The 57671-nt window shown below is 42.4% G+C and carries 48 protein-coding genes, 1 tRNA gene and 1 pseudogene (2 of these 50 running past the window's edge); 28 read left to right on the top strand and 22 right to left on the bottom strand.

The annotated features are described in order from the left end of the window. The 8 genes from FDK13_RS18900 to FDK13_RS36145 all read right to left on the bottom strand — a co-directional run. Positions 1 to 533: the 5' end (the start) of a hypothetical protein gene (locus tag FDK13_RS18900; protein ID WP_137341566.1), read on the bottom strand. 730 nt of this gene lie to the left of the window's left edge; 533 of the gene's 1263 nt are visible here — the first part of the coding sequence; its start codon is at positions 531 to 533; its stop codon lies beyond the left edge, outside the window. A 213-nt stretch (positions 534 to 746) separates the two neighbouring features. Then, positions 747 to 1475: a hypothetical protein gene (locus FDK13_RS18895; RefSeq protein WP_137341565.1), complete on the bottom strand. Its 729-nt coding sequence runs from the start codon at positions 1473 to 1475 to the stop codon at positions 747 to 749. A gap of 159 nt (positions 1476 to 1634) precedes the next feature. Beyond that, on the bottom strand, positions 1635 to 2450 hold the full coding sequence (locus tag FDK13_RS18890) for a hypothetical protein (RefSeq protein WP_137341564.1): 816 nt from the start codon (positions 2448 to 2450) through the stop codon (positions 1635 to 1637). A gap of 168 nt (positions 2451 to 2618) precedes the next feature. Next, a complete protein-coding gene (locus FDK13_RS18885) occupies positions 2619 to 3317 on the bottom strand; it encodes a hypothetical protein (RefSeq protein WP_137341563.1) in 699 nt (232 codons plus the stop codon). Positions 3318 to 3380: 63 nt separating this feature from the next. Further along, on the bottom strand, positions 3381 to 4109 hold the full coding sequence (locus FDK13_RS35480; protein WP_170982842.1) for a C1q-like domain-containing protein: 729 nt from the start codon (positions 4107 to 4109) through the stop codon (positions 3381 to 3383). 39 nt (positions 4110 to 4148) lie between these two features. Beyond that, positions 4149 to 4898 (bottom strand): hypothetical protein, encoded by a 750-nt coding sequence (locus FDK13_RS18875; RefSeq protein ID WP_137341562.1) that lies wholly within the window; start codon positions 4896 to 4898, stop codon positions 4149 to 4151. Between the two features lie 156 nt (positions 4899 to 5054). After that, positions 5055 to 5918 carry a phage tail-like protein gene (locus FDK13_RS18870; protein ID WP_137341561.1) on the bottom strand — a complete coding sequence of 288 codons (864 nt, stop codon included), beginning with the start codon at positions 5916 to 5918 and terminating at the stop codon, positions 5055 to 5057. Between the two features lie 138 nt (positions 5919 to 6056). Beyond that, the gene (locus tag FDK13_RS36145; protein WP_229216101.1) at positions 6057 to 6809 is read right to left on the bottom strand and encodes a hypothetical protein; all 753 of its coding nucleotides are present in this window, start codon (positions 6807 to 6809) and stop codon (positions 6057 to 6059) included. 1092 nt (positions 6810 to 7901) lie between these two features. Between FDK13_RS36145 and FDK13_RS18860 the strand changes: the two genes are divergently transcribed. The 3 genes from FDK13_RS18860 to FDK13_RS35475 all read left to right on the top strand — a co-directional run bounded on the left by FDK13_RS18860 (position 7902) and on the right by FDK13_RS35475 (position 12644). Further along, entirely contained in the window at positions 7902 to 8570 is a 669-nt protein-coding gene (locus tag FDK13_RS18860) for a response regulator (protein ID WP_137341560.1), read from the top strand. Between the two features lie 308 nt (positions 8571 to 8878). Then, entirely contained in the window at positions 8879 to 12094 is a 3216-nt protein-coding gene (locus tag FDK13_RS18855; RefSeq protein ID WP_170982841.1) for a sensor histidine kinase, read from the top strand. Positions 12095 to 12494: 400 nt separating this feature from the next. After that, on the top strand, positions 12495 to 12644 hold the full coding sequence (locus FDK13_RS35475; protein ID WP_170982823.1) for a DUF6855 family protein: 150 nt from the start codon (positions 12495 to 12497) through the stop codon (positions 12642 to 12644). 447 nt (positions 12645 to 13091) lie between these two features. Here FDK13_RS35475 and FDK13_RS18850 read toward each other — a convergent pair whose 3' ends face one another. The 6 genes from FDK13_RS18850 to FDK13_RS35470 form a co-directional block, all read right to left on the bottom strand. Next, positions 13092 to 13367: a hypothetical protein gene (locus FDK13_RS18850; RefSeq protein WP_137341558.1), complete on the bottom strand. Its 276-nt coding sequence runs from the start codon at positions 13365 to 13367 to the stop codon at positions 13092 to 13094. A 418-nt stretch (positions 13368 to 13785) separates the two neighbouring features. Beyond that, positions 13786 to 14532: a phosphate ABC transporter ATP-binding protein PstB gene (gene pstB, locus FDK13_RS18845; protein ID WP_220417385.1), complete on the bottom strand. Its 747-nt coding sequence runs from the start codon at positions 14530 to 14532 to the stop codon at positions 13786 to 13788. A 10-nt stretch (positions 14533 to 14542) separates the two neighbouring features. After that, positions 14543 to 15388, bottom strand: a complete 846-nt coding sequence (gene pstA, locus FDK13_RS18840) for a phosphate ABC transporter permease PstA (protein WP_137341556.1) — start codon at positions 15386 to 15388, stop codon at positions 14543 to 14545. Continuing rightward, a complete protein-coding gene (pstC, locus tag FDK13_RS18835; protein WP_137341555.1) occupies positions 15385 to 16272 on the bottom strand; it encodes a phosphate ABC transporter permease subunit PstC in 888 nt (295 codons plus the stop codon). The genes pstA and pstC overlap by 4 nt, the downstream gene beginning before the upstream one ends. Beyond that, on the bottom strand, positions 16269 to 17102 hold the full coding sequence (locus tag FDK13_RS18830; protein ID WP_137341554.1) for a PstS family phosphate ABC transporter substrate-binding protein: 834 nt from the start codon (positions 17100 to 17102) through the stop codon (positions 16269 to 16271). Before FDK13_RS18830 ends, pstC begins: the two co-directional genes overlap by 4 nt. 761 nt (positions 17103 to 17863) lie before the next feature. Next, a complete protein-coding gene (locus tag FDK13_RS35470; RefSeq protein ID WP_170982840.1) occupies positions 17864 to 18166 on the bottom strand; it encodes a hypothetical protein in 303 nt (100 codons plus the stop codon). 772 nt (positions 18167 to 18938) lie between these two features. Here FDK13_RS35470 and FDK13_RS18820 point away from each other — a divergent pair. The 20 genes and pseudogenes from FDK13_RS18820 to FDK13_RS36655 all read left to right on the top strand — a co-directional run. Next, complete coding sequence (locus tag FDK13_RS18820; RefSeq protein ID WP_137341553.1) at positions 18939 to 19487, top strand: hypothetical protein; 549 nt, start codon at positions 18939 to 18941, stop codon at positions 19485 to 19487. Positions 19488 to 19586: 99 nt separating this feature from the next. Continuing rightward, the gene (locus FDK13_RS18815) at positions 19587 to 19910 is read left to right on the top strand and encodes a DUF4134 domain-containing protein (protein WP_137341552.1); all 324 of its coding nucleotides are present in this window, start codon (positions 19587 to 19589) and stop codon (positions 19908 to 19910) included. A 275-nt stretch (positions 19911 to 20185) separates the two neighbouring features. After that, a complete protein-coding gene (locus tag FDK13_RS18810; protein WP_137341551.1) occupies positions 20186 to 20764 on the top strand; it encodes a hypothetical protein in 579 nt (192 codons plus the stop codon). A gap of 39 nt (positions 20765 to 20803) precedes the next feature. Beyond that, positions 20804 to 26335 (top strand): helicase-like domain-containing protein, encoded by a 5532-nt coding sequence (locus tag FDK13_RS18805; protein ID WP_137341550.1) that lies wholly within the window; start codon positions 20804 to 20806, stop codon positions 26333 to 26335. A gap of 5 nt (positions 26336 to 26340) precedes the next feature. Continuing rightward, positions 26341 to 26673: a DUF4133 domain-containing protein gene (locus FDK13_RS18800; protein ID WP_137341549.1), complete on the top strand. Its 333-nt coding sequence runs from the start codon at positions 26341 to 26343 to the stop codon at positions 26671 to 26673. Between the two features lie 59 nt (positions 26674 to 26732). After that, the gene (locus FDK13_RS18795) at positions 26733 to 29216 is read left to right on the top strand and encodes a TraG family conjugative transposon ATPase (RefSeq protein ID WP_137341548.1); all 2484 of its coding nucleotides are present in this window, start codon (positions 26733 to 26735) and stop codon (positions 29214 to 29216) included. Between the two features lie 24 nt (positions 29217 to 29240). Next, positions 29241 to 29915 carry a conjugal transfer protein TraI gene (locus FDK13_RS18790; RefSeq protein ID WP_137341547.1) on the top strand — a complete coding sequence of 225 codons (675 nt, stop codon included), beginning with the start codon at positions 29241 to 29243 and terminating at the stop codon, positions 29913 to 29915. Positions 29916 to 29931: 16 nt separating this feature from the next. Further along, positions 29932 to 30573 carry a hypothetical protein gene (locus FDK13_RS18785; protein WP_137341546.1) on the top strand — a complete coding sequence of 214 codons (642 nt, stop codon included), beginning with the start codon at positions 29932 to 29934 and terminating at the stop codon, positions 30571 to 30573. A 6-nt stretch (positions 30574 to 30579) separates the two neighbouring features. Beyond that, positions 30580 to 31218: a TerB family tellurite resistance protein gene (locus tag FDK13_RS18780; protein WP_137341545.1), complete on the top strand. Its 639-nt coding sequence runs from the start codon at positions 30580 to 30582 to the stop codon at positions 31216 to 31218. A 12-nt stretch (positions 31219 to 31230) separates the two neighbouring features. Next, positions 31231 to 32328, top strand: a complete 1098-nt coding sequence (gene traJ, locus FDK13_RS18775; RefSeq protein WP_137341544.1) for a conjugative transposon protein TraJ — start codon at positions 31231 to 31233, stop codon at positions 32326 to 32328. A gap of 27 nt (positions 32329 to 32355) precedes the next feature. Beyond that, a complete protein-coding gene (traK, locus tag FDK13_RS18770) occupies positions 32356 to 32973 on the top strand; it encodes a conjugative transposon protein TraK (protein ID WP_137341543.1) in 618 nt (205 codons plus the stop codon). Positions 32974 to 33026: 53 nt separating this feature from the next. Further along, on the top strand, positions 33027 to 33434 hold the full coding sequence (locus FDK13_RS18765; protein WP_137341542.1) for a hypothetical protein: 408 nt from the start codon (positions 33027 to 33029) through the stop codon (positions 33432 to 33434). Between the two features lie 40 nt (positions 33435 to 33474). Continuing rightward, positions 33475 to 34842, top strand: a complete 1368-nt coding sequence (traM, locus tag FDK13_RS18760; RefSeq protein ID WP_137341541.1) for a conjugative transposon protein TraM — start codon at positions 33475 to 33477, stop codon at positions 34840 to 34842. Positions 34843 to 34893: 51 nt separating this feature from the next. Then, entirely contained in the window at positions 34894 to 35727 is an 834-nt protein-coding gene (gene traN / locus FDK13_RS18755; protein ID WP_137341540.1) for a conjugative transposon protein TraN, read from the top strand. Between the two features lie 40 nt (positions 35728 to 35767). Continuing rightward, positions 35768 to 36565 carry a hypothetical protein gene (locus tag FDK13_RS18750; protein ID WP_137341539.1) on the top strand — a complete coding sequence of 266 codons (798 nt, stop codon included), beginning with the start codon at positions 35768 to 35770 and terminating at the stop codon, positions 36563 to 36565. 34 nt (positions 36566 to 36599) lie between these two features. Further along, on the top strand, positions 36600 to 37685 hold the full coding sequence (locus FDK13_RS18745) for a hypothetical protein (RefSeq protein ID WP_137341538.1): 1086 nt from the start codon (positions 36600 to 36602) through the stop codon (positions 37683 to 37685). Beyond that, a complete protein-coding gene (locus tag FDK13_RS18740) occupies positions 37685 to 37978 on the top strand; it encodes a hypothetical protein (RefSeq protein ID WP_137341537.1) in 294 nt (97 codons plus the stop codon). Before FDK13_RS18745 ends, FDK13_RS18740 begins: the two co-directional genes overlap by 1 nt. A gap of 28 nt (positions 37979 to 38006) precedes the next feature. Then, complete coding sequence (locus FDK13_RS18735) at positions 38007 to 38366, top strand: DNA-directed RNA polymerase subunit alpha C-terminal domain-containing protein (protein WP_137341536.1); 360 nt, start codon at positions 38007 to 38009, stop codon at positions 38364 to 38366. Between the two features lie 402 nt (positions 38367 to 38768). After that, positions 38769 to 38915, top strand: a complete 147-nt coding sequence (locus FDK13_RS35465; protein ID WP_170982839.1) for a hypothetical protein — start codon at positions 38769 to 38771, stop codon at positions 38913 to 38915. After that, positions 38878 to 39663 (top strand): annotated as a pseudogene (locus tag FDK13_RS36655) (recombinase family protein); the annotation flags it as partial. The gene FDK13_RS35465 and the pseudogene FDK13_RS36655, both read left to right, overlap by 38 nt. Before the next feature lie 725 nt (positions 39664 to 40388). On the opposite strand, the gene FDK13_RS18725 reads toward FDK13_RS36655, so the two are convergent. The 7 genes from FDK13_RS18725 to FDK13_RS18695 all read right to left on the bottom strand — a co-directional run bounded on the left by FDK13_RS18725 (position 40389) and on the right by FDK13_RS18695 (position 47960). Further along, a tRNA-Arg gene (locus FDK13_RS18725) sits at positions 40389 to 40460 on the bottom strand. A gap of 107 nt (positions 40461 to 40567) precedes the next feature. After that, entirely contained in the window at positions 40568 to 41239 is a 672-nt protein-coding gene (locus FDK13_RS18720; RefSeq protein ID WP_137341535.1) for an NUDIX domain-containing protein, read from the bottom strand. Positions 41240 to 41268: 29 nt separating this feature from the next. After that, the gene (locus FDK13_RS18715; protein ID WP_170982838.1) at positions 41269 to 41952 is read right to left on the bottom strand and encodes a hypothetical protein; all 684 of its coding nucleotides are present in this window, start codon (positions 41950 to 41952) and stop codon (positions 41269 to 41271) included. Positions 41953 to 42037: 85 nt separating this feature from the next. Beyond that, the gene (locus FDK13_RS18710; protein WP_137341534.1) at positions 42038 to 42271 is read right to left on the bottom strand and encodes a hypothetical protein; all 234 of its coding nucleotides are present in this window, start codon (positions 42269 to 42271) and stop codon (positions 42038 to 42040) included. Positions 42272 to 42483: 212 nt separating this feature from the next. Beyond that, positions 42484 to 44490 (bottom strand): 1,4-alpha-glucan branching protein GlgB, encoded by a 2007-nt coding sequence (glgB, locus tag FDK13_RS18705; RefSeq protein ID WP_137341533.1) that lies wholly within the window; start codon positions 44488 to 44490, stop codon positions 42484 to 42486. Between the two features lie 162 nt (positions 44491 to 44652). Then, positions 44653 to 45858: a dipeptidase gene (locus FDK13_RS18700; protein WP_137341532.1), complete on the bottom strand. Its 1206-nt coding sequence runs from the start codon at positions 45856 to 45858 to the stop codon at positions 44653 to 44655. A 119-nt stretch (positions 45859 to 45977) separates the two neighbouring features. After that, positions 45978 to 47960, bottom strand: a complete 1983-nt coding sequence (locus FDK13_RS18695) for a maltotransferase domain-containing protein (RefSeq protein ID WP_137341531.1) — start codon at positions 47958 to 47960, stop codon at positions 45978 to 45980. Between the two features lie 253 nt (positions 47961 to 48213). Between FDK13_RS18695 and FDK13_RS18690 the strand changes: the two genes are divergently transcribed. The 5 genes from FDK13_RS18690 to FDK13_RS18670 all read left to right on the top strand — a co-directional run bounded on the left by FDK13_RS18690 (position 48214) and on the right by FDK13_RS18670 (position 56508). Continuing rightward, positions 48214 to 48795 (top strand): RNA polymerase sigma factor, encoded by a 582-nt coding sequence (locus FDK13_RS18690; RefSeq protein WP_170982837.1) that lies wholly within the window; start codon positions 48214 to 48216, stop codon positions 48793 to 48795. 108 nt (positions 48796 to 48903) lie between these two features. After that, positions 48904 to 49914: a FecR family protein gene (locus FDK13_RS18685; RefSeq protein WP_137341529.1), complete on the top strand. Its 1011-nt coding sequence runs from the start codon at positions 48904 to 48906 to the stop codon at positions 49912 to 49914. Between the two features lie 208 nt (positions 49915 to 50122). Next, positions 50123 to 53602: a TonB-dependent receptor gene (locus tag FDK13_RS18680; protein ID WP_229216100.1), complete on the top strand. Its 3480-nt coding sequence runs from the start codon at positions 50123 to 50125 to the stop codon at positions 53600 to 53602. Positions 53603 to 53629: 27 nt separating this feature from the next. Continuing rightward, entirely contained in the window at positions 53630 to 55444 is a 1815-nt protein-coding gene (locus tag FDK13_RS18675) for a RagB/SusD family nutrient uptake outer membrane protein (RefSeq protein WP_137341528.1), read from the top strand. Between the two features lie 503 nt (positions 55445 to 55947). After that, positions 55948 to 56508 carry an outer membrane beta-barrel protein gene (locus tag FDK13_RS18670; RefSeq protein WP_137341527.1) on the top strand — a complete coding sequence of 187 codons (561 nt, stop codon included), beginning with the start codon at positions 55948 to 55950 and terminating at the stop codon, positions 56506 to 56508. 246 nt (positions 56509 to 56754) lie between these two features. Here FDK13_RS18670 and FDK13_RS18665 read toward each other — a convergent pair whose 3' ends face one another. Next, a protein-coding gene (locus FDK13_RS18665) for an efflux RND transporter periplasmic adaptor subunit (protein WP_137341526.1) crosses the window boundary here: on the bottom strand, positions 56755 to 57671 show its 3' portion. Its footprint extends 280 nt past the window's final position; only the last 917 of its 1197 coding nucleotides appear in the window; its start codon lies beyond the right edge, outside the window; its stop codon occupies positions 56755 to 56757.

The raw sequence follows: 57671 nt of genomic DNA, 5'->3' as shown, positions 1-57671 counted from the left end.
GTACCTACCAAAGCGGCCTTGGTTGCTGTTGCAAATGGCCCCCCTGAAGGAAGAGCAGGGTAATTAGCTCCTGTAAATAGGTTATTTGTTACTGCTATATTTGCATCCGCATGGAAGTAAGCCCCGCTAGTGCCATCCGCCGAAGCGGCAAACTGTCCCGCATTCCCGTTATCTCCCACCGGGAAAATGAACTGCCCCGTACCATATTTACGTACATACCCATCAACGTAGCTTGCATCCGTTACGCCAGTAGCGGTAAGGCTATTGCCAAAATAGTTAAGGTAACTGATCGTGGCCGTAGCACGCTCGGTCAGGGTTACGCCCGGCTGGGTACCGCCTGTGGGGGTCATGAAATCGCTGTTCCCGAAGAAAGTCATTTGTGCACCGCCGAAAATGGTGGTATTCCCCTGGCTGCCTTCCTGGGCACGGGCCTCGAAAACGAGTGCCATTAACAACAATAGTGCCGTAAATCCGATGACCTGGCCCACGTCCCGTCTGCGGGACTGTGTTTTGACTTTATATATTTTATGCATTGTTTCTGATTATTTGTGTGTAAAAAAATGTTTTGTTAAAAATTGTATTGGAAACCCTACTTCATTTACCCCTGCTCGTTTGGCTATGATTGCAAATTAAAATCAGGAGCGCCTGAACGGTTTGTGAAGACAAAGACCAGGGATAGACCCAGACCAAGGGATTAGAAGCTAAACCCAACTCATATTTCATGGTTGCATTTTGCTTTGTTGAGCTTATGGAACATATGTCATAGAAAAGGTTCCGTCAGAAATTTTTGTATTACATCCAGCTGGAAAATAATTAATGGAAAAGTTTACCCGCATTGTGACTACATCGTTTGCATTTAGCTTAACCAGGTCGGTAAACGCATTTGTAAACTGATATGCATTTCCCCTTGACCCTTCCCTTCCGATGTAATGATTATTGATTAATGCACCATTCACAGCGACATAAAGTCCCGTCCCAAGAAATGCATTCACGTCAGAACAACCAGGGTTGGTATAAACTGCCAAAGCACTAAGCTGGTAGATGCCGTCCACCGGAACCTTAATTCCGTTTCCAACTTTCAACATGCCTCCCTCCGTGAAATCTGTGGTAGCGTAATTTATTTCCTGAATTTGAAAATTGGTTGTAAAATACGGAGTTGTACCGGCATATAATCGCATTTTTGGTGATTTGGCCGCAGTAGTAATAGGCTGCCAGCTGGCCCCGCCTGTTGCGTCTGAAGTCAATATCTTCCCTGCTCCTTCTGTACCATCAGCAATCGTAACCTGCCCGGTAGTTTTATCCACACTCGTTTTACGCCCAGCCGTAGAAGCTTCCACTTCCAGATTATTTGCTGCATTAATAGACGTGGGATTTGTCCCAACCTTCACCTGAGCGAAAAGAGCCGAAGAGCTGCATACCATCACAGCAACCAAGGCTGCTGCACATGATTTTTTTAAGAATTGTTTGTTGTTCATTGTGTGTATTTAGTTTTGAGTTAAAATGATATTCTGTGTGTTTGTTACGTTTTGAATTTGTTTTATATGCTTTTGAACGATGACGTTTTAGTAAGCCGCGTTACAAAATGCCTGATTAGCCTGAATGTTCTATGAGGACACAGAACACGGATTAGCTTGTTATCTGCAAGGATTCATTTGGGTTATGCTCAGATAGCTTAACTGACCATAAATTTGAAGCTCTCCACTTTGTCCGTTATTGATTATCATTCTTAGCGAAACATTTGTGTCAACAGAAGGAGTAATAAAGCCAACACAAACGGGTTGAGATCCATCATAACCACTGGCATTTACTTGCGTAGATCTGCCATATGAAGCTATGGCCAACTTTGTGTTTGTGTCATTATTATACCATGTATAGTAAATAAAACCACTGCCTGCTCCATTATTAAGGCCAGATGAAAATAGGGCTGATTCAAGACGATAGGAATTGCCTGCTTTGAGTGTAAAGACACCGGCAGATGGACTTACAATACCTTGAAGTGCAACAGCGTCTGTAAGACCGGTAACGTTCTGCCCGGCTGGAGCATTAGTATAGGCTCCACCCACAGCAAGTAAATAATCGGGTATGCAGGTGCTTTTACCTGCTATCACTACATCACCATTGGCATCAACTCCCAAATTGCTTGGTACACTAGGATTGATTGGGCTGTTTGCATTTAGATTTGTAAAACGTAAACCCGAAGTATTAGTAATTCCGGAGCTGATTTCCAGCTTATTATTAGGTGTTGACGTGCCAACTCCGACATTTCCGTTTGCCTTTTGTATTACTGTTTTGTTTCCATTTGCCGCCTCCACCTCTAGATTATTCGCCGCATTAATAGACGTAGGATTTGACCCTATCTTCACCTGCGCAAAAAGCGCCGAGGAGCTGCATACCATCACAGCAACCATTGCCGCGGCGTATGCCTTTTTTAAGAATTGTTTGTTGTTCATTGTGTGTATTTAGTTTGAGTTAAAAAGATATCATGTGTGTGTGTTACGTTTTGAACTGGTTTTATTTGCTTTTGAACGATGACGTTTTAGTAAGCTGCGGTACAAAATGCCTGGTTAGCCTGAATGTTCTATGAGTACACGGTTTAGCCGAAAATTATTTGTAACCTATCAAAATAGTTTATCGATAGACATAAATGCGTTAAAAACATAAGCGTTTTGAGGAACTCCCGCACTTACCAAAAAAACATCAACAGGACTTCCAGCAGTTAAGAAACCTTCCCAAGACAGTGAAAGGCGCGGAGTATCAGACAAATCGAAGTTCTCAAATAGATTTAAAGCATAAAATGGGAATAAGTATAAAGACAGCGATGTAGCAGTACCAGAGGGTAAAGTTCCCTGTGACGTTGCTCCTATAAAGATTCGATAATATCCATCCTCCTGTATTATATACTGCTTATTGACTGGATCCCAGCCAGGAGCAGCGCCACTTCTCGGAATTAACGGTATACGATCTTTTAGAGAATTAAACGTTCCGTCAAAGTATGTCAAAGGATATGTTGTTGTCATTTGCCCGATCCATATCGTATGGTTTGTAGCTGCCTGCCAGCTTGCACCACCAGTAGCATCCGAAGTCAAAATTTTCCCTGTTCCTTCTGTGCCATCCTTAATTGTTACCTGCCCGGTCACCTTATCAACACTCGTTTTTCTCCCCGCCGTAGAAGCTTCCACTTCCAAATTATTCGCCGCATTAATAGACGTAGGATTTGACCCTATCTTCACCTGCGCAAAAAGCGCCGAGGAGCTGCATACCATCACAGCAACCATTGCCGCGGCGTATGCCTTTTTTAAGAATTGTTTGTTGTTCATTGTGTGTATTTAGTTTGAGTTAACTGGTTAAATAAAAAGCGTGTTAGATTTGAAAATTTTGATTTACTGTTTGTTACAATCAATCCGTGAACCTGCGAAATGGTAGCTTGTGAGCACTGCCCCGCCCACGAGGGGTGTTCCTGAGACATGGATTGAGGTGATGACCACGAAAACCTGTTCACCGGCCTCTGCCATGATGACGGCCGAAAGTGCATGTGAGAGCCCATCAGCATAACTTATATGGTCATGGGAGCTTTTTGCAACAATTCCTTTCAGGGAGGTTTGAATGGATACCGTGGAATTTCGCGTCCCTGTTTCGGTATAGTTTCCTTCTCCGGCAGTGACTGTAAAAATATACACGCCCTTGACCGGTACGGTATAAATTCCTGTTGATGCATTGTAAGCTCCGTAAACATCGTTAACCGTTGCAAAAAATGGGTGGGGAATAACAGCTATCCCCTGAGCCAGCGGGGAGGTGCCTTGCGAAACTTCAAAGGCATTACAGGAAATATTATTGGCCGTTTCCCATGTCGCTACGCCATTTGCATCCGAAGTCAAAACCTTTGCCGCTCCCTGCGAACCATCCGCAATAGTTACCTTACCCGTCACTTTATCAATACTCACCTTGTTTCCAGCTGTTGCGCTTTCCACTTCCAGATTATTCGCTGCATCAATCGTCGTCGGATTTGTCCCGATTTTTACCTGTGCCCAAACGGCAGAAGAGCCGGGCAGCAGGGCAACAATAAAAATGACTAGGGAAATAATTCGTAAAAAAGGTGCTCTGGTATTCATGTGTGTATTTGCGTTTTGCGTTAAAACAGGCTACTGTTCTTATGGCTGATATATCACCGAGATATCTCCACTGGACAAATAGGTTCCACAAGCTCCGTCTGAATCGTTGTAAATGTTGTTTCGCGTTTTAAGCGTGATCACATCATTTGCATTGAGATACAGTAACGTGGTAATATGTAATGTCGAATTTTGATCCCATCGCTGGGTAACTTTATCATTGGCCGCCGTAATTCCCGAACCATTCACCAGTAATAGCGTGTATGAATTGCTCGTAGAACTTCCGTTACAGCTGGTGACGCCCGGGTTTCCGGTTCTGCTTGTGATTACAGATGCACTATGGATTAAATAGTTACCAGCAATAGGGACCTGAATTCCGTTTCCCACTTTTACAACGCCACCCTCTGAGATGGGCAATGATGAAAAGGCAACATCCGTTTCTACACCGGGTACAAGCCAGGTCGTCAGGGCACCGGCCATTTTTCCCTTTGGCAAAGGGGTAATGTTGGATGTTCCCACTTTTTGCCAGGTTGCCACACCATTTGCATCAGAGGTCAGCACATAATTAATAGCCTGCGATCCATCCGCAATCTTCACCTTACCTGTTGTTTTATCCACACTCACACTCCTGCCCGCTGTTGATGCTTCCACTTCCAAATTATTAGCCGCATTAATTGTCGTCGGATTTGTTCCGATTTTAACCTGTGCTAAAACGGCCGAAGAGCCTGACAGCAGGGTAAAAAGAAAAATGACTGCTGACGTAATTCTTAAAGAACATTGTTTGGTATTCATGTGAGTATTTGTGTTTTTATGGTTGATAGGTGATAACGTTTGGTGTTGATTGGATTTTGGCTGGTTCGTGGTGTTTAAAATTGCCATACAAACCGCTATTCCATAGAACCCTGTGCGGCCCGCCCCGATTGCAAATCGGTGTTAGCTTGGTTTAGGTCACTGACTTACCGAAACGACCATTTTTTGATTAAGATAATCGTTACTTCCACATGCGCCTGGACTTGACTGTGTACCAATACCCACCCAGGCATCGTGGCCGGAGTCAACCCAAGGTGCCAGGTAGGCTTTAATATTATAAGTCCTTGCTGGCAAATTTTGTAATGCCGTTTTAATGTTTAAGTAATTTGCACTGCACCCGGTCCCGCTGTGAGTAATGTAAACATTGTCTACAATCTCATAAACGCCGGGAGTTGTTTTGTCAATGGCAATTAAAAAATACCAGTTTACCTGGGTGTCATTGTAGGATACTGAGTAAGTCCCTGTGATGTCAATGGTTATATCATTGATCGGAGTTGCGACAGTAAAGGTACCGTTGCGATTAAGATCAATTGCACATGCAGGTGGAGGAGTACCCCCGTTAAACGTACATAATGGAGAATTGCTCGACGCAATATAGACTGCGACTCCAGGTGTACTTTGGGAAAACGAAGATATTGAGGTGGATTTTGCAATGGGTGCTAATGCCACCCACCCGGTTCCGTCCCAATAGTATTCTCCAATTTTAGCAACAAGAGTCGGGTAGGCCGTATTGGTGGAAGTAATACCCGCATTCGTGTTATATACATGCATACCCGCAGCCGCAATACCCGCCAAACCCCAGGTGGTGGTATTGGCAAGAGAAATTCTTGGCATCAAAAGCCCTTTATTTGTACTCTCAATTTCCAACGCTGAACCAGCATTAATTGTCGTCGGATTTGTTCCGATTTTAACCTGTGCGAAAACGGCCGAAAAGCCGGGCAGCAGGGCAAAAAGAAAAATGACCGCCGAAGTAATTCTTAAAGAACGTTGTTTGGTATTCATGCGAGTATTTGTGTTTTTTATGGTTGATAGGTGATAACGTTTTGTGTTGATTGGTTCGGGCTGTTTTAAATCGCGTTGGGAATGGCTATCCCATGGACGGCCTGATAGCAAATCGGTGGTAGCTTATACAAGATGGATTTACTCAGACACACTAAGGACGAGGCTGGTTTTATAGGTATCACCGCACACACCCGGATTTGAATACTGACCGATCCCAATCCAAGTTCCTGTACTGGGATTTTTCCATGGCGCGCCGTATACTGCTACCGAATAATTGCCAATCGCGGCATCTTTCATAAACGATTTTATATTGATAAATCCGGATGAACATAGTAAGCCGCTTTCGGTTATAAAAAATGGTCCGACATTCTGCGTTGGTCCGGATGGTGGCGTAATAGCAAGCCAATAAGTGAAAGTTACGGGTAACGTATTATTTGATGCTGAATAACTTCCGCTTATATCTATAATCACATCATTGGTCGCCTGTGTGATCGCAAATGTGCCTGTTAGGTTTAAAAAGGTTCCGCAGCTTGGCGATCCGCAATAGCCTGTTGTAGAAACGGGCAAATACAAACCAACACCACTGGTCTGGCTAAAAATATTGCTGCTGGTTGTCTTTTTAGATTGCCACGTTGCAACTCCATTTGCATCCGAAGTCAAAACTTTCGCAGCTCCCTGCGATCCATCAGCAATCGTAACCTTTCCCGTCGTTTTATCAATGATTACCTTATTTCCAGCTGTGGAGCTTTCCACCTCTAAATTATTCGCCGTATTAATAGTAGTAGGATTCGTTCCAATCTTCACCTGTGCAAAAAGCGTAGATGAACAAAACAATGCCGTTGCGAAAATGCCTGCCCTGAGGGTTCTTTTAATTAGTTGTGCTATGTTCATTGTGTGTTTGATAGAGTGTACGTTTTAAAAGTAAATAAATGTGTGCGTGATGGTTAAATAATAGCTTTTTGGGTTTTTCGTCAGGCACAAGCCCGTCCTGGTTAAGCCAACACGGCCGGTGGGCCGTATTGGCTTGCTGTGATCATTTTGATTTGTGTGTACTTTTGGTCTGTTTATTGGTTTCCATCAGGAAAATTGAGGTAAGGTTTACACTATTTTTTATGTGCCTGTATAATCAGGGTCTGGCCAGTTTCACAAGCAGCAAAAACACCATTAACACCACTATTTGTAACCATAGGGAAACGGACCGGTACGAATAAAATCGATTCATTGGCTTTATTAAGATTAAATTTCAGGGCTGGCTTTGTGCATGGTGCATCAACTCCCCATTTCCATCAGGAAGGGCAATCAACAACCACCGAAACAGTCAAAGTATATCAGTACAAACTGATCACCAGAGGCTTATTCGTCGTTTTTCTTTTGAATACAGATTGAAAAAGAGCTGCGTGTTTGCAGAAGAAAGCCTGCGCCCGTGGGGCCGGCGTGAGACTGGTTTACTTAAAGTGTAAAATTGAAGCATATAGTGTTATGGTTTGTGGTTGTGTATAGATATTTTTTCATGGCCAATAAAGTGAGTATGTTAGAGGAGGGTATATTTAAATCTTTCTTTTAAAACTGGTTTTTTATCTAAAAAAGGTTTCAACTAACTATTGTATATATACGTAACTAAACTAAATCCTTTCGTACCATTTGCCCGTATGAAAAATTTCTTTTCGTTTTCATGACAGTTGCACAGGCAATTGCTTTTAATATTATCAGGATTCCTTATATACCTTCTCACCTGATCTCCGTTTTCACTTAAATACCTTTCTATTTTCATATCGGTTACATTTATGCGCTTCCAGAATATTTACAACAGGACAAATGTAAATCATTCAATAAAGAATAGTATTAGCACTAGTACGTCACTCCATTAGAAACATTTCTAACACTATTCACTTCCAGTAGTAGTTATACTACCGGAAAATTGGGTTATTAATACCTAATATTGCAGAACATTACTCTCCATAATAACAGGGCTCAATTTAGATTATGCCAGCAAACCCGCGAATACTCATCATTGAGGATCATGAAATCGTGATATGGGCATTAACAAAAGTGATTACAGGCACATTCGCCAATGCAACGATTTTCTCCGCACCTACTCTTGATCAGGGAATAGAAATACTACAAGACAACTTCATGAACCTGGTGGTTGTCGACGTTGATATCCCTGGTGGAAACAGTATTAAAATGATTGCGGCCCTTAGAAGTGCTCAACCTAAAGTACAAATACTTATCCATACCGGCATGGAGGAAGATATTTATGCTTTGGAGTATCTATCGGCAGGTGCCAATGGTTTTGTGTCAAAAAAAGCACCGTTCCTTACGGTTTCCGAGGCCATCAAACTGGTCATTAGCGGAAAAAACTACATCAGCCCGCTAACAAAAAATATCATTTCAGATAATTTTTTAAGAGGCCGTTCGCGTGAAGCAAACAGTTCTAATCATTTCAATCTAACGATCCGGGAAAAAGAGATCACCAGACTCCTTCTTAAAGGAAAATGGACCAAGGAAATTGCAAACGAGCTGGGGCTCCAACTAACGACCATCAGTACACATAAAGGCCGGATTTTTGAAAAATTCGGTGTTACGAATTCAATTGAGCTTTATATCAAAATTCAGAAGGAACTTCCTTTGTTCCTGAAAGAGCTAACCTGACTGGTTCAAAAAACAGCTTCTGAAAATCACTGACCGGTACAATAATGCACTTTGTTACCAATCCATACGATTGTAACAACTTAAAAATTACCTGCACTTTTGCCGCACCCCGAATAGCACAACTACTAAACAGTAAGATCAAACGAAGTTTCCTGACCGGACTCTTCCACAATTTCACATCCAATTTAAATTCTATTCTTCCGGATCTAACCTGCAAAATACAGCAGGTTAATCTGAGCTATCACCACCATATTTTTGCGCCCTCCCAGGATTTCATTAAAACAATATCACTTAAACCATCCATTTTTATGACAAATGTCAGACTTACACAGATTCTCTTTACCTTTTTCATTTTTTTTTTGAGCCCGGCATGTGCTCAAAAAATCAAGTATACGATACATCATTATACATCTGACGACGGACTGCCTCAAAATAGTATCAAAAGCATTACGGCCGACTCCGAGGGGTTTATCTGGATGGGAACGGAAGATGGCCTGGTGCGCTATGACGGAAACCGGTTTTATACCTTCAATGCCGCCAGCCTGCAAATCAACAATACCCGTTCCATTTTTATGCAGCCAGCCCTGCGGCAGCATCCAAAAGCGAAGCGCGCACAACAGGGCAGCAATGCGATAACCTATGTTTTTTTTATGGGCTCTCCTTCCGTAAAAATTGAAAAAGGAACGGCAATCCTTGATACTGCCTATTATAACCGGGATTATAAACAACTCGCCCCATTCAAAAAAGAAACGCCTTACCTGTTCCAATCCACCGGACTCCCCAATTTCCTGATGAGGATGACGCCCCTGAGGCATTATCTGATCCGCTCGGGGAACACGGATAATGATTTTTTTATATGTGACAGTTCACACATCACCTCGTATAAAAACTGGAAGCCAAAATACAGCCAGGAATTCCGTACGGACAATCTTTGGAACTATTTTGTAATTGGAGCTGACCTGTGTTATTTTCATGAGAAGGCAGCAGCAATCACTATTTTTTCTCTCAAAACAAAAACAACACTGCCGCTTTCCGGGGATATTCTCAAAAATCCTGCGTTCAAAACCCATAAAAAAAATATCAGGATTTACTGGAACAATGTTTCCGACCAGGTTTATCTCTATCTAAAAAAAAGCCTGTATATTCTTAGAATTCCTGATGGCAAACATGTTGCAGGCCAGCGTACCAATTCGGTACTTCCTTCTACAACATTACTGGTGGAGGATTTTGACCTGGTTTCCACCGGGATTGAAGAAATTTATTACGATCAATTGAACAAACAGGTATTTCTTGGAAGCGGTACAGAGGGGCTTTACGTATTAAGTCAGCAGCAGTTTCAGACGATTAACGTTAAAGGGGATTTCCGGGACAATGTTTTTTATGCACAGGTACCTAACGACCAAAACACTGTTTTAACTGCCGACGGAAGAATAGTTGGAAAGGATTTTACTACCCGAACAACCCTTGACAGGTTTGAACCCCTGATCCGTCGCTTAAATGGTGACGATAAGTTCAGTATGATAAAAACTAAAAATGGTGATATCTGGACAAAACAAGGTTCCGTCCTTTTCCATTTCAACAAAACCAGGGATAAAGTACTGGGTGAGTGGCATTTTAAATATAATGTTGATGCCATGCATCAGGATCCTTCCGGCAGGATCTGGTTTGAATCAAACGATGAGGGATTGTTTTACATCGATGCAAAAGATAAGAATGACAAACCTGTACTTTTAATAAAAAATCCACAGTTAAGGATCACGACCATAAAATCCGGCAGGACCGGTCATTTACTGGTGGGCACACAAACGGGATTGTATGATGTTGATATCCATTTGAAAAAAGAGTTTGTTGTTGCTGGTACAGCAGGGCTCCACATCAAAAGTATCTATACCGATACTCAAAATAATAACTGGATTACCACTTTGAAAAAAGGTATCCTGTTGCTGACGCCAGAGGGCAGTCTGATCACATTTCCCCTGGACAAAAACGAATACCTGGCGAGCCCTCACTGCATTGTCAGTGATCAGGTGGGATATTTCTGGATACCTACCAATACCGGTCTCTTTCAGATCGCTTCGGAAGATTTGTTACGCTATGCTACGCTATCCTTACCGCAAAATCCCAATGCGATCAAACAACCTTTGCCGTCCGGGCTATTTTATAATTTTCACACCAAAAATGAAGGCTTTAATACCAACGAATTTAATGGAAGTTGTGATCCATGTGGTGTAAGGCTTCAAAACGGATATATTTCATTGCCTTCGTTAAATGGATTGGTCTGGTTCAATCCTGAAAAATTTACGACAAACGAACCCAATGGAAATATTATACTTGACAAGGCAGAAGTCAATCAGAGACTTTTAAATACCTCGCACGACACGCTGTATTTTCCATTGAATCCGCATCGTATCAGACTTCAGTTTGCGACTGTCTATTCCGGCAATAAATATAATCTTACTATGTCCTACGTCCTTGTCAAAAAAAATGAGACTGTACTACCGTCCGACTGGATAACAATTCAAAATGATAATTTCATAGTCGAATTTTCCAGTCTCAATTCCGGAAATTATACTTTACTTGTTAAAAAACTAAACGGATTCGGGATCAATAATTACACCGTAAAAAAAATATTTTTTGTAGTACCGCTTTTTTGGTATGAAACCTGGTGGGCCATTGTTCTTATGATTGCGGCTCTACTATTTATAATCTATTCCTTTATTGTGCTCAGATTGAAAAAGATAACGCTTGCCAATGAACGGCTGGAAGAAATAATTACACAACGGACGGATTCATTAAAGGTAACACTTGAAGAGCTGGAACAGTCAAAAAATCAGATGGGCGGGCAATTGCAACTGATGTCCACCTTACTTGCTTCTATATCACACGATATACAGTCGCCATTATATTATATTTTCCATGCTTCGGAAGAAATTGGACCTTTGGTTAAAAAAGGAGACCTTGATAATATTTTGAAAATTGGTATTCTGATTTCAGATGTTTCCAGAAGAACAGGAAATATGCTCCTGGATTTACTTAATTACCTGAAAGTTAATGTTTATGGCAAAAGAATGTCTTTTGAAATGATAAATCTGTCAGAACTTATCGATGAAAAGCTGGCTATTTTCAAAACGACAATCGCCAGTAAGCGTAGTCATTACATAAATGAGATTCCTGCCCAAGTCCAAGTGCGCTCCGACCTTCAAATGCTTTCGATTATTATTCACAATCTGCTCGATAATGCTGCTAAATATACCTATAATGGTGAAATCAGAATTTATACCCAAACAAATGATCAAGGCAACATTGAACTGATCATATCAAATAGCGAAAAAGGCCTGTCTCCCCAAATCATTGAACTTCTCAACAATAAGACTATTGAAAAAAACGAAGAGCAACCGTTACGTCGGGCACAAACAACCGGACTCGGTCTTTTGATCGTTAAAGAAGTCGCAGATATCTTAGGCATCTCCATCAGAGTCACTCAAACGGACCAAACTGTTTTTTATCTGGAATTTTACGGATAATTACAATCCAATATTTTGGAAATAAAATGTCGTCTTGTAACAACGGGTAAGTAACATTACAAAGTGATTCCGGGTTTCGAACTTTTGTAATGTTACTTATTACTCAATGAGAACAAATTACGCGTTATTTACCATCCTGATATACCTTGAAACCATAAGCCTCAGAACAGTGAGAAATGCGGACTAAGTTCCACGCCATACTCACAAATTCCTTAGATCGGAAGATTGTTTGGTGTTGCCAACTGGGCTTTGAGTCGGCCAATCGCTTTCCCTTGTTTACTAAAATGCCACCCGCGACGAATCATATGAAAAATTTGCTAAAATATTAAAAAAATCAATAAATTATTACGAATTCGAAATGAATTACTGATCAACTATCTTCAACCTATAAAATTAAAACATGAAATTAGACATCGGCACAAAGGAAAAACCAATCATTTTGAAGACACCTCCATTATCCTCCGAATTCACCATCCATGCAGACACAACAAAGGATGGCAAAGAAATCCTGGTATGCTCAGTGGGAAAAACGGTTTTGCACTATGATTAGCGTTGCCTCTCAGACCTTCATGAGATGCTAAAAGAGCACGGTGATTGGATGGGTTGCCGTTGCAGATGAACACTATGATACCCGGCCGCGCAGCGGAAGCTTCCACGAAAAATGAAGTAATCAGAAAAGCCAAGACTGCCATTGACTTATGGGTTGCAGCCGACCCAAACGCCCGCCTGCCATTCGAGCTTTTTTTATTCTCCATTTTGCAAAATTTATACAAAAAAGTGTGCCGTTTTATTGAGCCACCTCAGAAAGTACTTAGGATTTGATTAGAATCTTATAACTACTGCAAGTTGCGCAGTGTCTTAAAATCTAAAATCCTTCAAAACAAGGTTACTTTGGTCCTGGCTGGGCACCCTGGTCCGTCCATGCTCCACTTTAGATACACCTGAATACTGTTTTTGGTCAGATCCTTCAGCAGCAGGTTCACCGAAAGGAAAGTACTTAGACTACTATTTTATTTAGTTCGCATTGCAGGCATGCAAAACCCGCCAGATCGAGTTCATTCTTTACTGCCTGTGTTACTTTTTCAAGGAGAAACACCTTGTCATTATATTTCAAGGTATTTTGTGCAATGAGATAAGCGCGTTTTTCAGTATTCGTGTCGCCGGATAAAATAAGGACCTCAGGGTGGACTTTACAAGTATAAGCAGCCTTCGCTTTTAGAATTGCCAGCCGTGCAGTCGTTTCAATATATTCAGCGTAATTATTTGTGGACATCTGGCATCTTTTTGAAAAGGAAAGTTAGGTACTTCACCTGTAATAAGCCACTGGTGCATATAAAGCTTATGTTAATTATGGCAGAGCAAATAGTAACAACAGCATCCGTCTTTAGATAAGACCCCACAACCTTATATCAGGCAACCAGATAAGAAATTTTGTCGGCAATGATAAACAGGAAATTATTCGGATCTTTTGTACGATTTTTCGAGAAACTCTAAACGCCGGATTATGGATCGTGCAGTCTCTACTGGACTTCAGCACAATATTATGTTTTCGCGAACACCTGTATGCAAACACTTTAAGTCAATAAGACCAAAGCTTTCCCTGATTCGAGTTTAAACTTTCCGTAATGCGCTTGTGTCATGGCTGCTTGACGGCGCAGAAATTTATGCTCTGCGCTAATATCCCGGATGTCTTAGCCAAAATGCCCGCCTACATAATTTTTGGTAAGCTCCTGCCTGGGATTTTTGAAAATGTTCTCTGTACTGTCATATTCAATCAGTTCGCCCAAATACATGAATGCCACCTTGTCCGAAATGCGCTGGGCCTGCTGCATATTATGCGTAACAATGACAATAGTATAGTCTTTTCTCAGACTTAAAATCAGTTCTTCGATTTTCCGGGTGCTGATCGGGTCCAAAGCTGAGCAGGGCTCGTCCATCAAAATGACCTCAGGCCGCAATACGACTGTGCGGGCAATACAAAGCCGCTGCTGCTGTCCTCCGGATAATTTCACGGCCGGCTTTTTTAGCTCATCCTTTACTTCATCCCACAAATAACTTTCTTTCAGGGCCGATTCAATGAGCCCGGGAATTTCATCCTTTGGAAACTGATGAATATTAAGCCCGTAAGACAAGTTCTCATAAATACTTTTGGGCAAGGGGTTGGGTTTTTGAAAAACCATGCCGATCCGTTTGCGGATTTGGGTCACCGGATTTTTTTTATCGTATACATCCAGCTCGTTCAATTGGATCGTTCCCTCAATCCGGGCATCGGCTGACAAATCATGCATCCGGTTGAAACAGCGAAGCAATGTGGATTTCCCGCAGCCCGAAGGACCAATCAAGGACGTTATCTGGTTTTCTCCAAAATCAATATTAATATTTTTTAATATCTGTTTGCTTCCAAAAAACAGATTTAGGTTGTGGGCCGATAATTTCACATGATCCATTTTACTGCTGTGTTCTGTTTTTAAAACGTATATAAAAGGCTGTCAGATTGAGCAGAAAAACCATCGCAATTAAAACAACCGAAGTCCCATAGGCCAGTGGACGGACCTGCTCAATGGACTGATGCTGGGTAGAAAGCATGTATATGTGATACGGAAGTGCCATAAACTCCTGGTTTACCGAAGAAGTCAGACCATTGATGTAAAAAGCCACACCAGTAAATAAAATGGGTGCAGTCTCACCTGCAGCTCTTGACAATGTTAGAATAACACCGGTCAGAATGCCGGGTAATGCACTGGGCAGCACTACATCTTTAATGGTTTCAAACTGGGTGGCGCCTAATGCCAGCGTGGCTTCACGCATACTGTTTGGTATCCGCTTCAAAGCCTCTTCGGTAGTTGTAATAATGTAGGGCAGCGAAAGCAATCCCAGGGTCAGGCCGGCAGAGAGCACCGAAGTACCAAGCCGGAATGCCTGTACAAACAAGGCCAGGCCAAAGAGTCCGTAAATGATGGAAGGTACACCGGCCAGATTCCGGATACTTGCCCGGATGACATTCGTCAATATGGAAGGGAAAGCATACTCATTCAGATAAATGGCACAGGCCACACCAAAAGGAACTGCAAACAGCGTAGTGATCAGTGTTAGCCATAGTGTACCGATGATCGCAGGCAGAATCCCTCCCTGGGTCATACCTTTTGCAGGAGGCTGGCTGATAAATTCCCAGGTAACCGAGGACATACCCTTCGAAAAGATATCTACCAGAATAATACCCAGCACAGCGCAAACCAGCAGTGTGCTTCCCAGCAAAACGAACCAATTCAAGAAAATAATCAATCTAGCTTTCATGCGTGAAACTTTCTTAACCTGTTAGCAAAAAACTCGCCCAAAAGATTGATTAGCAAGGTAATAATAAACAAAACAACGGCTATTGCAAATAAGGCGAAATAATGCGTGGTCTGGTACGGTACCTCTCCCATCTCGATGGCGATCGTTGCCGTAATGGTCCTTATCGAGTCGAGAAAACCTTTTGGCAATGCGGCGGCATTTCCCGTAGCCATTAAAACCGTCATGGTTTCTCCCAGCGCCCTTCCAAGGCCAAGCATTACCGCGGCGATAAGTCCTGGCAAAGCGGCCGGCAGGGTCACCTGAAAAAGTGTAGCCCATTTATTGGCACCCAGCGCCAGGGAAGCTTCCTTGTAAGTTTTAGGAACGGCACTAATAGCGTCTTCGCTGATGGTTATAATGGTAGGAAGTGCCATGATGGCTAAGAGAATGGAACCATTCAGCGCGTTAAGCCCATTTTGGATCCCGAAAACCCTGGCAATGGCAGGGCCAACCAGAACTATCCCCAAAAATCCAATGGCCACAGAAGGGATCGCAGCAAGCATTTCAATGACAGGCTTCAAAATGGTACGTAACGTATCAGGCGCTAATTCCGACAGAAAAGTAGCCGTGAAAATGCCAAGCGGAACAGCGATCATCATCGAGCCTAGCGCAACAAAGCCCGTACTGGCCAGCAAAGGCAAAATGCTGTAATTACCTGCATCACTGCCAGGATTCCATTGGGAGCCCGTAAAAAAATCAATGGGATTGCCCTTCGCGAAAAAAGCGATGCTGTTAAAAAGCAGCATGAAGAAAATTCCTCCCAAAAGACCAATAGTAACAAGACCTGTGGCTCGAAAGACCATTTTCAGCAGTCGGTCGATAGCTTCCCTTTTACTGGCATTCATAGTTTTCTTAATGGATAATAACCTGCGGAATGGATAATGGATTGTCCTGCCTGGCCTTTCTCATAGTCAAGGAAAGGTTTTATCTTAATATAAGACGACGTTTTGTAGTATTGAAAAAGCGGCCTTTGAAAAAAATATTTTCCGGCTGCAATTTTTTGCGCATCCAAAGGAGAAACTGCATCCTTATTTTCCTGGGTATAGACAGGAAGTATTTTCAAGGCCTTGCTCCCTCCATGGCTAACGTATCCCGCGCCGACATAACCGATGCCCGAATGATCAGCACGGATCGCTTCCAGAATCTGGGCATTACCATTCATTTCTTTTGCATTACGGCTAAATTCAATGGACAGCTTGTCTTTGACAAAATCATGCGTACCCGAGTTGCTTTGTCTGCCATAAATATTAACAGGAAGATCTTTATTAGCTAACGATTTCCAGGTGCTGTATTTTCCACTGAGCACTGCGGCTAAGTCGTTAGTGCTGATCGAGTCAATGGGAAGATCTTTTGCGACCACAATGGCGATGGCATCCTGCGCAAAAATGAAAGAATCAATTTGTATTCCTTTTTGTTGAAACAGCGTTATTTCCTCTTCATTGATACTGCGTGAAGAATTGGCTATATCTGCTGTATTATTAAGCAATGAGGCTATACCCAAACCAGAGCCTCCTCCGGAGATCGAAACAAATACGATGGGATTCATGACGTGAAAGGATTCAGCAAGCTCGACGGCCAGGTTCACTTCGGTATCAGACCCTTTGATTTTTATCGTTTTATCCTGCTCAATGCAGGATTGCAGAAGAATTGCCAGGCAAAAGAAACAATACTTCATATCTGATTCGCTCAATAGAACTTAAGGCATCAAAATAGTTGATCTGGGAATTTGCCCGACATCAAAAAACCGCTACAAAGATAAGTAATGTATAACAACCTTAGATTACCAAAATATTAACAGTATAACCTCCCATAAAAAAACAGGCATCCCGCAAGTCGCAAGTCAATCCTAACGATATCGTTACCAATTATGCATTTCAGCGGAACCCGAATAACAAAAGGTTTTTCACCTAAAAACAGATTCTCTAATTGATTTTCAGTCGGCGGAATCGCCCCGGCAGTAGTAGCAGGAATTTGCCCTGGCTAAAAAAATGAAGATAGCCTGAAACTTAAGAGGTATAAAGAGCCATTTACCCGGCCTTTTCTTCTTCTGGCATCTGGTTGACCGAATCGTAGGTTTACTTGATTTTCCTCAGGCTCTGTCTAATGTATTCAGGCCTTACCCGGCCAGTACCGATGCAATCCCCGGTTTGATTTGTTGCATCATCGGGGCAGTACAAAGCCTGCGCTGTGCGTAGTGATTGGAGAGATAATATTTTTTGATAAATACAAACAGTGAGAACCTTTTTTGATTTTAACTCCTGATGTGCAGGAAGGCATTGAGGGAGGCCTACTTAAAAAATTTAACGCAATGTGAAAACTTTTCATTGGAAGATTCCAGCCTGAGCATGTAGACCTAAAAGACTTAAGATACTAGTATACACGAAGATACAAACTTATAGCTGCCGTAAAAAAGGCTAATCATAAAAACATTCATGCCTATTTACTTTCTTTAAGTTCAATTCCTGATTTCCTTGCAAAAGTTGTAGCTATGTCTATCGAGGCTAAAAAAGTAAAATTTATTACAAAAGCAGACACCTCTTCCAAGATAGCCGACAGTACCACAAAATAGACAGAAGAGATCAAGAAAGTGCTGGAGGCATTTTCTGCAACAAAAAAAAGTTCGATCAGTGGGAAAAAAACATTTATGTCCGCGGTTTCGACAGCTTCATTGTTAAATAAAGAGCCCGAAAAACGGCGAGAAATATTGCATTTGAATCGGCCATCATCATACCAGCCCATTCGATTCCTCTCGTCAAACCGTCAAGGGAGTTTGTAAATCAGCGGAAAGAACGCAAACTTGTATCTTAGTAACTATTCACAGATAAGCTAATACAAACAAAGACCGGGCACACTTTGCCCGGTCTTTTTACTTAAAACACGGTGTAAACAAGGAGAATGGTTTAAAATCAACACTCCAATGCCACGCTAAATCATTTAAACTAGCGATGCAGACCTTAATCTGTAAACTAATGCAATCAGGTTTTCTTCTTATTTCCGGTAAATCTGGTCTATTCGGATACCGTCGGCAATGATTTTTCTGATCTTGTTCTCTTCTAACCAGTTCTTGAAACTTCAATAAATCGCTTGAAGTAATTTAAAACGTATACACCTACCAGTCACACCTTGCCAAAATTGCCATAGAATCTCACTTGCTACGCCTACCAAAACGGTAAATCCATCGCGAAAGACAGGTTAAATACGGGTTCGTTCGCTATTCTTCATTGGATAATTTCACAAACAACTTTAAATAAGCAACTTACAAAAAACTAACGGCGCAACTTTTGAGCGTAAAATGCCAGAAGAAAACTTTTTTAACATTTTTTTACAAGAATCAACTAACTGAATATCAAACTATTACAAACAGTAAATTATATAATGCAAGGGGCGCAACAAAAGTTGCGCTTTTACAGCATATCGCAGCAGCCTTACTTTGCAATCATCATAACAGAAAAAAACAAAGTAGAAATGTCCGCTATCGAAAGAAGCGATTTTAAACCAAAACCAATGTCATATGTTTACTTCCAACCCCTGGGCTGATTATATCACTATGCTCGCCCCCTTAATCGCAGGTTATTACCTAATTGTCGGCCTCAAATTCTATGGCCGGGATTTAAAAGCACGGATTGCAGCAAAACGTCGAAATATGGGCAGCAGAGTAGCCTTGCATCACCAGGACTTTAACGTACCTGACCCACCAGATATTGAATTGAATACAATAACAGCACATGCGAAACAAGATCAGTCTGTCGCTGGGAAACAAGATGCTGAAATTCATGATGATACAGATCAACCAGCAGCCTGGCAGAATGAAGAACTCTTCGATCAGGTTGAGCAGCTTGCTGCCCATCTGAAAGAGGCAATCGAAGAGGCTCATGAAAAAGAATACGGCAAACAGGATTTGATCCTGCTGCTTCAAATGACTTTAAAAGAATACCCGGCCATGAGTGCCAAGCCTTTCCAAACAGCGATCAATAACCTGATCGAAACTGAATGTGCAAAATACGGCTCCATCCACCTGCGTGAACAAGATACCGAGGCGATATGGAAGCAGGTGGGATGATGGAGTGCAGCTTCCGGCGAAAGGCTTCCCGACTTATCTGACGGGAAGCCCTCCTGGAACCAACTGAGCAAATTATGTTCAACTTTTAAATAATGTGATATGAGAGCGAGGCGATTGATTTTAAAAGGCAAACAGCGTTTGCTGTTGACACTGGCAGCGGCGGTCACAACGCTTGTCGCAAGGGCGCAAGACGGCGCGGCCGGCATCGAAGAAGCAGATTCAAAAGTTCGGGAGTATTTTGAACCAGGCACGAACCTGATGTATGCCATCGGAGCTGTACTGGGGCTGGTAGGTGCCATAAAAGTATTTCAGAAGTGGAATGCCGGCGACCAGGATACAGGCAAAGTTGCGGCTGCCTGGTTTGGCAGCTGTATATTCCTGGTTGTGGTGGCGACCGTACTTCAATCCTTCTTTGGAATATAGTACTGTACGCCCAGCAATGAAATTCCATTTTAACATGCGAGCCAGGCCACAGGATATAAATCCCAAAGCTTTTTTCGGAAAATAATCAGAAACAACTGTGCCGTTGGCAAATCAGCCTAAACCTCAAAGGTTTCTTATCATTTAGATTCCAAAAGCACGCAAATGGCCTATGAGCTCCGCAAAGTTACCGATGGAGCAGCCGGTATGGAGGATTTTATTCTCCTGCCGGTTTTAATTCAGCAAAAAAAATTAATTCTATCAAATCAGTTACACCAATGAAAAGCCAAACCAATAACCAAAATTATCAGCCCCTGGCTCCTATCCTACCGGTAGTAGAGCCTACAAAGTTTAAATCTTTTCAGGATTTAAAACTCAGCGTCATCCAGCAGCAATTGAAACAAAAACTCTGGGCCCACACCCTGATCATCAACCCTGAGCTACTTTTGGAACTGGAACAAAATGAAATTCTAAACGAATATCTTGATAGAAAAATACAGGAGGTACTGCCCCTGCTCGACCAGCTTTTTAATGAGCAGAAACCAGAGTACATCATTGAAGAACTGTGCTTAAAAGAGCTTACAGCAGATATACGGCCATCATATTTTCAATATAATTTAAATGTACTTGAACGCGAGTTCCCTGAAACCTACAAAACATGGGAGCAAAATGGCATTCTGACGTATGAAATCATCAATTTTCATCAGTACTGCCGCCGCAAATATGGCCAACCCGTCTCAGTAGTAGAGAATACCGACAATGACCAAACATACAGTATGGTGACCGGGCAGCTCCAGCAATATCTGGAAGAACAAACTCAGCTCCAAAACGAAAATGGACTTACACAACCAGCGTAAAGATCAAAAATAAATACACCAACAGAAATCGTCAAGAAAATGGCCTACAACGCACTGCATAAACTTGAAGCGAACACGGAGGCAATCCGGATTGCACTGGAATGGGGTGGCAAAAGCCCGATCAGCCCGTCTGAGCGAATCAGCCTGGAAAAGTATTCGGGTTTTGGAGGCATCAAGGCCATTCTTTACGGGGACGGCAGTGAGCAAAGCTGGATTCAGCAAGGTGCCACTTCAGCGGATATGAAACTGTATGCATCCATGCAAAAGTTTTATGATCTGCTCAAAAAGCATCTTGACCAAAAGCAGTACAAAGCAGTCACACAGTCACTGAGAAGCAGCATATTGACGGCATTCTACACCCCTGAGGTGATTCCTTCCACCCTTTTTGACTCATTAAAACAGCACGGTATTAAATTTACCAATCTGTATGAGCCAAGTGCGGGAGCTGGTATATTTATCAATCACGCACTAAAAAACTTTCCAGCAGTCAATCAGGTTACTGCCGTTGAAAAGGATTTACTGACAGGTAAAGTATTGCAGGCACTGACAAGCCAGCCTGAAAGACCTGTCAAGGTCCATATTAAGGGATTTGAAGAAGCACCAAAGGATGATAACGGCAAGTATGATCTGATCGTGAGCAACATTCCTTTTGGGAATTTTGCCGTCTATGACCCTGACTTTGTAAGCAAGGAGCTTAGCGGCAAGATCCATAATTACTTTTTTGCCAAAGGCCTTGATAAGCTGTCCGATGGCGGTCTGTTGGCTTACATTACAACGGATGCATTTTTGAACAGTCCGTCTAACTCACAAGCCAGAGACTACCTTTTTGATCGGGCCGATTTTATCAGTCTTTCGGTCATGCCCGATAATTTGATGAGCGAAACCGGGGGAACTCAGGCGCCAAGCCATCTTCTGATCGTTCAGAAGAATTCTTCGAAGACTGTTCTTTCAAAAGATGAAAGGCTACTGACCCAGACTGTATCCGACTCTAATTCCTACGGTACGTATCATATAAACCGTTATGTGAAAAATCATCCCGAAATTCTGATTGGCAGTCAGATTAAAGAAGGCACAGACCAGTACGGAAAAGCGCATCAGGTTGTATGGCAAAATGGTGATATCAGCGGGATCGAGCAGAAGCTGACCGAACTGATAACCGGCGATCTCGCTGCACGCTACAACCAGGCGCTTTTAACACCCGCTCTGGAAATAAGACCAGCTGTACGGGCCGGCAAGAAATTAACTTTTATGCCGCTACCGGAAACTAAGACCACAGCGCAACCCGTGCAAATGGGGTTATTTGATACGCTACCTGTTCAAAGCAGCAGCAAAGGTGCAGCCTACCTCACACAGATTGACATTAAACTCGTTGACCGAAATACGGCCAGGATCATCGCTGTCGTCAAAACCAAAGAGCGGCCTGAGCACGAAAGCATTGTGCTTCTGACTGCCAAAGCGGCAGGCAAACCCTTTTACAATTACAAATTGTATTCGAATGTTGCCGAAATAAGTACTTCGCAACGCTGGATGAACGGGGCTTTTTTGAACCTGGCTTTAAAGCAGCTGGCGAGTGAGCTTAAAAAGTATGATCATCACTACCTTTATGAAGGTGATAAAACACTGCAAACCGCTTTCAACCTGGCACCTGATGCAATCAGCACCATCAAACTGGCAAAACCGTTTTACAAGGAAGGCGCCTTAGTCTTTGACGGTGAGCGTGCCGGGAAGCTGGGTAAGGTAAACGAAAATCTGGGAGAAGCGCAGTTTGAGCCGGTTCAGTATTTGTTAAAAAACAGGGATATTTACAAAGGCTACATCGTAATCCGTGATGCGTATTTAGAGCTGATCGAAAAGGAAGCGGCACTCAAAGAACCCCAGCACAAGATACGCGAAAGTCTGAACAGTCAATATGAGGATTTCGTACTGGCATACGGGCAGATGAACAGCCCCTCAAACCGGAAGCTTATTTTGGAAGATGGTTTGGGGCTAACCATACTTTCATCGGTCGAACTGCGGCAAGAACAACACTTTGTAAAGGCTGATATTCTGACAATCAGCCAGTTTAAAAAACCGGAAGCCTTCCGCACAGATGATGTGATCGAGGCCCTGGCAAGATGTCTGAACGACAAGGGAAAAGTGGACATGCCCTTTATCGCGCTGGCAACAGATCTGGACAGCGCAGAGGCCATCAAACGCCTTGAAGGTCATATTTTTTTGAATCCTGTGACCTTTGGCTGGGAAACACGAGATCAGTATCTGAGTGGTAACGTTGTTAAAAAACTTCGGACTGCCCAGGCGCAGACCCATGCACATCCCAATGATGCCCAGCTTCAAAAGAGCCTGGAAGCAATTAGCAAGGTTCAACCCGAGAGGATCCCCTTTGAGTTGCTTGATTTTAATCTTGGTGAGCGCTGGATACCACTCGACTTCTATGACCGGTTTGCGAGTAATCTTTTTGAGAAAGAAACCAAGATCAGTTATTTTGATTCACTCGATGCTTTCAAAGTAGAAAGCAAAGGATTCAGTTTAAAAACCCAGCGCGAGTATGCGGTCTCACCAAAAAGCGGCCGCAGCATGTACGGAGAAACCATCCTGGAACATGCGCTGGAAAACACCGCCCCTTTTTTTACCTATGAAGTTGAAAGAATAGATGGCAGCAAGGCCCGCATCCCGGATAATGAAGCAATACAGCTGGCTAACCAGAAAATCGAAAGTATCAGATTAGCATTTCAAAACTGGCTCAAAGAGCTTCCGTCTGAGGATAAAAAGCATCTTGAAAAGCTTTACAATGACACCTTTAACTGTTTTGTACTGCGTGAGTATGACGGCAGCCATCTAAGATTTCCGGGTCTCGACAAGAAAGCGCTTGGTATCGATGATCTGTATAGTTCGCAAAAAAATGCGGCATGGCGTATCATTCAGAACCGGGGCGCCTTGATTGATCACGAGGTTGGCCTTGGTAAAACACTGACAATGATCATAGCGGCCCATGAAATGAAACGGCTCGGCATTGCCAGTAAACCCATGATTCTGGCACTGAAAGCAAATGTAAACCAGATCACAGAAACCTACCGCAAAGCCTATCCGTCCGCCCGTGTGCTTGCCCCTGGTGAAAACGATTTTAGTCCTGACAAACGCCAGCGGCTGTTTCATGAAATCAAAAACAACGACTGGGACTGCGTAGTACTGACCCATGATCAGTTTGGCAAGATACCGCAATCGCCTGAGCTGCAACGCGAGATTTTCCAAACTGAGCTTGATCACGTGGAAAAAGATTTGAAAACCGTCACAAACCTGGGTGGGGACATCTCCAAAAGTATGCTTAAAGGGCTTGAAATCAGAAAGAAAAATCTGGGCGTGCGGCTATTGGAACTTGAAAGAAACATTGAAGAGAAAAAGGATACGGGTATTGATTTTAAATCGATGGGGGTTGACCATCTTTTTGTGGACGAGTCCCATAAATTCAAGAACCTGACTTTTACCACGCGTCATAACCGCGTGGCAGGTCTTGGTAACATGGAGGGAAGCCAAAAAGCGCTTAACATGCTATTTGCAGTGCGCACACTCCAGGAAAAGTTTGACGCGGATCAGTGTGTTACGTTTTTATCGGGCACCCCGATCTCAAACAGTCTGACAGAAATGTATCTTCTTTTCAAATACCTAAGACCCAAAGAAATGCAGCGTCAAAAGATTGAGAATTTTGACGGCTGGGCAGCAGTATTTGCACGTAAAACCGTTGATTTTGAGTTTTCGGTAACCAATGAAATCATTGCCAAAGAGCGATTCCGACATTTTATTAAGGTCCCTGAGCTTGCACTTTTTTACAATGAAATCACGGATTACAAAACGGCCAGGCACATTAGCCTGGACAAACCCGAGCTTGATGAGAAACTGATCAACATTAAACCGACCCCTCAGCAAGAGGTCTTTATCAAAAACCTGATGCATTTTGCTCAGACCGGAGACGGTTCACGGATCGGACGCGGCAGACTTTCTCCACAAGAGGATAAAGGAAGGATGCTGATTGCGACCAATTACGCCAAGAAAATGGCAGCAGATATGCGGCTGGTGAATGAGCATCAATACGGTGACCATCCTGGAAATAAGGTCAATCATTGTGCGGCGAAGGTGGCTGAAATTTACCATCAAAGCAGCGCGCACCGGGGTACGCAGATTGTCTTCGCGGACATCGGAACTCCCCAACCTGACGGATTTAATATTTACGACGCATTAAAACAAAAACTGACCAAAGACTATAATATCCCTCCACATCAGATCAGCTACATCCATGATTGGACGGATAAAAGCAAGCCAGAACTATTTAAACGGATGAATAGCGGTGATATCAGGATCCTGATCGGCAGTACCGAAAAGGCAGGCACAGGTTTGAATGTACAAAAACGGATCGTTGCGATGCATCATATGGATATACCGTGGCGGCCATCAGATCTGGAACAACGCAATGGCCGCGGCGCTCGTCAGGGCAACATCATCGCCAAAGAATTCTACGGAAACAAGGTCCAGAATTTCATTTACGCAGTTGAGCAGAGCCTGGACAATTACAAGTTTAACCTATTGAAAAACAAGCAGACTTTTATCTCCCAAATGAAAAACTCATCGCTGCATGTACGCACGATTGACGAGGGTGCCGGGGATGAAAAAAGCGGAATGAACTTTTCAGAATACATCGCCTTGCTGTCAGGAGACACATCGCTTCTGGAAAAATCAAAACTGGAAAAGAAAGTAGCGGTACTCGAAAGCCTGAAATCAGCCCATTATAAAGAATCGACCCGAAGCGGATTTCAACTGGAAAGGTTAATTAAAGAGAAGATTGAGACCACAGATACACTCAAAATATTGAAAGCGGACGAAGCAGTCTATAAAGGGAATCTTAAATTCGAAAAAGAAGGCACCAAGGCTAACCCACTCGAGTTAAGCGGACTAAAAGAAAAAACATCCGAGGCTGCCGGCAATCACATTCTATCACTGTATCAGAACTGGAAACCACCATCTGCTAGCCAGGATACACGGCGAATTGGTAAGCTCTACGGATTTGATCTTTTTATCCGCAGCAACCAGCAGCACTGGGAAGATGAAAGAGGTAAACTTCGCTTTGAAAATTATAATAGTCTTTATGCCCAGCGGGATGGCAGCGAGATAAAATACACTTTTAACAAAGGCCATCCCAGTACCGAAAACCCAAAACTAACCGCGCGGTACTTTCTAAATGCCATCGACCGCGTAACCAGTGCCCGTGAGCAAACAGAAAAGCAATTAGCTGAGCTGGACAAAACAATTCCGGCACTTGAAAAGCTTTCCAAAAAGCCTTTTGAAAAAGAGCAGGAGCTTGCAGCGCTTAAAAACGAGCTTTCCAATTTGGAAAGGGAGATTACCATCCGGATTCAGCAAAAGCAGCTTGAAGGTAGTTCACAGCATGAAAACCCAAGTCAGAATATCGGCCCTTCGGCTGAATTAAAAGTTCAGTCAGCTATTGAAGATGGCAAGACCAACATTATGGCGTTGCATCAGGATGAGACGGAAACACCCCGGAGAAAAGGACTTAAAATGTAATAACCATGGCAAACAGCACCTACCAGATCAATAAAGGAATTAACAAAAGTATAGTTTTTAAGGGCCTGCGGGCTCAGTACATCTGGTACATGGGAGCCGGAATGTTCGCACTTTTAATCCTTTACGCAGTCATGTACATGGTCAAAGTCAACACTTATATCTGTCTGGGAATCACGCTCTGTCTGGGTGCTGCGATGATCATGGGCATTTACCATCTAAGTGCCACCTATGGAGAGCACGGGCTAACCAAAGCCCTGGCTAAACGAAGTGTTCCCATGGTCTTAAAATCCAAGTCACGAAAGGTATTTAGGTCAGGTAAAAATACAGAAACTCGTTAACCGGCCGACGTATGCAGGTGAATAAATTTCATATTTTTCAAGATAAATCAAGTGTAGAGATGGAAAAGTTGCTGGATGATTTATTACCGGTCCTTGATATTGAGCATGGCTGTATCCTTTCCAAACAAGGAGATATGACAATGGTTTTCCAGGCTGAACTGCCCGAGATATTTACGCTTTCCGATCCGCAGTACGGTGCCTTTCACCAGACCTGGGTCAAAGCTTTGAAAATGCTGCCGGTAGGAAGCGTCTTTCAAAAACAGGACTGGTTCATTGATAGCAGGTATTCACCTGATTTAACCAGTACAGATATTAGCTTTCTGAGCCGCAGCAGTGAAGACTTTTTTACAGGACGGCCTTTTCTGGACCACAGCTGCTACATCATGCTGACAAAAAAACCACTTGACCGTAAGCTATCGAGCTCGCTATTTTCAAATCTGATCCGCCCCAGCCTGGTACCAGCAGAAACGCTGAGCAGCCAGTCGCTGCACGATTTTGTTGACTCAGCCGGGCAATTCAGAAGGATTATGGAGGATTCTGGTTTTGTCAAGCTTCGCCAGCTTAAAGAGGGTGAACTTTTCAGCCAATCGCGTAAATCCGGGCTTATTGAAAAGTATTGTTATCTGACTGCTGGCGATAACGGAAGGTTAATCCGCGACCTGCACTTTGATAAAGGCATACAAATCGGAGACCGGTTCTGTCAGCTTTACAGTTTGGCAGATGCGGCAGATTTTCCTGCGATTTGCAGCCCGTCGGTCACCTACGAGCGCTATTCAACCGATAAAACCAAATTCAGCACCGGTTTTGCATCACCACTGGGCCAGCTACTGAATTGCAACCACATTTTTAACCAGTTTATTTTTATAGAGGATGCAGACAAGACCCTCAAACGGCTTGAAAGCAAACGACTCAGACTGCAATCACTTTCGGTTTACGCCAGGGAAAATTCGCTGGCGCTGGATGCAACCAACGAATTTTTGAACGAGGCAATCAGCCAGCAGCGGCTTCCGGTCAAAGCGCATTTCAATGTGCTGGCCTGGACAGATTCACAAAGCGGGCTCAAAGAACTGAAAAGCACGGTATCGTCTGCGCTGGCGCAGATGGATATTGCAGCCAAAGTCGAAACCACCGGTGCGGCTCAGATTTTCTGGGCAGGAATTCCTGGGAACGCCGCGGATTTTCCGATCAATGAAACCTTTGACACGTTTGCTGAACAGGCAGCCTGTTTTCTAAACCTTGAAAGCGGCTACCGCAGCTCTGACAGCCCGGTGGGTATGCGGCTTGGGGATAGGTTAACCGGAAAGCCGGTGCATGTGGATATATCCGATGAGCCCATCCGTATGGGTATCTGCACAAACCGGAATAAGTTCATCCTCGGTCCCTCTGGCAGCGGCAAAAGCTTTTTTACCAACCATATGGTCAGAAGCTACTATGAAAGCGGGGCGCACATTGTGCTGGTTGATGTAGGCCACAGCTACAAAGGGCTCTGCGATATGGTGGGCGGATATTATTTCACTTATGATGAAAACAATCCCATCAAATTCAACCCATTTTATTTAGGTCCGACCGGGTTACTGGATACAGAAAAAAAGGAAAGTATTAAAACGCTGCTTTTGGCACTTTGGAAAAAGGATGATGAGGTTTTCAGGCGTTCTGAGTATGTGGCGCTTTCGAATGCATTAACACTCTACTATGCCTCTTATAATAAAAAAGGGTCTGTGACCCTGACCCCGAGTTTTAATTCGTTTTACGAGTTCGTCCGTGACGAGTTCACCATTATACTCAAACAAGACAAGGTCAAAGATCAGGATTTTGATATCAATAATTTCCTGTATGTACTCATGCCCTACTATAAAGGCGGCGAGTTTGACTATCTATTGAATGCCACTGAAAATCTGGATCTTCTGGGTGAGCGGTTTATCGTCTTTGAATTAGATAATATCAAGGAGCATCCAATTTTATTTCCCATTGTTACCATCATCATTATGGAGGTATTTATCTCGAAGATGAGAAAGCTGGAAGGCATCCGTAAGATTATACTAATAGAAGAAGCCTGGAAAGCGATCGCAAAGGAGGGTATGGCGGAATACATAAAATATTTATTTAAAACGGTCCGTAAGTTTTTTGGCGAGGCGATTGTAGTAACCCAGGAGGTTGAAGATATCATCTCTTCCCCTATCGTCAAACAGGCCATTATCAACAACTCTGATTGCAAGATCCTTTTGGACCAGTCTAAATATCAAAACAAATTCGATCAGATTCAGGAGCTGCTCGGACTGACCGAAAAGGAAAAAGCACTTGTGCTCTCTGTCAATAAAGCCAACGACCCGCTTAGAAAATACAAGGAGGTTTTTATCAGTCTGGGCGGCACACTATCCAGAGTATACCGAACCGAAGTGAGCCCGAGCGAGTATCTGGCCTACACGACCGAGCAGACCGAAAAGATCAAAGTAGCCGAGTATGCGAAGAAATACGGCAGTATTGAGCAAGGAATTAAGGTGCTGGCACAGGAGCTTAAGGCGCAAAGTGGTCTGAAAAATTAAACATCACAAAACCGTTAAAAAGTCATGACAAAACGCATCCTATTCATTTTGGTACTGCTGACCGCTACACTGACACCGGTGCAGCAAACGCAGGCAGCTGTCCCCTGGGCAGAAATCATCAAAGCGATCATACGAAGAGTTGTCAAGGCTGTGGACCTGGTTATCCAGCGCAGACAGAACGCGGTCATCAAACTCCAAAATGCCCAGAAAGCACTGGAAAACACGATGGCCAAACTGCATCTGGACGAAATCACGGACTGGGTCAAAAAGCAGCGCGATCTATATAAAGAGTATTACGACGAGCTCAAAAAGGTGAAGGCGGTGATCAGCTACTATTTCCGCATCAAACAGATTGCTGAAAAAGAAATATTGATCGTCGAGCAGTACCAGAAGGCCTGGGGCCTGTTTCAAAACGATAAACATTTTACGGCTGCCGAACTCTTTTATATGCAGAAAGTCTATGACGGCATACTGGATGAAACAGCCAGAAATGTGGACCTGCTAAGCCTGGTCGTCAAATCCTTTACTACCCAGATGAGTGATGTGAAAAGACTTGAAATCATCGATCAGGCAGCTAAACAAGTAGACAAGGTTTATGATGAGCTGAGCAGTTTTAACCATGAAAATCAGCTATTGAGCCTTTCCAGGGCAAAAACCGAATTTGATGCAAAAGTGGTAAAAGAGCTCTACGGACTTTGAGATAAATAGATCTGCCATGAAAAAATCAATGATCTTAACGCTTCTGCTACTGACAGGTGGTTTTTGCCACGGGCAAAACTTCCGCGAGTGGTTCAGACAAAATGCGACCCAGAAAAAATACCTGATTGAGCAGATAGCCCATTTGAAACTATATCTAGAGCTGACCGAAAAAGGCTACAAGATTGCCAAGGAAGGGCTGACAACAATTTCAGACATCAAACGCGGAGAATTCAAACTGCATAAAAACCGGTTTGATTCACTTCTTATTGTCAACCCAAACATCGGTTCGTACAGCAGGCTGCAGCAGATCACTGATTTGCATGGGGTGGTTAACCAGACCTGCGAAAAACTGCCTGGTGAGCTTTCAGCTACCGGGACCTTTGATGCAGCCCAGCTTGCCTATATTAAGAAGGTACTCGCAATTCTGTATGAAGATTGTCAGGCGATTCTGGGTGGGCTCTTTACCGTAATCCGTAGTGGCAACGCATCAATGACTGATGATGAAAGGATACGGCGAATTGAGCTGTATTACCAGCAGATGCAGGATAATTACACGTTTGCCAAAAGTTTTGCGCAGCAATCGAGGCTGCTGGCAAACCAAATCCGAAACGAAAAGGCAGAAATAGAAAACAGCCGGGCTTTGCACGGCATAAACTAAAAGGAAATGAAAAAGATACTTCTCATTATATTCTTATTTACACTGGGATTGGCACCGACCCTTCCGGCGAGAGCACAAACTGCCGAGGTCACCCAACTGATCCTGAACATCGAGAAACTCGATGAGCTCAGAAAAATCCTGGAAGAACTTAAAAAGGGTTATGAGATCCTCTTTAAAGGTTACACCACCATCCGTGACCTGTCGAAAGGAAACTTCAAACTGCACGAAGCATTTCTGGACGGACTATTACAGGTTAGCCCGGCGGTAAAAAACTACGCCAGAGTGAAAGATATCATAGAGGCCCAACTGGCACTGATCAAAGAGTACCGGCAGGCCTATCAGCGGTTTTCGTCAGGCGGCTCCTTTTCAAAACAGGAACTAACGTATATGCAGGATGTTTACACTAAACTGATCGCCAAAAGCCTGGGTGATCTCGATGCTTTGACAACTGTACTAACCGCGAAAAAACTCAGGGCGTCTGACGATGAAAGACTCAAAGCGATTGACGGTATCTACGAGGATATGACCGATAAGCTCTCATTTCTAAGACACTTTAACAGCAATGCGTCTGTTTTGGCTGTTCAGCGTGAAAATGAGAAGAATGAAGCGCAAACCATGCAGAAAATCTTTGGTATAGAACCTTAAACCAGTACTAAGATGAATAAGTTATTGAAGGTCACGTTTTACGTGTTCATTGCAATCTTATTGCCCAATTGGGCCAATGCACAAGGGTTCGAGCAGCAGATCCGCGGGCTCAACGGGGTACTTGACGAGCTTTACTCAGAAATGCTGCCGATGTGCAGCGAGCTAATTAATGTGGGCCGGGGTATTGCAGGTTTTGCAGCGATCTGGTATATCGCCCACCGGGTGTGGCGTCATTTAGCTAATGCAGAGCCCATTGATTTCTACCCACTTTTCCGGCCTTTTGTGCTTGGGTTTGCGATCCTGATCTTCCCGTCGGTGATCGCGATGATCAATGCCGTGCTTTCACCAACTGTCCGTGGGACTGCGGGCCTAGTCAAAGATTCAGACAAAGCGATTGCCCTTCTTTTAAAAAAGAAAGAAGATGCTATCAAGAGTTCTGATTTCTGGCAGATGTACGTGGGAGACGATCAGAAGGGAAGCCGCGAAAAATGGCTCAAATACACATACGGCGACGGGTATTCGGAAGGCTTCACCGATGGAATTGCCAACGATATCAAGTTTTATATGTCCAAACAGTCATATAATTTTCGCAATTCTATAAAGGCGGGCCTTAGTGAAATACTCAGGGTTGTTTTTGAATCGGCATCGCTCTGTGTGAACACGATCCGGACGTTCTATCTGATCGTGATGGCCATTATCGGGCCAATCGCCTTTGGCATTGCCGTATTTGATGGTTTTCAGCATACGCTGACGGCCTGGATTGCGCGCTACATCAATATTTTTCTGTGGCTGCCAGTCGCAAATATTTTCGGGGCCATCATCGGAAAAATCCAGGAAAAGATGATCTCGCTCGACATCCGTCAGGTGCAACAGAATGGGGACACATTTTTCAGTGCGCATGATATGGCATATCTCGTGTTTCTCATTATTGGCATTGTCGGCTACTTCTCAGTGCCTTCAGTCGCAGGTTACATCATCCAGGCAGGAGGCGGCAATGCATTGCTTCATAAAACAACTGCGCTTTTAGGTAACGCAGCTACGGGTGTCGGCAACTACGCTTTTCCCGCCGGGGGCGGTTTCGGAAGACTGCCAGCAGCAAAAAAATCCTGATTGTTCAACAGCTAACCTATATCCGCTATGTTTACCAAAGCCAAAAATATCGACACGGCATTCCGGCACATCAGGATTTTCACGCTGGTGGTTGTCTGTGGCAGCCTTACCTTCTGCTGTTTTGCAATTTACAAAAGCTATCAGCTCGTCCAAACCGCGCAAGGCACGGTGTATATTCTGGCGGAGGGTAAGGTCCTGGATGCTTATGCATCACAACGGCGTGAAAATATACCCGTCGAAGCCCGCGACCATGTTGCCACGTTTCACAGACTCTTTTTCACCCTGGACCCAGATGACAAGACCATCGCTGCCAATGTCTCAAAAGCCCTGTACCTGGCTGACGCCTCGGCCAAACAGCAGTATGACAATCTGAAAGAATCCGGGTATTATACCGGTATTATTTCAGGCAACATCAGCCAGCAGGTACAGATCGACAGCGTTCAAGTGGATATCTCGGTCTACCCCTATCACTTCAGATGTATCGGCGCGCAGCGGATCATCCGCCCGACCAGCATCGTAACCCGCAAGCTGATCACAGAAGGATACCTGCGCACAGTATCCAGAAGCGATAACAACCCGCACGGCTTTCTGATCGAAAAATGGGAAACCACCGAAAACAAGGACATCAACATCCAGAACCGCTAACCAAGATACATGATCTTGATTTACAATATCGTATCAATTAAACACTTACCATCATGTTTTACAGATTCAATGCCCACAGGGCTAAAAAACAGCCGGTCCAGGAGTCATCTACGGACAAAATAGCAAAAAAAATTGCTGGCAGCATCACCGCCGTACAGCAGGGTTGGGCCACTTTCATGGACAGGCATGCCCGCAAGCTGCCTCCCAAACAACTCAAAGCGCTTCTGCTCGTGCTTGTTTTAGTATCCGGCGCATACTGCGCGTACCTACTTGGTGAAGGTATGTTTTCACAGGCCACCCACAGATTTGCTGACTTTGAATTCGCAAAACTGTGGCCATTCGATCCGCTGGGAAATAAAGAAAAGCTTAGAAGAGAAGCTGCATGGGACCACTATCTGGACAGTCTTGAACAGCAGGTTAAACGCGACAGCCTTCAAAATCCCCAGTACTACATCCCTTGAATTCTCAACCAATCATTCACCCATTCGACTTTTTACTGACATGGAAAACAGGACTTATTCTGCGCGCTTTTTACAACAGCGCAAGTTTTACACCGTACTGCCGCTGCTGGCCCTACCCTTTCTTACCTTTTTCTACTGGGCACTGGTAGCCAAGAATGCCAAAAAGGATCAGACCACCACTGCCGAACCGACCGGACTAAACACGAGTCTTCCGGACGCCTTTTTAAAAGAAGGCAAACCCATGGACAAGCTGAGCTACTATCAGAAGGCGGCGGAAGACTCTGCAAAAAGAGCGGAGCAAATCAAGAAAGATCCGTACAGAAATGCTGAGCTTACCTCTGAGAATGAAAAAGCCGCCATGACACTCCAGGGGCTGGATGGGCCGTATGGAAAAAATAAACGGGTCGTTTCAGGCTCCTATAAAGGGAAAAAGTATTCCGATCCCAACGAGGCCAAGGTGTACGGAAAGCTCAAAGAGCTCGATGCCGTTCTGGCGAGCTCAGCATCGCCCGAGTTCACCACTCAGCAGCCTGGCAGCAAACAAGTCAATTCTAATCAAATCGCTGCAGAACCTACCCTTTCCCCACCGGGTGCTCAAAGCGCCGCAAGTCCGGATATACAAAGACTGGAGGCTTTGATGGCGGGACTTGAAGGACAGTCCGCCATCGACCCACAGGATCCCGAAATGATGGAGCTCAATCAGCTGCTGGATAAAGTGATGGATATTCAGCATCCCGAAAGGGTCGCTGAGCGTTTGCAAAAGCAATCACAGGAAAACAAAGAGCAAGTGTTTGCTGTAAGTCAAAGTCTTGCCGATGATCCGGTCTCAATACTCGGTCATAACACATACGGCGATTCTTTAAATGATAGCGCCGTGCAGGCACTGCCCTTTCAGCAGAATGGCTTCTTCTCATTGGATCAGGACGTTTCAGCCAACACAGGTAATGCAATACCTGCTGTTGTGCACGAGGATCAGCAGCTCGTAACAGGAGCAACAGTCAAACTCAGGCTGACGGGTGATATCTATGTTGGAGGGGTACTGGTTCCAAAAGACAGTTTTGTATTTGGGCAGGCTACACTAAGCGGCGAGCGGCTGATGGTGCAGATTGTGTCCATCCGCTATGAAAACTCGCTGCTTCCAGTCAAGCTTTCAGTTTATGATCTGGACGGAATCGCTGGCATACATATTCCGGATGCAATCAGCCGGAAAGTGGCTAAACAGTCTTTGAGCCAGGATATCCAAGGGGTAGACATCGGCTCGCTTGATCCTTCGCTTGGAGCACAGGCGGCCAGTGCGGGCATTCAGGCAGCGAAAACGCTCATTGGCAAAAAGGCGCGTCTTACCCAGGTGTCCGTAAAAGCCGGTTACCAGGTGCTGCTTCGCGATGATAATGCAGCCTCAATGTAAAGCTGTTTAAAGCATCTATACTTTCACTCTTTCACTTCAATTTCAAAAATCATGAAGAAAAACCGAATCGGCCGTATTCTGGCCCTGCTGATGCTTGTGATCAGCGGAAAGGCATTTGCTCAAAATGTGGAGCTCTTTGTCATTGAGCCTTTCCCATTGGAGATCACTTATCACAAAACAGTCAACCTGATCTTTCCTTTTGCCATCAAAAGCGTAGACCGCGGAAGCCGGGACGTACTGGCCCAAAAAGCCAAAGGAATTGAGAACATCTTACAGGTAAAAGCTGCAAACAAAGGGTTTGTGCAGACGAACCTGACCATAGTTACCTCGGACGGAAAGTTGTACTCTTTTGTGGTCACTTACTCAGACGAGCCCTTGCAGCTGAACATTGAGTTGATCCCTGATAAAAACAGGCCATCCTCATCTGCCCTATTTGATAAAAGTAACCAGGCCGTGGTATTGCACGGTTCACAGCGGGCGATTTCTGATAAAAATAAGGTCCACCGCATTCAGGATCGCAGTGACAAAGCGCGGTTTTCATTGAGCGGCCTTTACATCGAAGACGATGTGATCTTCTACCGTCTACAACTTGAAAACCGCTCTAACATCACCTACGACATTGAAAACCTCCGCTTTTTTATCCGGGATAAAAAACGGGCCAGGCGGACGGCAGTCCAGGAAAAGGAAGTAACCCCTATTTACGTCCACCAGGATACTACCGCCGTCGGTACAAACAGCTTTCATGTATTTGTTTTCGCACTTAACAAATTCACAATTCCGGATCAAAAACAGCTGACGATTCAACTGATCGAAAAAAATGGCGGCAGACACATGGAGCTGCAAGTGCAAAACAAGGCCATTGTCCGCGCTAAGCCACTTTCATAAATGCAGTAACATTTTCATTAACCATTAAATACTTACGATCATGAATGAGAAAAATTTCGATTATCTCAAAGACCAGGTAAAATTCACCGGTTTCGGACAAGAGCTCGAATCACAGCTCAAAGCTAACCTGGCCAAGTCTCAAACTGAATTTCAGCTTAAGCATACCGCTGCTTATGGCAAAGATGAGCTAAACTCCGTTCTGCAATTTAAAAAGTCTACCCAGACGGATATGTTCTTTTTTAACAATTACACCGCTTCGCTCAAAAAGGAAAACGAACAGAAGTCGGTAGAACAGAAATTCTATATTAATAAGGAAGCAGGCAATATTACTTTAAAAGAAGCCTATAACCTTTTGGACGGACGCGCAGTCAACAAGGATTTGACAAACAAGGAAGGAAAGCTCTACAATGCCTGGGTAAAGATGGATTTTAAGGAAACCGAGACAAACGGGAACTACAAAGTGAAGCAATTCAGCGAAAAATACGGATTTGAGCTCGAAAAAGCCCTTGCCAAACATCCCATTAAAGAACTTGGTAATGATACGGACAAATCACGCCTGATCGAATCACTTCAAAAAGGGAACCGGCAAGCGGTCACCTTTATTCAGGACGGAGCAGAACAAAAACGCTTTATTGAAGCCAATCCACAGTTTAAATCAGTAGCTGTTTATGACGAACGCCAGCAGCGGATCCGCAGCACACAAACAGAAAAGCAAGGCCAGGGTGAAAGCCAGTCTCAGCGGCAGACTGAAAGGCAAGACGGCAAAAAGCAAGATGTGAAAGCACAGGAAAATGATGAGCCATCCCGGCGAGCAAAGCGAAAGGGTGTTTCAGTCTGAGACCAATTGTTTTACAATTTAAATCATGCCGATCATGGAGCAGCCACTTGCAAGTAATGAGATTACCTCCAACAGGATAGCCAAGGAGCTGAATGAATGGAAAGCTCGCGAACAGCGTTTTGAAAAATTGTTTTCCCCTGACATATTAAAAGACAAGGCATTTCTAAAAGAAAAGCTTGGCTTTTATGAGCATTTGCAAAACAAGTACAGCCGTTCGAATGTCCCGGAGGAAAAGATGACGCTGATTATTTTGGCCCGCCAAAATGATTTGCTCCGAAAACAGGTTTATCCCAATCTGTGGATGCGTCTGCTTCAAAGAGTCCTGGCTCCATTCAGAGAGAAGCAAGCAGAAAGGCAAACAACAATTTCCTCTGACCGTAATCTATCTGATTTGAAAGAGGCAGTTGCAAAGGCAGGATTTGAAACTGACGGCTCAAAGCTCGCGCAGCATATCAAACAGGGACAAAGGGAATTCTCACTCCCTTTGTCCTATTACATCAGTGAAAATCAGAAAATGGATATCAATCTGTCTTTTGCCAAAGATGCAAGCGGAGCCTACCGTTTTGAAAAGTACCAGGCAGCACTGACTGATACGAATAAACCGCAGGAATCAAAAAAACAGATATTCGCTTCCGATGATCAAATCAGTGCTTCGCAGGCTCAAAACCTGCTGTCGGGCAGGGCTATAAAAATTGAAACTTTTGATATCAATGCCGGTTCAAAGTCTAAATGGATACAGCTCGATTTTAACGATCAGGATCCCTCGGGAAACCATAAATTAAAAGAGTTTCATAAAGATTATGGTTTTGACCTGCAAAAAGCAGTTAGCCAACTCGGCGTAAAAGAAAACCTAACTGCGAAAGATCAACAGGTGCTACTTGATGCATTAAGTCGCGGCGAAAAACCGCAGGTGACCATCATGCGGGAAGGAAAAGAGGTTAATCTTTCCATAGAAGCAAACCCCCAGTATAAAACGCTGAATGTTTACGATGAGCATCAAAAGAAAATCAGTATCGCGCAGGCATTATCAGGCCCCGAAAAACCGGCTTTGAAAATTACTGAACCAACCCCTCAAGTAATCGAGCAGAAATCTAAGCGGAATGGCCAAAAAGTAAGATAATGAAAAAGGATTCGATTTTAGCTGCTTTCTTTTCAGCCATTGAAAAGGATCAGCGTCTGGGCATTTCTCATATAGGACTGTATGTGACCCTGATTTGGCTGTGGGAAAAACAGGGCTTTGAAGGACCCGTAAACGCTTTTGGAAAAGAACTCATGCAGCTTTCAAGAATTGCAAGTACCGCCACTTACCAAAAGCTTTTACGCCAGCTGGTGCAGTACGGATACATCCGGTATCTGCCCTCCTATTATAAAGGAAGGGCAAGCAGGATTTTCCTAAACAACATTGATCGATAACAATTACGACTTATAAAAATCAAATAAGATGAAATATACAGAAGAACAAATCCGGCAAGCCATTATGTTAATTGAGGCCTTCCTTGAAGATAAGAATCGTACAGTCCAAAAAGCAAGAACATTACTTGACTTTTCACTTTGTGATAAACCCACACTTCAAATCAAGCAAATGCATCTTTTTCAGAAGCTTCATGAAGCTGACCTGTCGATCAAGGCCTACAACGCGCTTAAAGCCGCTAATATGACAACAGTTTCTGACCTTGTCAATTATTGCAACTGTTACGGACTTGACCGGCTCGCGAATTTACGTCAGGTGGGAAAGAAAAGTTATGAAGAGATCAGGGAGTATCTGAAGAAGATTTGTGTAAGCGAAGACGTTATTTCCTAAAGAAGTTATTTATATGTACCAAACAGAATTAAAATTAGGCTATTGTGAAAACGATCATATTTACTAAAAGAGCTACTATAATACGACAATCACTATAAAAACAGCAAATCATTGCATTCATTCGCTAATTAACGGGTGCAATGATTCATCTATACCAATTTCCCTTACCGGCACTTTGGTATAATCAATACCTACCCACCCAAATAAAACCAACGAATTTATAATTAGTTGTAAACCATATAGACCATCGATAGACAGTATTCCGGTATACAGGATTATTTGCGGGCTCTTTAATCCAGCTTTTGTCAGAAGGCGGCTACTTACATTGATTTAGTGACGTGAGTGCTTTATATCAGCATATAGGCCACTTCGCAAAATTTTTCATCCTAAAAAGGCGAAAAAATGGAAAATCAGGAGCATACAAATTCGAGCGAGGAGCAGGCAGAGGATGAAAAATTTGTAACTTTACTAGCGTCCATCATTGTAGGATTTTTTTTCGACACCTATCAACATGAAGAAGGCAATAGTATATTTGAGAATATCGAATGACCGGCAGAGCAATCACAGTATTGACGGCCAACAGATGGTGATTCAAAGTTGGTGTGAGCGGAATAACGTTGAAGTTATTGATACATTTACCGATGAAGGTTTCAGTGCAAGAAATTTCGATCGCCCAGACTTCAAAAGACTCAATAGATTCATCGAAAAGCATTACAGAACAGTAGATCATTTAGTTGTATTTGCTTTCGATCGTTTTAGTCGCGACGCTGGGGAAGCAATTGTTGCAATTAAAAAACTCCAGAGGCAATACGCAATAAAGGTGGTCAGTGTCTCAGAAGGTATAACTTTTGATGCTGACGACCCAGGCAGTTTCTTTTACGCCGGCCTTATGCTACTTAAAGGTGAGGACGAAATCATCCGTAATAAGGTCCGTATCAATATGGGTATCTACACCGCAAAGAAACGGAATGGCCGATTTTTAGGTAAGGCTCCTTATGGATACAAAAATGCTACAGACGCAGGCAGGAAGCCCATATTAGTAGTTGATAAAGAGGAAACAAATATTGTACAGCTAATTTATGATCTCTTCCTACGAGACACTCCTATTTCAGCTATTGAATTCGAAGCAAAAAAACTCGGCTTTAATTTAAAAGGAAACGGATCCGTTCAAAGGATTCTAAAAAACCCAATTTACCGCGGGTTGATACTGGTTAGGGCTTATAGGGAATTTCCCGAAGAACTAGTCAAAGGAATTCATACACCTATCATTGATGAAACCACCTGGTTACGCGTACAGGAACGATTCAAGCCCAAAAGACAGAATGTTCAGATTACCGATAATCTCCCATTACGTGGTGTGCTAAAGTGTCACTGCGGTCAATTCCTTACAGGTGCCGCTTCCCGTGGCGCAGGTGGCTCCTACTACTTCTATTACAAGTGTAAAAAAAGCGGACACAATAATATTCCGGCTACTAAGGCGCACGAGCAATTCGAAGAAATAATGCAACAACTATCGCTCTCTGTCAAAATCGCACAAAAAGTTAAAAAAGCTTCTCAGCAAATGTTTGACGAAAAAGTTAAGGACAAAAAGAAGATGGCTAATCAACAAAAATTAGAGCTTGAAGAAATCGATAAAAAACTAAGAAGTCTTGAAGAAAAATGGATTAACAATCAGATTGAATTTGAAACCTATTCTCACTGGCAGAAAAGCTTATCAAGCCAACGTAGAGCTTTAAAAATGAAAATTGACACTTTTGGCCACAGAAGTAGTGAGATATCCGATCTATTTCAGCAAGAATTGAACAAATTTTCAGAGTTAAAATCTATTTACCTTAAGGCAACTACAATTCAGAAACATCACCTCATAAAACTAGTGTTCGACAACAGATTATACTATAAAGATGGCACCTATCGAACACCTTTTTTGACGGATTTACTAATTGATAATAACCTAAATATCAATAAGTTAACTGGTATAATTTTCGAAAAAAAAGGAGAAAACAATGATGTTTTCTCCTTGCGTGCACCCAACGAGATTCGAACTCATATCGTCGGTACCGGAAACCGAAATTCTATCCATTGAACTATGGGTGCGGTTTGGCTTATAGCCTGTAACGGGGTGCAAATATAGCCTCTAATTTGATTTCTCGACAATTCCTGAAAGAAATTATTGCAAATAAAAAGAGAGACTTTTGCTGATCTTATAATCTTTTCATCAAATCCCAGTCTTCTACGTCTTTCAAGTACATGAAATCCAGCAGTATACCATTAACATTGGTAATTAATTTATGTCCCTCCAAAAATGGCACGACATGTGTGGTTATATGCTCGTGATCGGAAATTAAACCCTGGGTTTTATTATGATGTTTCGCAATTTCTTCAGCTGACAATTCTATTTCACTATAAAATAAATACATCGCCTCATCACTCGTACCGGTTGAGGGGAAGTAAGGGTCTTTATTCAACTCAACCAGTTCTTCTTTTTTAATTGAAATTCCTGTCTCTTCAAAAACTTCTCTGGCTGCTACGGAAGCTGCATCACTTTCACTGTCCAGCATTCCTGCCGGGTGTTCATAAGTCAGAGAGCCGTCACAGATCCTGCGCTGGCGAACCAGCAGCAAATATTTTTCTCTGCTTTCAATTTCGATAAAACAAATCAGCACACACACGACTTCTCCTTTAAGGAAACAGATCGGGGGAATTTTATCTCCTTCTGGTGTGGTTGCATCGGTATACAAAAGTGAAAAAAGCACTTCTCCTTTTCCATTTCTGCGTGAGTATAATTCATCCACGCTATGAACGTCCAAACCGTTCGTTTCAAGCCTTCCCTTCCACAGATTATATTTGTGGGAATCAACAAGTTTTTCGTCCATATTACTTTTCCGCTGCCAAACGCGGGTTACTAATTATACAAAGGGAAGCAGATCGAAACATAAGGCATGTCATACGAAGTTGAGAAACGGTTTTGGTTATTGTCTAGCTTGACATCCGTTTTGTAAGTTGTCCGGCCGTGAACGTAACCCGCCTTCACACCAATTCTGTTTGTAATCCAGTAGCGAACAAATATTTCAGATTGCCCGCTGTTTTTATCCATGCCCAATGGTAAAACATTAAAGAAATTGGGAGAACTCGGAATAAGCGCGTTGTAATATTCTGACCCTGTTCCCTGAGGAAATGAGTTTTTAGAATAAAGTCCGTTGCGTTTTACACCAATCGCGATTCCGATAATATCCGTATTGGCACCGATATCAAGCTTACCAAATTTCAACGTTATTCCGGCGAGGATACTTAAACTGTTAACAGTAAGTCTGCCAAATTTCAAGGAATCTCCGCTAGAAAAACTCGTTTTGGGTATAAAAGCCTTATCTCCTGTGTAATAGCCCGCTGTGCGCGCTCCCCAGGTGAGGTTAAACCATGGAAAACCATTGATACTTAATTCCTGATGATACCCGATAGAAGGAGCCCAGGCTTTATCATTGTAACCTGTTCCCAAATCTACTCCGGATGTTACCCGGGAAGGATATTGTGCGTGACTTGCAACCGTACTTAGTAAAAATAATACTACAGCTAATCGAATGATTTTCATTTGTAAAAATTATTATGCCGGCGTAAAGGTAAAAAAATGTACAAAAAAACAAGTTCACAATGGGCATTACCTTATTCTCCGGTCGTTAAACCCCTCTCTTTTCACGTAAAATATGAACCTGTTCCATACCTGATTCCGTGAGGCTGGCGGTAATGTTATATCCCTGATCTTCCATTTTCGTTACCGTTACCAATCCCTGTTTTCTAAGCAATTCTGTGGCTTCCTGAAACAAATCCTGCGTTTCGGTCGGGAATTCTATAAAGTTTCTGTCTGTTGCCGTCAAAAAGAGCAAAAGCGCATCTTCGGTTTCCTTAGTCATGGGTTATTTGTTAATAAGTGATTTCCAATAATCAGCTTTATACCGGACGTTTCTGTTAAGAAATGGCAATTTTTATGCCCGAATCGCTTTTTCCAAATATAACTTAAAAAAATAAGGCAGAGATGTCTCTGCCTTATACTTATTACTTATTTTCATAAAACTCTTCCGAAATCCCGAACTTTATTCGTTTTGTTAAAATCCGGAATACAAAATTATTTTGTTTTTGATATTTTCTTCAAGATGATCGCACCCATTGGCGGCAAATTAAGCTGAATAGAATTTTCTTTCCCGTGCCATAAATTACTTTCTGACGTTACGGGTTGCGTATTCAATTGTCCGCTTCCGTAATATAATGTATCATCCGAATTGAAAATCTCTTGCCATGTACCCGAAGAAAGCACACCAACTTTATAATTCGGTCTCGGCACCGCCGTAAGATTCAGGACAATCACAACATTTTGGTTAGGATCGGAAGCTTTACGGGCATAAACCAGAACAGAATTTTCACGATCCTGGGTATCAATCCATTCAAAACCTTCACTCGAAAATGAATATTCTGACAGCGCAATTTCAGATTTATAAATGCTGTTAAGCGCTTTCATGCATTCCTTCATTCCCTTATGCGGAGCGAATTCAAGAAGATGCCAGTCCAGACTTTGCTCAAAATTCCATTCGGAAGTCTGTGCGAATTCACCTCCCATGAAAATGAGTTTCGTTCCCGGATGTGTAAACATATAAGCAAACATCAGTCTCAGGTTTGCGAATTTTTGCCATTCATCACCCGGCATTTTGTTGATCAGCGATTTCTTACCGTACACAACCTCGTCATGCGACAAGGGGAGCATAAAGTTTTCTGAAAAAGCATAAACAAGACTGAAAGAAAGCTGATCCTGGTGCCATTTACGGAACGCCGGATCTTTTTCGAAATATTTCAGGGTATCGTTCATCCAGCCCATCATCCACTTCATCCCAAAACCAAGTCCGCCCACAAAAACCGGACGGGAAACGCCTGGAAATGCGGTTGATTCCTCAGCGATACTTTGGATATCCGGAAACTCGGTATAAGCAGCAATGTTCATTTCCCTTAACAAAGCGATTGCGTCAAGATTTTCCCTTCCGCCAAACTCATTCGGAATCCATTCATTATGTTTTCTGGAATAATCAAGATACAACATGGAAGCCACAGCATCAACACGAAGTCCATCAGTATGATAGCGATCCATCCAGAAAATGGAATTACTGATCAAAAATGATTTTACTTCATTGCGTCCGTAGTTAAAAATGTAACTTTTCCAGTCGGGATGATATCCTTTTCTTGGGTCTTCATGTTCATAAAGCGCCGTACCATCAAAACGGTAAAGTCCGTGGGCATCACCAGGGAAATGTGACGGAACCCAGTCAATATAAACACCAATTTCTTCCTGATGCAGGCGATCGATCAGATACATTAATTCCTGCGGAGTTCCCATACGGGAGGCACAGGAAAAATATCCGGTGATCTGATAACCCCACGATGGTGGATAAGGATGCTCCATTACAGGCATTAATTCTACATGGGTAAACCCCATTTCCTTCACATAAGGGACAAGTGTTTCCGCAATTTCCTTATACGTCAGGAAGCGTTCCGGATCAGAAGGATCACGTTGCCATGAACCCAGATGGACTTCATATACCGAAATCGGCGCGTTCAGTTTATTTTTTTCTTTCCGGATTTTCATCCACTCGGCATCCCCCCATTCGTACCAGGTATCCCAGACAATAGAGGCGGTTCTCGGCGCTACTTCACACCACAATGCAAAAGGATCCGACTTTTCAAAATGCTGACCATCACTGGTTGCGATCAGATATTTATAGACCTCTCCTACTCCGATATTTGGAATCCAGCCCTCCCAGATACCCGAACTATCCCAACGTGGTGCAAGTCCGTGTTCACCTTTATTCCAGCCGTTAAAATTACCGATTACAGAAATCTGAGATGCATTTGGTGCCCAAACCGCAAAGTAAGTGCCGGTTACACCTTCCACTTCCATTACATGAGAACCCAGTTTTTCATATAGTTTGAAATGTTTTCCCTGCTTAAAAAGATGAATATCAAAGTCCGTAAAACGTGTTATCGTTTCCACCGGTTTCAAGTCACGTTTTGGCACCGCAACCAAGTCCTGTTCCTGCGAAGACGCTTGGGACGAATTCTTTTTGTTTTTAATGGTTGACTTAGTCATTGGTTAATATACAATTTACAATAATCGGATGAGAGTGTCGGTTTCACTGGTTACCATTTCGGAACCTGTAATCGCTTCAATTTACAATTTTATTAAACTATTTCTTAAAATGTATCTATTATTTCATATCTCATCTAAAAAACCAATGCCAAAGTACTTTCATTATATTGACTTACCTTTCTCAACAGCAGCCAGAACACGCATAATATTTCCGCCCCAGATTTTTTCAATGTCTTTGGCTGAATATCCGCGACGAACAAGTTCTTCGGTAATCACACCGATATCGCTTACATCATCCAGACCGATCACTTTTCCTCCACCGTCCAAATCCATACCAATACCAACGTGGTCAACACTTGTAAGCTTGATCACGTGTTCAATATGATCAACCGCATCCTGAATCGTCGGCATATCGGATTCATATTTTTTAGCATTCGCTTTCATTTCCTCAAAAAGCGCTTTTTTATCATCGGCTGACAACTCAGTCTGACGAAGTTTCAGACGTATCGCCTTCATCGACAATTCCTGCTGCATCGAAGGTTTTTTCACAAAACCAGGTACAAAATTGATCTGGATCACACCACCATTTTTCGCCAGTGTTTTGATCATGTCATCCGTCATATTTCTTGGCACATCACACAAAGCACGGCAGGAAGAGTGGGAAGCGATAACCGGAACTTTGGTCAGTTTGATAACATCATAAAATGTAGAATCCGAAACGTGGGAAATATCGACCATCATACCCAAGCGGTTCATTTCTTTCACCACCTGTTCACCAAAAGGACTTAAACCATTCCATTCAGCCCCGTCCGGATCTGTCGAAGAATCGGCGATATCGTTGTTGGCTGAGTGAGAAAGCGTGATGTAACGCAATCCCAGATCATAATATAATTTAAGATTTGCAAGGTCATTATTAACCGGCCATCCGTTTTCCATTCCAATAAAAACAGCTCTTTTCCCTTCTTTCTGCAATCTGTAAGCATCTTTTGGCGTCGTTGCGATTCCGGCCATTTCCGGATGCAGTTTTACAGCTTCATGTATTTTGTCAAATATCGCCAGTGCTTTTTTCTTCGCTTCGGCATTAGCTTCCGGACTACGTTTTCCTTGTCCCAGATAAACAGCAAAGAACATTCCGTCCATTCCGCCTTTTTTCATTCTTGGGAAATCGATCTGGGAACCGTCTTTTGCATAATCATGCTCTACGGAAACATCAAAACCTTCCTTCATCATATTGATCGGCACATCGGCGTGCGTATCAATTGTTAATGACTTTTCATGGATTTTGGCCGCTTTTTCTTTGATCGCATCGGGAGTCGTCTGCGCCTGTGAAAGTAAAGGGAGAGCAAGTAAGAGTAGTAACTTTTTCATAAAATAATTCAACATATAAGAGTGAAAATTTTGCAGTTCTATTCTGCGATTTTCAAATTCACCCTTTTTTCAATAAAAACCCAATTCTTATTTGTCTATTTCATATTTATACCAAAGAATTAATAGATTTCTCCATGATAATCCTCAATTCGTAACAAATGGAATGGCAAAATGTGCGGATCAAGTTCAACATAATTCCACTCGCCTATCCACTCGTAGCGCGCATCCGTGATCAGATCATGTGCTATAAATTTTTCATCATGATTTTTATTGATCATATGAACCGGAACCTGCAACATACCCGACTGCCGGTGATAAGAATCAAGATTGACCACGCAAAGTATTTTATTACCCGCAAAATCATTTTTCAGAAAAGCCAGTATCTGATCATTCTCCAAAAAACAAGTATGCACGTTATTGGTTTTCTGCAAAGCCGGATTTTCTTTTCTTATTTCATTGATAAGCCGAATCAGGTAATTCACCTTCGTATCTTTTTCCCAGTCCCAACGTTTTATTTCAAACTTTTCCGAGTTCCAATACTCTTCTTTTCCCGGAAATGATTCATAAATCAATTGTTCAAAAACCGGCCCGTAAATACCATAACTACCTGATAACGTTGCAGCCAGAAAAAACCGGATCAGCTGTTGTGGTTCATGCCCTGATTGTAAATTAAATGGATTAATATCAGGTGTATTTGTCCAGAAAATGGGTTTGTAAAAATCCTTTTGAGTCGAGTGCGCAAGTTCATTAATATATTGTTCGATTTCATATTTACTGTTTCGCCACATAAAATAAGAATCCGAAAGCGCGAAACCTGATTTGGAGAGCGCATTCATAACCTTTGGGCGCGTAAAAGTACCGGCGTAGAAAATCAGCTCCGGATACTCGTCTGTTACGTTTTTTATCAATTTTTGCCAAAAGTAAAACGGATGTCTTTCCGGCTGTACCACACGAATAATCCGGATTCCCCAGGAAATCCATAGTCGTATTATTTGTTCCAAAGCTTGTGTTACCGCCTCTTCATTATTTTCATCAATTCTGATATTGTAAAAATCAGATTGAACAGAAATTAGCTGACCGGATGAAAAAATTTGTTCTGAACCGTTTTTATCAAACCAATCCGGATATTGAGCCATCCAGGGATGATCCGCAGAAAACTGCAAAGCAAGATCCAGCGCAATTTCAACACCGTGTTTTTCCGCTTCTAAAACAAGATTTTTGAAGTCATCTATATTTCCTAATTCCGGATGAATTGCCTCATGCCCACCATTAAAATTTCCTATCGAAAAGGGTGATCCAGGATCTGTTTCCTCTACCTTTTGACCGCCATTTTTACCTTTTTTATTTTGAAAACCAATGAGATGAATCGGTAGAAAATGAAGGACATCAAAACCTAAACCGGCAATTCGTGGTAAACGTTTTATTACATCTTCAAATGTCCCGTGTTTTCCAAAATCATCAGAAGCCGATCTTGGAAACATGGTATACCAGGAACTGAATTCAAGTTTTTTCCGATAAACCAGTAATGGAAACTCAGCCGTTTCGCCGGACAAACGATTATCCGGATATCGGTTCAGCCATTCTGTAAAACGAAAACTACCGGCGAGTTGCCCTGCCTCATCTTCACGATTTTTATCCTTGAAAAGCCTTACAGCTTCCTTTATAAGTGCCTTATCATCTTTTGAAGCCAATTTGGACATTTGTTCCAAAAGCTTTAAACCTTCCGGAATCAGGTCAGCAATGGGAAGATATTTTTGCAAACGTCGGGTCACCTCTGTTTGCCAGGTTGCGATGAGATCCACCCAGGCAACAATTTTATACACGTACTTTCCTGTTTCCTGAACTTGAAACTGCCCCTCCCACCGGTCGTTACCAGCGGGTTTCATGTAAGTTTTTTGCCAATTTCCTTCTTTGTTTTTATAAAAAATCCTGGCTGCCAAACCTGAATTTCCATGAGTCAAAATATCAGCCTGAATTATTATTGTATCACCCGAAACAGCTTTCACAGCATATTCCCCGTGACCATTTTCCGGAGTGATATTTTCAAAGATTACAAGATTATGATTCAGGTTTGAACTGATATTTACGATTTGATTATCCATTGCAAAAAAATAACTTTTTCCTTTACTGAAAATATTTATAAAAATTAACAATTAAATATCAAATTATGAAGATTTTCAAAAAAGTTTTCCCAAACGCTTTATTCGATTTCAGGTATATTTTCTCTAATGAATTTTACACTGAAAACATTTTCTATTATATCGTCAGGTAAATATTGTGCCGGAATGACTTTGCCTATTAAGTGTATATATTACAATTGTTATAAAATAAATTTGACACATACTCCAAAAAAATTTGACAACTCAGTACAACTATCTTTCGGACGAAGAGTTGATAAAACTCATCTGCCATAATAATGACGAGCTAGCTTTCAGCACGTTATACAGCCGACATGCCCGTCTTTTAGTACACACCGCGATTCGGAAAACCGGTACAAAAACGGTTGCAGAAGATCTGGTGCAGGAAGTATTTTTCAAGTTTTGGCTGGGGAGGCACAAATTCGATATACAAAAAAATGCCCAGGCCTATTTACAGGGAATGTTGAAAAATAATATTATCAGTCATTATTACAAAGAGCAGCGTCAGCAAGTTTTTTCAATTGACGACGTGGAATCTCCAGCCGATGATGTTACCCGTGAAAACCTTGATTACAATCTGCTTAGTGAGCTTTATGAGCAGTCACTTTTAAAACTTCCTGAAAAATGCCGCCAGGTTTTTGTACTTAGCCGTAGAGGTTACAGCCTCAGGGAAATTGCAGCCACGCTTGAAATTTCCGAAAAAACGGTTGAAGCGCATATCAGCAAAGCACTCCGGATTCTTCGCGTTGAAATGAAAGATTATATCGCTTTAATGCTAATCAGCACAGCTTTTATTTAATCAGTTCAATTTTTTAAAAATAAATTCACATTTGAGTAAGGGATAAGTATTGATTTGGGAGACTGTATTGGTAAACCTATTTTAATAAGTGTAAAACTTACACATAAAATGAATTCCAATATCCCTTCTTCCCGGATCTTAAAAAATTACCTGGCTAACGCTTGCAGTGCTGAAGAGCGAGCTGTTGTCGATGCGTGGTATCAAAAACTAAATCTTGATTCCGGCGAAGCATTTTCACAATCGGAAGAATCTGAATTATATCAGCGTATTCAAAATCAGATTTATGAAGAAGAAAGTATTTCAGCAACAAAAAACATGATTCCACTCCACATCCGGACTTTTGCGAGAGCGGCTGCGGCTGTAATTATTTTTTCTCTGGGTTTTCTTTATTTTTTCCAGGCCAACTTAAAAGATAAAAAACTTGCTAAAACCGATGTCGGTTCTTCGCGAATAACTTTTAAAAATGATCAGAAAAAAATAATCCGGTATTCTTTCCCCGACCAAAGTATTGTGTGGCTTCAGCCGGGAGCAAGTGTTTCCCATCCATCAGTTTTTAATTCAGTAAGAAACAGGGAAATCGAATTTCAGGGGGAAGGCTTTTTTGATATAACACACGACAAACTTCATCCTTTCATTGTCAATTGCGGAAAAGTAAAAACCCAGGTGCTGGGAACTACATTCAACATAAAAGCGAATGAAAGTGAATCCACTTTTAAGGTTTCAGTCGTAACCGGCAGCGTTGCCGTTAGCACGCCAGCCAGGGAAAACAAGATTGAAACAGTTATTCTCAAACCAAAAGAACAAGCCGTTTATGAAAAAACGTCACAAAATATGACGGTTAATGTTCTTGAAAGTTCTGTATCAAATAATGAAAACTGGCAATCGGTTTCGCTGGTTTTTGATGAAACTCCAATGAGCGAAGTGGCAGAACGTTTGCAGCTCACTTTCAAAATCAAAATTGAATTCGCCAATCTTAATATCAAAAGATGCCGGTTAAAAGTTGATTTCAACAATCAGCGTTTACCTGAAATACTGGATATGATCGACATTTTATTAGGGACAACATACGAGATTGACGGGAGCAAAATCACGATTAAAGGCGAGGGATGTAAGGGTTAATTAAATAAGTGCACTTTTTAACACACGTATATATGACTTAGATAAATTATCAGATCAAAATTCTTAGTCAAAAAAAATCAGGAGTGGTTGCAACACTCCTGATTGTAAAATGACCAGAAAATCCCAAGAACATGCAGTTCAGAATCAATCGCCTTTCGGCGATTTAAAGGGTCGTTGTTTCCAACACTAATCAATTCTCAGTAAAATTATGAAAAAACATCTTCATCCAAGGCATGGATTGCTATTCAAAATCATGCGGTTAACTTTCTACCAACTCATTTGCGTAGGTCTGCTGTCTGCAATGGCTTATGCGCACAACTCACCGGCTCAGGATCTTCTGAACAAGGGCGTTACAATTCAATTGAAAAATGTCACGCTTCAGGAGGTATTGACAAAACTTGAACAAAAGGCAAAAATACGGTTTGCGTACAGCAGTGACCTTCTTAGCATGGAAAAACAGGTAAACATAGCTGCTGAAAACCAGAAGTTATCCTTCATACTAGACCGGTTGTTAATTCCGATGGGCATAACGTATCGTGTCAATAATGACCAGATTTTATTGTCAAAATCTCAGAAAAAAACTTCCGAAGTAAATTCCGCTGAAAAGCTTTTAGCAGCAATTCCCATAGAAATTAATATTTCAGGAACAGTAAAAGCCGCAGAAAACAGTGAACCGCTTCCAGGCGTAAGTATTATCCTGAAAGGAACACAGCGCGGAACAACAACGGATGTCAACGGAAAATTCCAGCTTGATGTTCCGGATGGAAATGCAACCTTGATACTTTCTTTCGTAGGATATATTTCGGAGGAAATTGTTGTTGGAAACCGTACGACTTTTGATCTATCACTGACAGCAGACACAAAAGCACTGGACGAAGTAGTTGTGGTAGGTTATGGCACGCAAAAAAAATCAACACTGACCGGTGCCGTCGCTTCCATCAAAGGAGGTGATATTGCAGAAACTCCGGTTCCTAATATTTCCAATTCCATGGCCGGAAAAGTGGCCGGCGTAAGTATGCGGCCAAACGGCGGACAACCAGGCTCGGATTCACCAGACATTCACATCAGGGGCATAGGCACCACAGGCAATAACAAACCGCTGATTGTTGTCGACGGAATTATCCGTGACAACATCAACCAGATTGACCCCGCGGCGATTGAAACAATATCCATTTTAAAAGATGCAGCCGCGGTTGCTCCTTACGGTCTGGGTGGTGCTAATGGTGTGGTTTTGATCACAACAAAAAAAGGAAAAACGGGAGCGCCAAGTTTGTCGTTCAGCAGCTATTACGGAACACAGACACCGACTTATTATCCCAAATTATTAACTGCACAGGATTATATGCGGTTAAAAAACGAAGCATATCTGAATGAAAATCCAACAGGAACGCAGCAGCCTTTTGCAAATGATCTGATTGAAAATTATGCCAGCTTAAATGCCAAAGATCCGGATCTGTACCCGATCAGCAATACCAAAAAGCTTGTAAATATGCACGCGCCGATGCAGAATTACAATCTGCAACTAAGTGGTGGAACGGATAAAATCAAGTATTACGCGGGGCTTGGATTTTTACAGCAGAAAGGGATGTTTGATCCTGTGAAATACACCCGCTACAACTATAACCTGAATCTGGAAGCGCAGGCGACCAAAACTACAACGGTTTCTCTGGCGTTGATCGGTTCAATTGAAAATACAAAATCAGTTGATGACGCCGTCTCCGCAACGAACCTTTTCCGTAACGGGTTTAAATATATTCCGATCCGAAGCCTTTATTACAGCAATGGCTTGTGGGGAGAATTTGCAGGAAACTCGCCGGTTGGCGTATTAAATGCCGGTTATTTGAAAAATACAAACAACACATTACTTACTACAATCGCGATTGAGCAAAAACTTCCTTTTGTAAAAGGTTTGAGCGTAAAAGGCACTTTCAGCTATGACCCAAATCAGCGTACAACAAAAGGATGGCATACGCCTTTTTATTATTACACTCAAAATACTAACGTAACACCTTATACCTACAATAAAGAAATTTCTACTTCTGAAGGCGGCGCTCCGTCTTTTACTTATTTGAGACAGGAATATAAAAAAAACCAGACTTTCAGCTACCAGGCTTATCTGAACTACCATAATTCTTTTGGTAAACATGATTTTACTGGTTTGCTGGTAGCGGAGGCCCGAAACAATACCTACGAAATTTTCGCTGCACGACGGAATAATTACGCCATCAATGTAGATGAACTTGACATGGGAAGTTCCAACAAAAACGATTTCGACAATTCTGGAACTTCATCAACCGGAAGCCAGATCGGTTATGTTTACAGACTTGGTTATGCTTATGCCGGGAAATATTTATTTGAAGCATCCGGGCGTTATGACGGCCATTATTATTTCGCTCCGGGAAAACGCTACGGTTATTTCCCTGCTTTTTCTGTCGGCTGGGTTTTATCAGAAGAAGATTTTATCAAGAAAAATCTGCCAATGGTCGACAACCTGAAACTGAGAGGATCATGGGGAAAATCGGGGAATCTTGCAGGAACCGCATTTCAATATCTGACCGGATACAATTTGTACGGAAATGCCTATGCACTCGGCACGGGTTCGATGGTTCAAGGTTCTTACATTCCTAACGAAGCCAATAAAAACATTACCTGGGAAATTTCTACCAAAACAGATATCGGTTTTGAAGCTTCTTTATGGAGAGGTTTGTTGAATGTTGAAGTCGATTATTTTCATGAAAAAAGAACAGGTATGCTCTTACCGCCGGCAGTAAGTGTGCCGGTAGAATATGGTCTGGGACTGGCCGATGAAAACGCCGGAATTATGACTAACGGAGGATTTGAGTTAAGTCTGGGTACCACGCACAAATTTGCAAACGGATTAAAACTTGGTTTCAACGGAAACATGAGTTATTCCAAAAACAAAATGGTCCAGATTTTTGAAACCGCTGCTACCCATAACAATCCAAACCGCAGCAGAACCGGCCGACCTTTTGGAACACCCTTTGGATATCATGCTCTTGGATTATTTGGCACGGCGGATGACAAAAATGATGATGGCGTTATCGACAGCAAGGATGGCTACAATGTGGCACAATTTGGTACACTGCATCCTGGCGATATTCGCTATGCCGATTTGAGCGGTCCGGACGGAAAACCGGATGGTAAAATTGATGCCAATGACCAGACCGTTATCGGAAAACCTGTATATCCATTTTTAAGCTATGGGATAACGCCAACAGCCAACTGGAAAGGTTTTGATGTAAGTCTGTTTTTCCAGGGATCTTCGATGGCAAGTCTTGATATCCGTCAGTTCCAGACGATTCCCTTCAATAATAATAACAGTAATTCCAGCTACGAATATTTCGATAACCACTGGACGCCGACAACACAGGGTGCCCGATATCCGAGAGCGACGCAGGCACCTTACGCAAATAATACACAGGATTCAGATTTCTGGTGGGCAAGCACAGCCCATATTCGTTTAAAAACAGCGATTATTGGTTATACTCTGCCAAAAAGTGTGATGCGTTCTTTGAAAATTCAGTCGGTAAGAATTTATGCTTCGGGACAAAATCTGTTCACTTTAAGCAAGTTAAAATTCATGGATCCGGAAGTGGGTTACACCGATCGTGAAACTGCTTATCCCAACCAGAAGGTATATGTACTTGGTTTAAATGTCACTTTCTGATTTTATTTTCCTGTAAATAAACGAATTATGAAAAATACTAAAAAGATCATTTTTACGATGCTGCTCGGGCTTGGCCTTTATACAACATCCTGTAATGACGATTTTCTTGAAAACGATATCAAGAGCCAGCTAACAGATGCAACACAATGGGAATCAGAGGGGAATGCAGATATTTTCCTGAATGATATTTACCATGATCTTTCCAACAAATGGAATTCACCGGAAAATCTTGACAATTTTACGGATGATAATGATGCCGGATTTTATTGGCGGTCATATAGTTGGAAACAGGGAATTGTTGATCCCTCAGTAAATCAGGGATCGCCGATGGACCAGGAATATAATACGGCGGTTATTACCAATTCCACCAACCACGCAACGGATTATGCTACCTGGGGCGCAGCTTTTTATAAAATTAGAAAGTGTAATTTGTTCCTGGAAAAAGTAGCTGAAAACTCGGCTAATTTTTCTGCGGCTTATCTAAAACAGCGCGTGGATGAGGTCAAATTTTTGAGAGCCTATCTTTACAGCGAGTTATGGATGCATATCGGCGGCTTGCCCATTATTACAAAAACGCTTGACAGGGCGACGATGACTCCTGCTGAATTGTATACCAAACGCAGTACGTTTGAGGAGACTTTTAAATTTATCACCTCCGAACTTGACGCAATTGTCAACAATAAAGCATTACCAATTAAATTCAATAATGGCGATGCAAATGCAGGAAGAGCTACTTTGGGTGCAGCTTTGGCGTTGAAAGGATGGCTGGAGTTATATGCGGCAAGTCCCGCGTTTAATGCAGCAACCCCTGCTGTGGGGTCTGATCCAAATAAAATGGCAAGTTTTGGAAACTATGATCCCGATCGCTGGAAAAAAGCGGCTGCTACCAACAAACAATTTATGGATACGTACGGTGGCACTTACGGTTTGTTCCCCGACATTTCCGCTTTGTGGTGGGAGAAAAACGAATATAATTCAGAGATTATCTGGGACAGACAAATCGTTGCTGTCATTATGGGTTCAAATTATGAACAATATGGCGGTCCGGTTTGGATTGACGGCGTTTACTATACCTGGGGAAATTACGATCCCACGCAGGAACTTATTGATCAGTTTAGTATGGCAAATGGTAAACCGATTTCAGATCCGACTTCCGGCTACGATCCACAAAACCCTTACGTGAATCGTGAAAAACGTTTTTATGATTTTATCGTGTATGACGGCGTTCCATACAAACAAGACTGGATGGCTAAAACAGATACTATTTATACGAGAATTGACAAAGTAAAACCATCCAAAAACCAGATTGATTTCGGTACAGATGATGTTGGAAATACCGGCTATTATTTCAAAAAGAAAATCAATCCGTTGAAGCCCAGAGGTGGTGCATCAAGTGGACAAAACTATATTTATTACCGTTATGCCGAGGTTTTACTAAATTATGCAGAGGCCCAAAATGAGGCATCCGGTGCAGATGCATCAGTTTATGCTGCGATCAATGCGATCAGAAAACGCTCAAATTTGCCTGAACTTCCCACGGGACTAACTCAGGAAACCATGCGCACTGCTATTCACAGGGAACGCCGTGTTGAACTTTGTTTTGAAGCAAAAAGATTCTACGACATCATCCGCTGGGTTATTGCTGAAGATGTTATGAATAAAGATTTGCACGGCATGAAAATTACAAATTCATCGCCGTCTGATAACAAAGGAAAATGGATTTATGAAGTAGTAGGACTTAATCATCCGCATGTTTTTCATAAAAAAATGTATATCAATCCGGTTCCACAGGCGGTTCGTGACCAGAATAAAGAGATAGTCCAAAATCCGGGTTATCAGTAAGATTTAATTTGACTTTTTGAATGCTTTACAAATCAGTTTTACCTGATTTGTAAAGCATTTTTTGTTAAAAAAAGAGCGAATCTTAATAATCGGACCATGAATTAAAGAAGGTTTTGTGAAAACACAAACCACGGATAGGAAGATGAAGGGCGAAAAAAAAGATGCAGTGGTTGTAGTTCCAATTTTATGTTCCCGAGATTCAAAACTGACAAGGGTTAAACAAATATTGATTTGCGATAACAATCGGGGAATCAGAACTGGCCGGATCTTTGAATATGTATATGAGACAAAAAATGACCTAAGAAACAAACTAAAGAATTTCTCGGGTGCATTAGTTGTTCGAGATATTTTTTGTTCCATATTTTTATTGCTTTTTGTCTTCAAAATATACTCAACCTCTTGCTACGTTATGAAAAATCTATCCATAATATTCTTCCTGTTCTTTTCCAATTTACTTTTTGCACAATCAAAACAAAATCGATTCAATTTTGGTATTATAGGCGGTGCGCAGATTATTGGAAACCTTCAAATATGAATCACTGACTACTACAAAAGGCGCTATTTTCGGGATTGATGCCAGTTATACTCTTATACCAAAAAAATCAGGTCTTTCAATTCACATTCAACCGAATTGGAGTAATTACAAACGGACAAACAAAGATCATGGCAACACCTACACTTACCGCTTGCAGGCAATTAATCTTCCAATCCTTTTGAGATATACATTTACGTCCGGCAAAATCCGTCCTTTTGCAGAAGCTGAGCTCAATATCCGGTACAGAACAGACTTTAAAGTTAAGAATAAAGGTTACTTATGTGAGTTATATGGATGTGCCAACGGAGAAAAAACGATTGATCTTCAACCTCAAACGACTCAGGATATCGTTGGTATTGTGGCCGGTGCCGGTGTGGAATTTGAAGTTGGAAAAATTGTGATTCCAATTACAATTCGTCTCAATGAAGGCATTGGAACCTACAAAATGAAAGAGCTAAGAGAGGATTCTTATTACTATTATGACATTAAAACGAGCAATATCCAGATTACTACCGGGATTACTTTTTAGTGAAAATTTGCGTTATCTGGCAGGAAAAAGGAGGCTCCGAAGGAGCCTTGCTAATCGAATAGCTATCAATCTCTATAAACAGAATCTATGTAGATGAGATCCGGGCTGTTTCAATTTCTTTTTACAATTCGAAAATCTTTTCTAATAATGCCAATGCATATTAACATGAGCTTAATATTACTACGCATTGGCACTGTATCATTTTCAAATTAAAGGCTCTTATTTTTGCAATTCAATATTAAAAAGTTATTCCGCCGAAGGTTCGCTCCTTTTTGCAAATTCAGCATCTATTAAATAAGCACCTTTTACTACCAGCTGTTGTCCATCCAGGTTTTTATCAATAATAATTTCTACAAGATCCTCTTTTGACGCACTGCCGATCTGAACGGGAATCCGATGAAATTCTTTTGATTTTTCTTCAATATAAATAAAACCAGTTGCACCTTTTCTCACAATCGCGGCTGCCGGAACCATGATGGCCGGACGGTTTCCTGTCTGTATTTTGGCATTTACATAAGCACCAGGAACAAGCTTGGCCTCCTGTTTTCTATCGTTGATATGTGCATGGACATTCAATGTTCTGGTCTCTCCTTCCAGTACTTTTCCAACCATCAAAACATAGGCCTGAACAGGTTTCGAGCCATCATTTAATTGTACGATAACCACCTGGTCTTTCTTTATTTTTGAAGCGTCCTGTTCAAAAACAGTCAATGAAATATGCATATCACTTTTGTCGGCCACTTCAAAAATCGGCTGTCCAGCCGCCACTTCTTTTCCCAGATTCACATCAGCAGCAGTGATATAACCATTCACCGATGAAACAATACGGACAGCCGGCGTGATTCCTTTTGTATTCAGCGTTGCTACCGAAAGACCCAGAATTTTCAATTTTGCTTCCAGTGATTGTAACAATGCTTTTGTAGAGCGCTGATTTGCCTGTGCCAGTTCGAAATTCTTTCTTGCACCAACATTTTCCGTACTTAAAGTGCGCTGACGTTCCAATTCTTTTTCCTGGTAAGTAAACTGACTTGCATTTTGAAGATAATCCTGCTGCAACTGAATGAATTCAAAACTTTCAAGCGTCGCCAAAAGCTCACCTTTTTGAACGGCCTGACCGGGAATTCCTTTCATGTAACTAATTTTCCCACTTACCGGCAAACTTA

Source organism: Dyadobacter frigoris (assembly GCF_005280585.1).
Taxonomy (GTDB): Bacteria; Bacteroidota; Bacteroidia; order Cytophagales; family Spirosomataceae; genus Dyadobacter; species Dyadobacter frigoris.
This window is presented reverse-complemented; position numbering and strand designations above follow the sequence as displayed.

Bases quoted from the DNA above. Each gene is read 5' to 3' on its own strand.
- FDK13_RS18895 (WP_137341565.1), bottom strand. From the start codon at position 1,475: ATGAACAACAAACAATTCTTAAAAAAATCATGTGCAGCAGCCTTGGTT.
- FDK13_RS18890 (WP_137341564.1), bottom strand. From the start codon at position 2,450: ATGAACAACAAACAATTCTTAAAAAAGGCATACGCCGCGGCAATGGTT.
- FDK13_RS18885 (WP_137341563.1), bottom strand. From the start codon at position 3,317: ATGAACAACAAACAATTCTTAAAAAAGGCATACGCCGCGGCAATGGTT.
- FDK13_RS35480 (WP_170982842.1), bottom strand. From the start codon at position 4,109: ATGAATACCAGAGCACCTTTTTTACGAATTATTTCCCTAGTCATTTTT.
- FDK13_RS18875 (WP_137341562.1), bottom strand. From the start codon at position 4,898: ATGAATACCAAACAATGTTCTTTAAGAATTACGTCAGCAGTCATTTTT.
- FDK13_RS18870 (WP_137341561.1), bottom strand. From the start codon at position 5,918: ATGAATACCAAACAACGTTCTTTAAGAATTACTTCGGCGGTCATTTTT.
- FDK13_RS36145 (WP_229216101.1), bottom strand. From the start codon at position 6,809: ATGAACATAGCACAACTAATTAAAAGAACCCTCAGGGCAGGCATTTTC.
- FDK13_RS18860 (WP_137341560.1), top strand. From the start codon at position 7,902: ATGCCAGCAAACCCGCGAATACTCATCATTGAGGATCATGAAATCGTG.
- FDK13_RS18855 (WP_170982841.1), top strand. From the start codon at position 8,879: ATGACAAATGTCAGACTTACACAGATTCTCTTTACCTTTTTCATTTTT.
- FDK13_RS35475 (WP_170982823.1), top strand. From the start codon at position 12,495: ATGAAATTAGACATCGGCACAAAGGAAAAACCAATCATTTTGAAGACA.
- FDK13_RS18850 (WP_137341558.1), bottom strand. From the start codon at position 13,367: ATGTCCACAAATAATTACGCTGAATATATTGAAACGACTGCACGGCTG.
- pstA (WP_137341556.1), bottom strand. From the start codon at position 15,388: ATGAAAGCTAGATTGATTATTTTCTTGAATTGGTTCGTTTTGCTGGGA.
- pstC (WP_137341555.1), bottom strand. From the start codon at position 16,272: ATGAATGCCAGTAAAAGGGAAGCTATCGACCGACTGCTGAAAATGGTC.
- FDK13_RS18830 (WP_137341554.1), bottom strand. From the start codon at position 17,102: ATGAAGTATTGTTTCTTTTGCCTGGCAATTCTTCTGCAATCCTGCATT.
- FDK13_RS35470 (WP_170982840.1), bottom strand. From the start codon at position 18,166: ATGGGCTGGTATGATGATGGCCGATTCAAATGCAATATTTCTCGCCGT.
- FDK13_RS18820 (WP_137341553.1), top strand. From the start codon at position 18,939: ATGTTTACTTCCAACCCCTGGGCTGATTATATCACTATGCTCGCCCCC.
- FDK13_RS18815 (WP_137341552.1), top strand. From the start codon at position 19,587: ATGAGAGCGAGGCGATTGATTTTAAAAGGCAAACAGCGTTTGCTGTTG.
- FDK13_RS18810 (WP_137341551.1), top strand. From the start codon at position 20,186: ATGAAAAGCCAAACCAATAACCAAAATTATCAGCCCCTGGCTCCTATC.
- FDK13_RS18805 (WP_137341550.1), top strand. From the start codon at position 20,804: ATGGCCTACAACGCACTGCATAAACTTGAAGCGAACACGGAGGCAATC.
- FDK13_RS18800 (WP_137341549.1), top strand. From the start codon at position 26,341: ATGGCAAACAGCACCTACCAGATCAATAAAGGAATTAACAAAAGTATA.
- FDK13_RS18795 (WP_137341548.1), top strand. From the start codon at position 26,733: ATGGAAAAGTTGCTGGATGATTTATTACCGGTCCTTGATATTGAGCAT.
- FDK13_RS18790 (WP_137341547.1), top strand. From the start codon at position 29,241: ATGACAAAACGCATCCTATTCATTTTGGTACTGCTGACCGCTACACTG.
- FDK13_RS18785 (WP_137341546.1), top strand. From the start codon at position 29,932: ATGAAAAAATCAATGATCTTAACGCTTCTGCTACTGACAGGTGGTTTT.
- FDK13_RS18780 (WP_137341545.1), top strand. From the start codon at position 30,580: ATGAAAAAGATACTTCTCATTATATTCTTATTTACACTGGGATTGGCA.
- traJ (WP_137341544.1), top strand. From the start codon at position 31,231: ATGAATAAGTTATTGAAGGTCACGTTTTACGTGTTCATTGCAATCTTA.
- traK (WP_137341543.1), top strand. From the start codon at position 32,356: ATGTTTACCAAAGCCAAAAATATCGACACGGCATTCCGGCACATCAGG.
- FDK13_RS18765 (WP_137341542.1), top strand. From the start codon at position 33,027: ATGTTTTACAGATTCAATGCCCACAGGGCTAAAAAACAGCCGGTCCAG.
- traM (WP_137341541.1), top strand. From the start codon at position 33,475: ATGGAAAACAGGACTTATTCTGCGCGCTTTTTACAACAGCGCAAGTTT.
- traN (WP_137341540.1), top strand. From the start codon at position 34,894: ATGAAGAAAAACCGAATCGGCCGTATTCTGGCCCTGCTGATGCTTGTG.
- FDK13_RS18750 (WP_137341539.1), top strand. From the start codon at position 35,768: ATGAATGAGAAAAATTTCGATTATCTCAAAGACCAGGTAAAATTCACC.
- FDK13_RS18745 (WP_137341538.1), top strand. From the start codon at position 36,600: ATGGAGCAGCCACTTGCAAGTAATGAGATTACCTCCAACAGGATAGCC.
- FDK13_RS18740 (WP_137341537.1), top strand. From the start codon at position 37,685: ATGAAAAAGGATTCGATTTTAGCTGCTTTCTTTTCAGCCATTGAAAAG.
- FDK13_RS18735 (WP_137341536.1), top strand. From the start codon at position 38,007: ATGAAATATACAGAAGAACAAATCCGGCAAGCCATTATGTTAATTGAG.
- FDK13_RS35465 (WP_170982839.1), top strand. From the start codon at position 38,769: ATGGAAAATCAGGAGCATACAAATTCGAGCGAGGAGCAGGCAGAGGAT.
- FDK13_RS18720 (WP_137341535.1), bottom strand. From the start codon at position 41,239: ATGGACGAAAAACTTGTTGATTCCCACAAATATAATCTGTGGAAGGGA.
- FDK13_RS18715 (WP_170982838.1), bottom strand. From the start codon at position 41,952: ATGAAAATCATTCGATTAGCTGTAGTATTATTTTTACTAAGTACGGTT.
- FDK13_RS18710 (WP_137341534.1), bottom strand. From the start codon at position 42,271: ATGACTAAGGAAACCGAAGATGCGCTTTTGCTCTTTTTGACGGCAACA.
- glgB (WP_137341533.1), bottom strand. From the start codon at position 44,490: ATGACTAAGTCAACCATTAAAAACAAAAAGAATTCGTCCCAAGCGTCT.
- FDK13_RS18700 (WP_137341532.1), bottom strand. From the start codon at position 45,858: ATGAAAAAGTTACTACTCTTACTTGCTCTCCCTTTACTTTCACAGGCG.
- FDK13_RS18695 (WP_137341531.1), bottom strand. From the start codon at position 47,960: ATGGATAATCAAATCGTAAATATCAGTTCAAACCTGAATCATAATCTT.
- FDK13_RS18685 (WP_137341529.1), top strand. From the start codon at position 48,904: ATGAATTCCAATATCCCTTCTTCCCGGATCTTAAAAAATTACCTGGCT.
- FDK13_RS18680 (WP_229216100.1), top strand. From the start codon at position 50,123: ATGAAAAAACATCTTCATCCAAGGCATGGATTGCTATTCAAAATCATG.
- FDK13_RS18675 (WP_137341528.1), top strand. From the start codon at position 53,630: ATGAAAAATACTAAAAAGATCATTTTTACGATGCTGCTCGGGCTTGGC.